The organism is Streptosporangium sp. NPDC023825 (genome assembly GCF_040639575.1).
Lineage (GTDB): Bacteria > Actinomycetota > Actinomycetes > Streptosporangiales > Streptosporangiaceae > Streptosporangium.
In genome coordinates, this window is sequence record NZ_JBFAAE010000051.1 from 3,683 (window position 1) to 58,258 (window position 54,576).

61 protein-coding genes are annotated in these 54,576 nt (G+C 71.2%); 30 read left to right on the plus strand and 31 right to left on the minus strand.

The window, feature by feature from the left end:
- Positions 1–545 precede the first annotated feature (545 nt).
- A complete protein-coding gene (locus AB0G15_RS32165; protein WP_362846978.1) occupies positions 546–1,085 on the plus strand; it encodes a DUF1062 domain-containing protein in 540 nt (179 codons plus the stop codon).
- Positions 1,086–1,480: 395 nt separating this feature from the next.
- Here AB0G15_RS32165 and AB0G15_RS32170 read toward each other — a convergent pair whose 3' ends face one another.
- On the minus strand, positions 1,481–2,173 hold the full coding sequence (locus AB0G15_RS32170) for a TetR/AcrR family transcriptional regulator (RefSeq protein ID WP_362846980.1): 693 nt from the start codon (positions 2,171–2,173) through the stop codon (positions 1,481–1,483).
- Positions 2,174–2,226: 53 nt separating this feature from the next.
- Here AB0G15_RS32170 and AB0G15_RS32175 point away from each other — a divergent pair, with 53 nt between their 5' ends.
- Positions 2,227–3,459 carry an NAD(P)/FAD-dependent oxidoreductase gene (locus AB0G15_RS32175; protein WP_362846982.1) on the plus strand — a complete coding sequence of 411 codons (1,233 nt, stop codon included), beginning with the start codon at positions 2,227–2,229 and terminating at the stop codon, positions 3,457–3,459.
- Here the strand turns inward: AB0G15_RS32175 and AB0G15_RS32180 are convergent.
- Positions 3,377–4,033: a helix-turn-helix domain-containing protein gene (locus AB0G15_RS32180; RefSeq protein ID WP_362846984.1), complete on the minus strand. Its 657-nt coding sequence runs from the start codon at positions 4,031–4,033 to the stop codon at positions 3,377–3,379. The two genes, AB0G15_RS32175 and AB0G15_RS32180, sit on opposite strands and share 83 nt — an antisense overlap.
- Positions 4,034–4,198: 165 nt before the next feature.
- On the opposite strand from AB0G15_RS32180, the gene AB0G15_RS32185 reads away from it, so the two are divergent.
- Positions 4,199–5,041: an alpha/beta hydrolase gene (locus AB0G15_RS32185; RefSeq protein WP_362846986.1), complete on the plus strand. Its 843-nt coding sequence runs from the start codon at positions 4,199–4,201 to the stop codon at positions 5,039–5,041.
- A gap of 108 nt (positions 5,042–5,149) precedes the next feature.
- On the opposite strand, the gene AB0G15_RS32190 is transcribed toward AB0G15_RS32185, so the two are convergent.
- The 7 genes from AB0G15_RS32190 to AB0G15_RS32220 all read right to left on the minus strand — a co-directional run bounded on the left by AB0G15_RS32190 (position 5,150) and on the right by AB0G15_RS32220 (position 10,906).
- Positions 5,150–5,614, minus strand: a complete 465-nt coding sequence (locus AB0G15_RS32190) for a hypothetical protein (RefSeq protein WP_362846988.1) — start codon at positions 5,612–5,614, stop codon at positions 5,150–5,152.
- Positions 5,615–5,663: 49 nt separating this feature from the next.
- The gene (locus AB0G15_RS32195) at positions 5,664–6,755 is read right to left on the minus strand and encodes a Gfo/Idh/MocA family oxidoreductase (RefSeq protein ID WP_362846990.1); all 1,092 of its coding nucleotides are present in this window, start codon (positions 6,753–6,755) and stop codon (positions 5,664–5,666) included.
- Complete coding sequence (locus AB0G15_RS32200) at positions 6,740–7,444, minus strand: ThuA domain-containing protein (protein ID WP_362846992.1); 705 nt, start codon at positions 7,442–7,444, stop codon at positions 6,740–6,742. Before AB0G15_RS32200 ends, AB0G15_RS32195 begins: the two co-directional genes overlap by 16 nt.
- 214 nt (positions 7,445–7,658) lie before the next feature.
- Positions 7,659–8,090, minus strand: a complete 432-nt coding sequence (locus tag AB0G15_RS32205) for an MEKHLA domain-containing protein (protein WP_362846994.1) — start codon at positions 8,088–8,090, stop codon at positions 7,659–7,661.
- Positions 8,091–8,204: 114 nt separating this feature from the next.
- Positions 8,205–9,353, minus strand: coding sequence for a site-specific integrase (locus AB0G15_RS32210; protein WP_362846996.1), 1,149 nt, complete (start codon positions 9,351–9,353; stop codon positions 8,205–8,207).
- Positions 9,354–9,492: 139 nt separating this feature from the next.
- On the minus strand, positions 9,493–9,843 hold the full coding sequence (locus AB0G15_RS32215) for a MerR family transcriptional regulator (protein WP_362846998.1): 351 nt from the start codon (positions 9,841–9,843) through the stop codon (positions 9,493–9,495).
- A 106-nt stretch (positions 9,844–9,949) separates the two neighbouring features.
- Complete coding sequence (locus tag AB0G15_RS32220) at positions 9,950–10,906, minus strand: cyclase family protein (RefSeq protein WP_362847000.1); 957 nt, start codon at positions 10,904–10,906, stop codon at positions 9,950–9,952.
- Between the two features lie 353 nt (positions 10,907–11,259).
- Here AB0G15_RS32220 and AB0G15_RS32225 point away from each other — a divergent pair, with 353 nt between their 5' ends.
- Together AB0G15_RS32225 and AB0G15_RS32230 are read left to right on the plus strand one after the other, a co-directional pair.
- A complete protein-coding gene (locus AB0G15_RS32225; protein ID WP_362847002.1) occupies positions 11,260–12,450 on the plus strand; it encodes an aromatic acid exporter family protein in 1,191 nt (396 codons plus the stop codon).
- A gap of 478 nt (positions 12,451–12,928) precedes the next feature.
- Entirely contained in the window at positions 12,929–13,453 is a 525-nt protein-coding gene (locus AB0G15_RS32230; RefSeq protein ID WP_362689401.1) for a hypothetical protein, read from the plus strand.
- Between the two features lie 243 nt (positions 13,454–13,696).
- On the opposite strand, the gene AB0G15_RS32235 is transcribed toward AB0G15_RS32230, so the two are convergent.
- Positions 13,697–14,293: an alcohol dehydrogenase catalytic domain-containing protein gene (locus AB0G15_RS32235; protein WP_362847004.1), complete on the minus strand. Its 597-nt coding sequence runs from the start codon at positions 14,291–14,293 to the stop codon at positions 13,697–13,699.
- Between AB0G15_RS32235 and AB0G15_RS32240 the strand changes: the two genes are divergently transcribed.
- A complete protein-coding gene (locus tag AB0G15_RS32240; RefSeq protein WP_362847006.1) occupies positions 14,292–14,987 on the plus strand; it encodes an alpha/beta hydrolase in 696 nt (231 codons plus the stop codon). The genes AB0G15_RS32235 and AB0G15_RS32240 overlap by 2 nt on opposite strands.
- Before the next feature lie 170 nt (positions 14,988–15,157).
- On the opposite strand, the gene AB0G15_RS32245 is transcribed toward AB0G15_RS32240, so the two are convergent.
- The 4 genes from AB0G15_RS32245 to AB0G15_RS32260 form a co-directional block, all read right to left on the minus strand.
- On the minus strand, positions 15,158–15,373 hold the full coding sequence (locus AB0G15_RS32245) for a hypothetical protein (protein WP_362847008.1): 216 nt from the start codon (positions 15,371–15,373) through the stop codon (positions 15,158–15,160).
- 103 nt (positions 15,374–15,476) lie between these two features.
- A complete protein-coding gene (locus AB0G15_RS32250) occupies positions 15,477–16,274 on the minus strand; it encodes a TIGR03943 family protein (protein WP_362847010.1) in 798 nt (265 codons plus the stop codon).
- Between the two features lie 108 nt (positions 16,275–16,382).
- On the minus strand, positions 16,383–17,414 hold the full coding sequence (locus tag AB0G15_RS32255) for a permease (protein ID WP_362847012.1): 1,032 nt from the start codon (positions 17,412–17,414) through the stop codon (positions 16,383–16,385).
- Positions 17,415–17,648: 234 nt separating this feature from the next.
- Positions 17,649–18,923 carry an MFS transporter gene (locus AB0G15_RS32260; RefSeq protein ID WP_362847014.1) on the minus strand — a complete coding sequence of 425 codons (1,275 nt, stop codon included), beginning with the start codon at positions 18,921–18,923 and terminating at the stop codon, positions 17,649–17,651.
- A gap of 478 nt (positions 18,924–19,401) precedes the next feature.
- On the opposite strand from AB0G15_RS32260, the gene AB0G15_RS32265 reads away from it, so the two are divergent.
- From AB0G15_RS32265 to AB0G15_RS32295, 7 genes are all read left to right on the plus strand, one after another.
- On the plus strand, positions 19,402–20,226 hold the full coding sequence (locus AB0G15_RS32265) for a hypothetical protein (protein WP_362847016.1): 825 nt from the start codon (positions 19,402–19,404) through the stop codon (positions 20,224–20,226).
- The gene (locus AB0G15_RS32270) at positions 20,223–21,596 is read left to right on the plus strand and encodes a CocE/NonD family hydrolase (protein WP_362847018.1); all 1,374 of its coding nucleotides are present in this window, start codon (positions 20,223–20,225) and stop codon (positions 21,594–21,596) included. Before AB0G15_RS32265 ends, AB0G15_RS32270 begins: the two co-directional genes overlap by 4 nt.
- Positions 21,593–23,068: a YcaO-like family protein gene (locus tag AB0G15_RS32275; RefSeq protein WP_362847020.1), complete on the plus strand. Its 1,476-nt coding sequence runs from the start codon at positions 21,593–21,595 to the stop codon at positions 23,066–23,068. Before AB0G15_RS32270 ends, AB0G15_RS32275 begins: the two co-directional genes overlap by 4 nt.
- Positions 23,065–24,315 carry a YcaO-like family protein gene (locus tag AB0G15_RS32280; RefSeq protein WP_362847022.1) on the plus strand — a complete coding sequence of 417 codons (1,251 nt, stop codon included), beginning with the start codon at positions 23,065–23,067 and terminating at the stop codon, positions 24,313–24,315. The genes AB0G15_RS32275 and AB0G15_RS32280 overlap by 4 nt, the downstream gene beginning before the upstream one ends.
- A gap of 170 nt (positions 24,316–24,485) precedes the next feature.
- Positions 24,486–25,475: an ABC transporter substrate-binding protein gene (locus AB0G15_RS32285; RefSeq protein ID WP_362847024.1), complete on the plus strand. Its 990-nt coding sequence runs from the start codon at positions 24,486–24,488 to the stop codon at positions 25,473–25,475.
- A gap of 200 nt (positions 25,476–25,675) precedes the next feature.
- A complete protein-coding gene (locus AB0G15_RS32290; protein ID WP_362847026.1) occupies positions 25,676–26,671 on the plus strand; it encodes an iron ABC transporter permease in 996 nt (331 codons plus the stop codon).
- Positions 26,668–27,444 (plus strand): ABC transporter ATP-binding protein, encoded by a 777-nt coding sequence (locus AB0G15_RS32295; protein WP_362847028.1) that lies wholly within the window; start codon positions 26,668–26,670, stop codon positions 27,442–27,444. Before AB0G15_RS32290 ends, AB0G15_RS32295 begins: the two co-directional genes overlap by 4 nt.
- A gap of 151 nt (positions 27,445–27,595) precedes the next feature.
- On the opposite strand, the gene rpsR is transcribed toward AB0G15_RS32295, so the two are convergent.
- Both rpsR and AB0G15_RS32305 read right to left on the minus strand, forming a co-directional pair.
- Positions 27,596–27,820: a 30S ribosomal protein S18 gene (gene rpsR, locus AB0G15_RS32300; RefSeq protein ID WP_362847030.1), complete on the minus strand. Its 225-nt coding sequence runs from the start codon at positions 27,818–27,820 to the stop codon at positions 27,596–27,598.
- Positions 27,817–28,959 (minus strand): GTP-binding protein, encoded by a 1,143-nt coding sequence (locus AB0G15_RS32305; RefSeq protein ID WP_362847032.1) that lies wholly within the window; start codon positions 28,957–28,959, stop codon positions 27,817–27,819. Before AB0G15_RS32305 ends, rpsR begins: the two co-directional genes overlap by 4 nt.
- Before the next feature lie 121 nt (positions 28,960–29,080).
- Between AB0G15_RS32305 and rpmG the strand changes: the two genes are divergently transcribed.
- The 5 genes from rpmG to rpmF are packed head-to-tail and all read left to right on the plus strand — an operon-like array spanning position 29,081 to position 30,198.
- Positions 29,081–29,245 carry a 50S ribosomal protein L33 gene (rpmG, locus tag AB0G15_RS32310; protein ID WP_362847034.1) on the plus strand — a complete coding sequence of 55 codons (165 nt, stop codon included), beginning with the start codon at positions 29,081–29,083 and terminating at the stop codon, positions 29,243–29,245.
- Between the two features lie 4 nt (positions 29,246–29,249).
- Positions 29,250–29,495: a type B 50S ribosomal protein L31 gene (locus AB0G15_RS32315; RefSeq protein WP_362847036.1), complete on the plus strand. Its 246-nt coding sequence runs from the start codon at positions 29,250–29,252 to the stop codon at positions 29,493–29,495.
- Positions 29,495–29,731, plus strand: a complete 237-nt coding sequence (gene rpmB / locus AB0G15_RS32320) for a 50S ribosomal protein L28 (protein ID WP_362847038.1) — start codon at positions 29,495–29,497, stop codon at positions 29,729–29,731. The genes AB0G15_RS32315 and rpmB overlap by 1 nt, the downstream gene beginning before the upstream one ends.
- Positions 29,731–30,030: a 30S ribosomal protein S14 gene (rpsN, locus tag AB0G15_RS32325; RefSeq protein WP_362847040.1), complete on the plus strand. Its 300-nt coding sequence runs from the start codon at positions 29,731–29,733 to the stop codon at positions 30,028–30,030. The genes rpmB and rpsN overlap by 1 nt, the downstream gene beginning before the upstream one ends.
- Positions 30,031–30,033: 3 nt before the next feature.
- Complete coding sequence (rpmF, locus tag AB0G15_RS32330) at positions 30,034–30,198, plus strand: 50S ribosomal protein L32 (protein WP_362847042.1); 165 nt, start codon at positions 30,034–30,036, stop codon at positions 30,196–30,198.
- A gap of 282 nt (positions 30,199–30,480) precedes the next feature.
- Here the strand turns inward: rpmF and AB0G15_RS32335 are convergent, their stop codons facing one another.
- The gene (locus tag AB0G15_RS32335; RefSeq protein WP_362847044.1) at positions 30,481–30,912 is read right to left on the minus strand and encodes a LacI family DNA-binding transcriptional regulator; all 432 of its coding nucleotides are present in this window, start codon (positions 30,910–30,912) and stop codon (positions 30,481–30,483) included.
- A gap of 60 nt (positions 30,913–30,972) precedes the next feature.
- Between AB0G15_RS32335 and AB0G15_RS32340 the strand changes: the two genes are divergently transcribed.
- Positions 30,973–31,125, plus strand: coding sequence for a hypothetical protein (locus AB0G15_RS32340; RefSeq protein ID WP_362847046.1), 153 nt, complete (start codon positions 30,973–30,975; stop codon positions 31,123–31,125).
- A 218-nt stretch (positions 31,126–31,343) separates the two neighbouring features.
- Here the strand turns inward: AB0G15_RS32340 and AB0G15_RS32345 are convergent, their stop codons facing one another.
- Positions 31,344–31,772: a hypothetical protein gene (locus tag AB0G15_RS32345; RefSeq protein ID WP_362847048.1), complete on the minus strand. Its 429-nt coding sequence runs from the start codon at positions 31,770–31,772 to the stop codon at positions 31,344–31,346.
- 359 nt (positions 31,773–32,131) lie between these two features.
- Between AB0G15_RS32345 and AB0G15_RS32350 the strand changes: the two genes are divergently transcribed.
- Together AB0G15_RS32350 and AB0G15_RS32355 are read left to right on the plus strand one after the other, a co-directional pair.
- Entirely contained in the window at positions 32,132–32,608 is a 477-nt protein-coding gene (locus AB0G15_RS32350) for a helix-turn-helix domain-containing protein (protein WP_362847050.1), read from the plus strand.
- Between the two features lie 398 nt (positions 32,609–33,006).
- Entirely contained in the window at positions 33,007–33,618 is a 612-nt protein-coding gene (locus AB0G15_RS32355) for a recombinase family protein (RefSeq protein ID WP_362847100.1), read from the plus strand.
- Positions 33,619–33,726: 108 nt separating this feature from the next.
- Here the strand turns inward: AB0G15_RS32355 and AB0G15_RS32360 are convergent, their stop codons facing one another.
- Positions 33,727–34,659: a cysteine synthase family protein gene (locus AB0G15_RS32360; RefSeq protein ID WP_362847052.1), complete on the minus strand. Its 933-nt coding sequence runs from the start codon at positions 34,657–34,659 to the stop codon at positions 33,727–33,729.
- A 693-nt stretch (positions 34,660–35,352) separates the two neighbouring features.
- On the opposite strand from AB0G15_RS32360, the gene AB0G15_RS32365 reads away from it, so the two are divergent.
- From AB0G15_RS32365 to AB0G15_RS32390, 6 genes are all read left to right on the plus strand, one after another.
- On the plus strand, positions 35,353–35,865 hold the full coding sequence (locus tag AB0G15_RS32365) for a hypothetical protein (RefSeq protein WP_362847054.1): 513 nt from the start codon (positions 35,353–35,355) through the stop codon (positions 35,863–35,865).
- A 501-nt stretch (positions 35,866–36,366) separates the two neighbouring features.
- On the plus strand, positions 36,367–36,723 hold the full coding sequence (locus tag AB0G15_RS32370; protein ID WP_362847056.1) for a metalloregulator ArsR/SmtB family transcription factor: 357 nt from the start codon (positions 36,367–36,369) through the stop codon (positions 36,721–36,723).
- The gene (locus AB0G15_RS32375) at positions 36,713–37,789 is read left to right on the plus strand and encodes a GNAT family N-acetyltransferase (RefSeq protein WP_362847058.1); all 1,077 of its coding nucleotides are present in this window, start codon (positions 36,713–36,715) and stop codon (positions 37,787–37,789) included. Before AB0G15_RS32370 ends, AB0G15_RS32375 begins: the two co-directional genes overlap by 11 nt.
- 352 nt (positions 37,790–38,141) lie before the next feature.
- Positions 38,142–38,483 carry a metalloregulator ArsR/SmtB family transcription factor gene (locus tag AB0G15_RS32380; protein ID WP_362847060.1) on the plus strand — a complete coding sequence of 114 codons (342 nt, stop codon included), beginning with the start codon at positions 38,142–38,144 and terminating at the stop codon, positions 38,481–38,483.
- 94 nt (positions 38,484–38,577) lie between these two features.
- The gene (arsB, locus tag AB0G15_RS32385) at positions 38,578–39,624 is read left to right on the plus strand and encodes an ACR3 family arsenite efflux transporter (protein ID WP_362847103.1); all 1,047 of its coding nucleotides are present in this window, start codon (positions 38,578–38,580) and stop codon (positions 39,622–39,624) included.
- Positions 39,617–40,030 carry an arsenate reductase ArsC gene (locus AB0G15_RS32390; protein ID WP_362847062.1) on the plus strand — a complete coding sequence of 138 codons (414 nt, stop codon included), beginning with the start codon at positions 39,617–39,619 and terminating at the stop codon, positions 40,028–40,030. Before arsB ends, AB0G15_RS32390 begins: the two co-directional genes overlap by 8 nt.
- Before the next feature lie 88 nt (positions 40,031–40,118).
- Here the strand turns inward: AB0G15_RS32390 and AB0G15_RS32395 are convergent, their stop codons facing one another.
- The 7 genes from AB0G15_RS32395 to AB0G15_RS32425 form a co-directional block, all read right to left on the minus strand.
- Positions 40,119–41,399 carry a M28 family peptidase gene (locus AB0G15_RS32395; protein ID WP_362847064.1) on the minus strand — a complete coding sequence of 427 codons (1,281 nt, stop codon included), beginning with the start codon at positions 41,397–41,399 and terminating at the stop codon, positions 40,119–40,121.
- Positions 41,396–41,650 carry a hypothetical protein gene (locus tag AB0G15_RS32400; RefSeq protein ID WP_362847066.1) on the minus strand — a complete coding sequence of 85 codons (255 nt, stop codon included), beginning with the start codon at positions 41,648–41,650 and terminating at the stop codon, positions 41,396–41,398. Before AB0G15_RS32400 ends, AB0G15_RS32395 begins: the two co-directional genes overlap by 4 nt.
- 235 nt (positions 41,651–41,885) lie before the next feature.
- On the minus strand, positions 41,886–42,962 hold the full coding sequence (locus AB0G15_RS32405) for an ArsO family NAD(P)H-dependent flavin-containing monooxygenase (protein ID WP_362847068.1): 1,077 nt from the start codon (positions 42,960–42,962) through the stop codon (positions 41,886–41,888).
- On the minus strand, positions 42,959–43,306 hold the full coding sequence (locus AB0G15_RS32410) for a metalloregulator ArsR/SmtB family transcription factor (RefSeq protein WP_362847070.1): 348 nt from the start codon (positions 43,304–43,306) through the stop codon (positions 42,959–42,961). The genes AB0G15_RS32405 and AB0G15_RS32410 overlap by 4 nt, the downstream gene beginning before the upstream one ends.
- A 33-nt stretch (positions 43,307–43,339) precedes the next feature.
- The gene (locus tag AB0G15_RS32415) at positions 43,340–44,491 is read right to left on the minus strand and encodes an MFS transporter (RefSeq protein ID WP_362847072.1); all 1,152 of its coding nucleotides are present in this window, start codon (positions 44,489–44,491) and stop codon (positions 43,340–43,342) included.
- A gap of 193 nt (positions 44,492–44,684) precedes the next feature.
- On the minus strand, positions 44,685–46,085 hold the full coding sequence (locus AB0G15_RS32420; protein ID WP_362847074.1) for an FAD-dependent oxidoreductase: 1,401 nt from the start codon (positions 46,083–46,085) through the stop codon (positions 44,685–44,687).
- Positions 46,086–46,426: 341 nt separating this feature from the next.
- A complete protein-coding gene (locus tag AB0G15_RS32425) occupies positions 46,427–47,830 on the minus strand; it encodes an MFS transporter (RefSeq protein ID WP_362847076.1) in 1,404 nt (467 codons plus the stop codon).
- A 144-nt stretch (positions 47,831–47,974) separates the two neighbouring features.
- Here AB0G15_RS32425 and AB0G15_RS32430 point away from each other — a divergent pair, with 144 nt between their 5' ends.
- On the plus strand, positions 47,975–48,910 hold the full coding sequence (locus AB0G15_RS32430; protein WP_362847078.1) for a LysR family transcriptional regulator: 936 nt from the start codon (positions 47,975–47,977) through the stop codon (positions 48,908–48,910).
- A 314-nt stretch (positions 48,911–49,224) separates the two neighbouring features.
- Here AB0G15_RS32430 and AB0G15_RS32435 read toward each other — a convergent pair whose 3' ends face one another.
- Entirely contained in the window at positions 49,225–49,842 is a 618-nt protein-coding gene (locus tag AB0G15_RS32435) for a helix-turn-helix domain-containing protein (RefSeq protein WP_362847080.1), read from the minus strand.
- A gap of 68 nt (positions 49,843–49,910) precedes the next feature.
- Between AB0G15_RS32435 and AB0G15_RS32440 the strand changes: the two genes are divergently transcribed.
- Complete coding sequence (locus tag AB0G15_RS32440; RefSeq protein ID WP_362847082.1) at positions 49,911–50,675, plus strand: SDR family oxidoreductase; 765 nt, start codon at positions 49,911–49,913, stop codon at positions 50,673–50,675.
- Positions 50,676–50,751: 76 nt separating this feature from the next.
- Here the strand turns inward: AB0G15_RS32440 and AB0G15_RS32445 are convergent, their stop codons facing one another.
- Positions 50,752–51,909, minus strand: coding sequence for an NAD(P)/FAD-dependent oxidoreductase (locus AB0G15_RS32445; protein ID WP_362847084.1), 1,158 nt, complete (start codon positions 51,907–51,909; stop codon positions 50,752–50,754).
- An 81-nt stretch (positions 51,910–51,990) separates the two neighbouring features.
- On the opposite strand from AB0G15_RS32445, the gene AB0G15_RS32450 reads away from it, so the two are divergent.
- Positions 51,991–52,740 (plus strand): TetR/AcrR family transcriptional regulator C-terminal domain-containing protein, encoded by a 750-nt coding sequence (locus AB0G15_RS32450; RefSeq protein ID WP_362847086.1) that lies wholly within the window; start codon positions 51,991–51,993, stop codon positions 52,738–52,740.
- Positions 52,741–52,807: 67 nt separating this feature from the next.
- Here AB0G15_RS32450 and AB0G15_RS32455 read toward each other — a convergent pair whose 3' ends face one another.
- Genes AB0G15_RS32455 through AB0G15_RS32465 form a run of 3 tightly spaced genes read right to left on the minus strand, consistent with a single transcriptional unit; the run spans position 52,808 to position 54,322 of the window.
- Entirely contained in the window at positions 52,808–53,656 is an 849-nt protein-coding gene (locus AB0G15_RS32455; protein ID WP_362847088.1) for a BBE domain-containing protein, read from the minus strand.
- A 29-nt stretch (positions 53,657–53,685) separates the two neighbouring features.
- A complete protein-coding gene (locus AB0G15_RS32460; protein WP_362847090.1) occupies positions 53,686–54,114 on the minus strand; it encodes a DUF4267 domain-containing protein in 429 nt (142 codons plus the stop codon).
- A 19-nt stretch (positions 54,115–54,133) separates the two neighbouring features.
- The gene (locus AB0G15_RS32465) at positions 54,134–54,322 is read right to left on the minus strand and encodes a hypothetical protein (RefSeq protein ID WP_362847092.1); all 189 of its coding nucleotides are present in this window, start codon (positions 54,320–54,322) and stop codon (positions 54,134–54,136) included.
- Positions 54,323–54,576: the final 254 nt, after the last annotated feature.

Here is a 54,576-nt window from a genome sequence, read left to right on the forward strand (position 1 = left end):
ATCGGCAGTGGTGGAGGCGGGCGGTTCCCCGATGCGCGCGGGCGTGGGACCGGCGGCATGGCATCGCGACCTGTTCGGATCGCGGACCCCACCCCGTGAGGCGTTTCCCCGGGTGACACACCGGCGGGCCGCACCCGTACGTGATCGGCAGTGGTGGAGGCGGGCGGTTCCCCGATGCGCGCGGGCGTGGGACCGGCGGCATGGCATCGCGACCTGTTCGGATCGCGGACCCCACCCCGGGCGCCGGCCCCGGGCACCGGCGACGCCTGAGCCGGCGGCGGGACCGGCGTCGCCGGAAAACCGTTTGAGCCTTCCTCACGTGTTCCCGTATGTTGCCTGCGACCCCGTCGCAGTGAGGACAGAGGACGAACCGCGTGACCCCGCCTGCTCTTCAGACCTGACACCTTCTTCCGCTCACCTTCAAGCCGGCCTTCCCGCCGGCTCTGCCGGGCTGCCCGCGGGCGCCCGGTCATACAGCGTTTGAGGCCGCGCGCAATCGGCCTCGTGTCAGGTCTAGAGAGATCATGTCTTCACAACCTCATATCGTGCTGCCCTGGGTCGTTCGTCGGACCAGGCAGCCCCTGCTGTCGTTGCGGTGCGTGGACTGCCGGTCGGAGTCGGCCACCACCGGCGAGGGCAGGTTCCGCGTCAACGCCAACGGCAACCTGCTGGACGTGTGGCTGCTGGTCCGCTGCGTGTCCTGCGATCGGACGAGCAAGCTCACCGTGCACGAGCGGGCGCCGGTCAGGTCCTTCGATCCGGCCGAGCTCGACGGCTACCACGCCAACGATCCGGAGCTGGTGGCGTCCAGGCTGCTGGATCCGCTGCTCGCCCGGCGTAACCGCTTCACCCTGGACTGGAGGGGGGCCTGGCGGCTGGACACCCCGCCGGCATGGCTCGACGAGGCGTGGCCGGTCCAGGTGGAGGTCGTCTTCGACGATCCGGTGCCGGTGCGCCCGGAGCGGCTCATCGCACACGGGCTCGGCTTCAGCAGGAACGAGGTACGGCACCGGATCAAGTGCGACATTCCGCTGCGCCGTACGACGAGCGCCGGGTTCACCTTCACCGTGATGGCCAGGGAGTAGAGGAGGAAGCCCGAAGTCCGGTCAGTGGTCGTAGGCGATCGCTGACCGGGCGACGGGCCGGCCGGTGGTGCGGTCGTGCCGGATCGCGACCGCACCACACCCCCGCTCGTGCCGGATCGCGACCCCCGCACCCCCCGCTCGTGCGCCGATGCCTCCTCGTCCATCACCCTCGCCCGGCCATGGACATGAGCGCGGGAGCCCGCGTACCGCCGCGGATGGCGCGGCCCTTCCAGCGCCGCCCGGTCGTCCGGCGTCAGAGCCTGCCTCTGAACCGGTCGAGCGGGCAGGTGCGCAGTCCGGCGGCGTCATGCGGTGCCGCGGACGTCACCTGGAAACGGACGTCACCTGGAAACGGACGTCACCCGGAAACGGACGTCACCTGGAAATCCTGAGCATCACGCCGGCGGCCGGGCGAGTTTGGCGGCCACGGCGTCGAGCACCCAGTCCAGGCCGATCGCGAAGGACGCCTCGGCGTCCACCTCCGTGCCGTCGTACACAACCTTGGCCAGAGTCGGGAAGCGGCCCGTGGCCAGCATCTTTTCCACATGCGGGCCGTGGGCTCGCTGCCAGTCGTGCTTGGACAGGCCCGTGGCGCGCTCGGCGCGCAGGTTCGCGATCTCGCGCCTGATCGCGCCGGTGAAGTAGGCGCTGACGGTCTCCACGGCGCGCAGGACGGTGTCGAGGTCGGCGAGGCCGTCGAGGGCGGCCAGCGTGGTCTCGGTCACGGCGAGGGCGTTCGGTCCCAGGTTCGGACGGCCGCCGAGCAGGTCGGCCAGCCATTCGTGACGGAGGGCGGCCCACCTGGTGCGGTGAGCGTGGACGCGCAGCGCCTCCCGCCAGTCGCCGGGCCGCTCCTCGGGGAGGATCTCGGCGTGGACCTCGTCCACCATGAGGTCGAACAACTCCTCCTTGGTGGAGATGTATCCGTACAGCCGCATCGGACCGGCGTCCAGCCGGGCGGCGACCTTGCGCAACGACACCGCCTCCAGCCCACCCTCGTCGGCCAGCGCGATGGCGGCGGCGACGATTCGCTCCCGGTCGAGCGGCACGGGACGGGTCGGCGGCTCCGGGCGGTCCCACACGGTCATGGGGACATCGTACTGTTGCGATACACCGTAATGGTAAAATACAGTGTATCGGCATGAGACATTGTATCGCCGTGGTCGGGGCCGGCCCCGCCGGCCTCACCTTCGCCCGCGTCCTGCAGCGCCACGGTCACCCCGTCACCGTCCTCGAACGCGATCCCGCCCCCGACGCCCGCCCTCCGGGCGGCACGCTGGACCTGCACGAGGGGATGGGCCAGCTCGCGCTGGACAAGGCGGGGCTGCTGGCGGGGTTCCAGGCGCTGTCCCGTCCCGAGGGGCAGGCCATGCGCATCCTGGACACGGACGGGACCGTCCTTCGCGACTGGCGACCCCGTCCGGGTGACCGGGCCAATCCCGAGATCGACCGGGGACAACTCCGCGACCTGCTGCTCGGCCCCCTCGACGTCCGGTGGGGGCGGGGTGTGACGGAGGTGGTGCCGGGGACCCGGGACGGCGTGCTGGTCCGTTTCGCGGACGGGCGGCAGGAGACGTTCGACCTCGTGGTCGGCGCGGACGGCGCCTGGTCCCGGGTCCGCCCGGCGCTCTCGCCGGTGACGCCGCACTACACCGGCGTCACCTTGGTCGAGACCTCCCTGGACGACGTCGACACCCGCCACCCCGACCTCGCCCGGCTGGTCGGCGACGGTTCCGTGGCCGTGTACGGCGTGAACCGCGCCCTCGTCGCCCAGCGCAACAGCGGCGGCCACGTCAAGGTGTACGCCCAGTTCCGCGCGCCGCTGGACTGGCACACGAACCTGGAGCGGCATGTGGGCCTGAACCGGCGCGCGGGCCTGGGCGCAGGTATGAAAGCGGGCCTGGACGCAGGACTGGAAGCGGGCCTGGACGCAGGACTGGAGGCGGGCCTGGACCTGGCCGACGTCGAGGCCGCGCGATCGATCCTGCCCGCTCTGTTCGACGGCTGGGCCGCTCCCGTCCTCGACCTCCTCCGCCACGGCACCGCTTTCGTCCACCGCCCCCTCCACGTCCTGCCCGTGTCCCACACCTGGGCCCACGTCCCCGGGGTGACGCTACTGGGCGACGCCGCCCACCTGATGCCACCGTTGGGGGTGGGCGCGAACCTCGCGATGCTGGAAGGCGCCGAACTCGCCGAGTCCGTCGCCGCCGCCCCCGGCCCCGGCGATCTGGACGAGGCCGTCCGCGCCTTCGAGGAACGGATGTGGGCACGGGCCGGCAGGTGGGCGGAGATCACGACGGCCGGCCTGGAACGCCTCGTGAGCCCGGACCCCGCCGAAGCCCTCGCCCTCTTCGACGAAGTTCAGCCATCCTGACTGCCGGGCGCGGCTGCTGGAACACCAGGGCGTCCAGCCCCACCGCCACAATCCGTACCGATCCTCTCCAGGCGGCGGCAGCCGATGCCATCAGGGCGCCGTGGCGACGGGCGCGGGTGAACGTCCCCGACATCAGCCCGGCCGCGAGGACACCGGCCGGGCAGGCGGCGTAGAGCAGCCCCGACTCCGACCGTGCCGCGTAGCGAATCCCGATCATGGTTTCCGCGTCTTCCACAGCGCTGCCCCTTCCTGACAGGTAGTCGACGAGGAAGGTGGCGAGTTGGCCGCGTGCGGCGGTGTCGGCCATGACCTGCGCCCAGTAGCCGGCGACCTGCTCGGCCGCCGCCCTCGGCTCCAGGTCGCACACCCTGCGGATACGGGCCGGCGGCATGCCCAGACGCCGTAACCACGCGATCAATCTGGCCCGCTCCAGCTGCGTCGGATCGTAGAAGCGGTACCCCGACTCCCCGTCCACCGCGGCCGGCCGCAGCAGCCCGAGCTCGTCGTACAGCCGCAACGCTTTCGGCGACAACCGCGCAGCCCGGGCGAACGCCCCGATCGTCAGCAGCCCCACGCCCGACCCTCCTCGCACCGGCCAGGACGACCGGCATCACGATGCTGCGCCTTCACCCAGGGGCAAGGTCCATACCTCACCACCGGCAAGGCCACGTTGGCTCCGGGCTGGAGATCGAGATCATGGCGTGACGGCTCCTGGGGGCTGCGATGCGAGGATGGAGGGATGATCAGTTTCACGTCATATGACGGGACCGTGCTCGTCTGTCATGAACGGGGAGAAGGACCGGCGCTGGTCTGCTTGCCGGGCGGGCCGGGGCGGTCCTCGCGATACCTGGGAGATCTCGGCGGTCTGGCGGCCAAGCGTCGGCTCTTCTTGCTGGACAACCGAGGAACCGGCGAATCCGCGGCGCCGCTCGATCCGGACACGTATGCGATGGACCGCATGGTCGCGGATGTCGAGGCGCTGCGTGTGCGTCTGGGGTTCGAGCGGATGGACCTGCTCGGGCATTCGGCGGCTGGAGGGCTGGCGTTGCTGTACGCGGCCCGGTATCCCGAACGGATAGGACACCTGGTGCTGGTCACACCGAGCGTGCACCCGGTGGGGATCGAGATAACCGACGAGCAGTGGTACGCCCAGATCGAGCGCCGAGCTGACGAGAGCTGGTACGAGAGCAGGCTGCCGGACCTCAAGGCGTGGGACGCGGGCGACGAGAGCCGGCGCCTGAGGGCGCAGCCGTTCTTCTACAGTCCCTGGAACGAGGTCGCCGAAGCGCACGCCACACGGTTCGCCGAACGCTCGGTCGAGGCGGCGAAGCGCTTTCACACCGACCTGCCCGCTGCCGAGAAGACCCGGGCGAGCCTGGCGAAGGTCACCGCGCCGGTCCTGGTGGTCGCGGGAGAACGGGATCCAGGACCGTCGCCCTCGCACGCGGCCGAGCTGGCCGGGATCTTCCCGCGCGGGACCGGCATCGTGCTTCCCGGGGCTCACTATCCCTGGGTCACCGCTCCGGAGACCTTCGCCGAGGCGATCGAGGGATTCCTCGGCAGCCAGACGAGTAAGTCCTAAAGCGAAGAGCAGGTACCGCCAGGTACAAGGGCGATCGCCTGCGATCACTGACCGGACTTCGGACTTACTCGTCTGGGAGCCGACGGGTCGTCATCGCCTGGTCATTCATCAGTCACGGGCCCAGTCCGGTGGCGATACGACGGTGAGCTGGGGTTCACCCCTGATCGGTTCGAGTGCGTGCACGATCCGCAGGTCACCGTCGGCTGCGGCGTCCTCATCCACGAGGACCCGGCCACTACTGCCATCGGTGCTGACCAGCAGCCACGTGTCGGGGAAAAGGCTACCGTCGTCGACCAGCGCCCGGACTCCGAAAGCGCGGGTCAAGGCGGCGGCCAGTTCCCGTTCCCCTTGGCCGGTGGCGTCGGCGAGTTCGGTGTCACCGATCAGCATCCAGCCGAACTCCTCGCCGTCGTCAGGGGGGGTGAACATGGCGACCGGCCGAGGGTCGTCAGCCGAACGGTCCCCGATCCGCCCGACGTAGATCGCCTCCGGCGCGATGCCGTAGCTCTCCTTGAGGAACCGCCGTAGATCGACAGCAGGCAACTCATCTTCGAACTGAATGTAGTAAACCAACGCCCATCCCCCACCCGTCTCCGACACCAAGAGCAGCTGAAGGCGCGGCTCATCGCAGGGCCGGGCGGAAGGTCACGGGCCGGGGCCGCTCGCAGGTGCTGGCGACGGTCACCGCCGTTCCGGAGTGCGCCGAGGACAGCAGGGACTCCATGACGTCGAGCACGTGGTAAGCCAGCGTTCCGCCCGCGCGGGACTCCTGGCCCGCCGGGGTCGTGGCGAGGTCGGCGAGACCCACGCCGCGCCCGGCCTCGACGTGGCCGGCCGTGGCGGGGAGGGTCTCCCAGTCCTCTTCGCCCATCCTCGCCAGCAGCACGGGGCCGTCGAAGTGGTTCGGGTCGGGGACGGAGAGCGAGCCTCGTTCCCCGTGCACCTCGATGGAGGGCGCACCGGTGGCCGCTCCCTCGAAGCCCATCACCAGCGTTGACAGCGCCCCCGACGCGTGGACCAGCACACCGGTGACGTGGGTGTCGACGGCGACCGGGATCTCCTCGCCTCGGCGGGGACCGGTGGCGATGGTCCGCCCGGCCCGGGTGCGGCTGGCGGCGCCGATGACCGTCGCCACCGGCCCGAGCAGCGTGACCAGGCTGGTGATGTAGTACGGGCCCATGTCCATGAGCGGGCCGCCGCCGGGGGCGTAGTAGAAGTCCGGATTGGGGTGCCAGCGTTCGTGGCCGGGCGTCATCATGGTCGCGGTCGCCGCGACCGGCCTGCCGATCAGGCCGTCGTCGATCGCCTGGCGTGCGGTCTGCGTGCCGGTGCCGAGCACGGTGTCCGGCGCGCAGCCCACCCGTACCCCGGCGTCGGCGGCCGCGCGCAGCACCCGCGCGGCGTCGGCGGTGGTCGCGGCCAGGGGCTTTTCCGAGTAGACGTCCTTGCCGGCCGCGATGGCCTGCAGCGTGATCTCGGCGTGCGCGGCGGGGACGGTCAGGTTCAGCACGACGTCGACGCGCGGATCGGCCATGAGCTCCGCCACGCCCAGCACCTCGACGTCCGGATGTTCCCGCACCGCCTCCCTCGCCCGTCCGGGGTCCAGATCGGCCACGGCGACGAGCCGCAGCTCGGGCAGCCGCTCGATGCTCCGGAGGTACTGGCCGAAGATGAACCCGCACCCGACGACGCCGACGTTCACCGGCTGGCCCACAGCATTCCCCTTTCGATGACGGTGCGCACGCTGTCGTCGCGCAGGACGCCGAGGTCGTGTCCGGGTGTCGCGACGAAGATCTTTCCTTCGCCCCAGCCGCGGGTCCAGATCGCCGGTGAGGTGACCTCCCTGTGCCAGGGGTCCCACGGGCGGACCTTCTGGGTCGTGGTGGCCAGCACGTCGACGTAGTCGTCGGCCAGCACCCAGTACTGCTCGGTGACGAGATCGAAGTCGGCGATGCCCTCGGTGATCGGGTGGGTCGCGGCCTCGGGCAGCATGGTGACGGTGTACGGGATGAAGTTGTCGGCCTGGGAGCCGTCCCGCTCGGCCGGGTCCTTGCCGGGATGGCAGGCGAACTGCCCGCCGATGAGGTGCAGGTAGTCGGAGGAGCCGCGGAAGGCGTCGGCGATGCCGCCGTGCCAGCCGGCCATTCCAGTACCGGCGCGGATCGCGGCCTCCAGCCCGCGCAGCTCGGCCGGCTCGATCGTGCCCATGGTGTAGCACTGCACGATGAGGTCGACATCGGACATGAACGCCGCGTCGGCGTACGGCGCGGGGGAGTCCGCCCGATGCACCTCGAATCCGTGCTTCTGGAGAAAGGGAACGAAGAGTTCGGTGGCGGCCACCGGGTCGTGCCCTTCCCAGCCGCCCCGGACCACCAGAGCTTTGCGCGCGTGATCGCCTGTCATGCCTTCACCTATCGATCGGGGGCAAACGACTGCAATTTTCACATTTCGCGGCCAGGATCACTAATACTCCAGCGTCATTGGTCACCCGCGAGTCGGGCGGCCCGGACCGGCTGAGGCGATCCGGGTTCGGTGCGGGCTCTACGGGCATCTGGCGGTCCGGTGCCCGTTCGGTGGCGAACCACCACCTCCCGGCCGATTTTCGCCGTACCGGACCTCAGGCGTCTCGCCAGCGCCGGAAGGTCGCCGCCTGGCCCATGAGCACGCCGTTCCCGTCCACCAGGTTCCACATCGTCACGTCCTCGATCCAGAAGCGGCGGCCGGACTTGGCGATGCGCCGTCCCCGGTAGCCCGTCGCGAAGCCGTCCCGATGCACGGCGTCCAGGAGCCGCCGGCGGTCCTCGCGGCGGTCAGACTCCGCCGAGAGCCGGGAGGGCAGGCCGACGAACTCCCCGTAGCCGTACTCGAAGCATCGCTGGGCGGTGACGTTCGCATAGGTGAAGCGGGGGTCGTCCGCCGCGTCATGCGCGAGCACGCCGAAGGGCGCGTCCTCGTACAGCCAGCGAGCCGTGATCTCGGGGCCTGCCAATGGGGTGCCGACGAGGCGCAGATGACTGCCTGCCAGCAGGTCGAAGATGTCGGGATTCACGTAGCAACCGTTCGAAGTTCCTGTTTGCCACGTTAAAGGATAAAACACCCGAAAACGCCCATTATGGGCGGTAGGTGGTGGTCTTGTCGATCGCGGTGGACGAAGCCGGTCCTGTCACAGGCCGGCTTTGCCCATGGGGTTGTCCCTCCAGCGGTCGACGGCGCGGACGTAGCCGTGCACGGTGGGGGAGGTGGGCTTCCAGCGGCCCTGTTCGGCGATCTTGCCGGTGGGCACGTTCGCGTCGGCCAGGGTGGTGGCGCCGCCGGCGCGCAGCCCGTGCGCGCTGTAGCGTTCGGCGTCGGCCAGGCCGGCGCGCAGGGCGGCGTCCTTGACGATGGTGTTCAGCGTGACGCCCGACAGCCGCAGGCCGCCGCGGCCGGCCCAGCCCGGGGTGCCTCCGATGCGGCCGAAGCGGTCGACGGGCCGCAGCAGCGCCCCGGTGGTGATGCCGCACTCGCGCAGCACGGCAAGCCAGGCCTGCACCGAGCGCACCGGGCAGGTGTCCAGATGCGAACCGTAGGGGACCGCGACGGTCTGCCCGGCGGCGTCCTGGTCGGTCTTGCTGACGGGGATGAACACCTCCAGGCCCTGACGGGGGAAGGTGAGATGCTCGCAGTCGAGGGCGGCGAGCTCGCTGCGCCGGCCCATCAGCGCGAAGCCGAGCACCAGCACGGCCCGGTCCCGGATCCCGGTGGGGGTGTCGTCGGGGGTGTGCTCGACGAGGCGGCGCAGGATGTCGACGGTGATCGGCGGGGCCTTGCGCACCCTGTTGCCGCCCTTGGTGCTCCAGTCGCGGCGGTAGGCGCGCAACGCGTCGCGGGCGGCGCTGGTGTGCGGCCTGGTCAGGCCGGCCTTGCCGTGCGCGGACGACACGCAGGCCAGCGCCTGGTCGATGCTGGCCGGGGCCAGGCCGCGCCCGGCCAGCTCGGCGACGAAACTGGCCAGGGTGGCTCCGGTGGCCGGCAGCGGGGTGCGGCCGGTGGCGGTGCACCAGGACAGGTAGCCGGCCCAGATGCGGGCGTAGGCGCGGGTGGTGTTGGCCGCCGGGGCCGCCGCGATCAACCGCGCCGCCTCCTCGGTCACGTACTCGTCGGCCGTGTGCCGGGCGCCGGCGACCGTCACCCCGTCCAGGACGACCGCGTCGTCCGAAGGTGTCACGCCGTCGGCCGGAGCACGCCGGGCGAGCACGGTCCCGGACGAGCCGGGCTCTTCGGGGAACGCCTCCACCCCGGCGCCGTCGCCGTCCGGGCGTTCCGGGTTCATACGACCCTCCCCGCCGGCCGCGGATCCGCAGGCGGCAGCAGCGCGGGGTGAAGCCGGCCAGGCCAAGGACACGAACCCCTCCCGGTGAGCGGTGACGTGGACGTGGCGGTGGAGTCGGGTCTGCCGGGCTCCGCAGGTGTCATGATCGGCCGGCCTGGCCGGTCGCCCGCAACGGACATCCGGTGCCGACGCGCGCGGTGAGCTCGGCCATGCGCGCGTCGGCGACCTGGACCTTCTCCTCGAGCAGCGCGGACAACGCCTCCGCGGCGTCCGGCGCGTCGTTCGGTTTCTCGCCGTGCCGTGCGATCTCCGCCGGTGGGAATCCGAGCGTCCGCGCCGTGCGGACGTGGTGCAGCCAGGCCACCGTCTCGGGGGGAAAGCCGCGATAGCCGTTGGCCGGCCGCCGGCCCGCGACGAGACCCACCTTCTCGTAGAAGCGGATGGTGTCCCTGGTCATGCCCGCCTGCGCGGCCGGCTCTCCGATGCGCATGACCCTCCGTCGAGTTCCGGAACTTGACCTTGGAGCGTACTCCACCCTTTATCGTGAGGCGTTCCCACCGTGGGACCGGCCGGAAGCTCCTCGTGATCCCCGTTCGTCAGAACGTGGCGATCGGGTTGACCGGGCTGCCGGACGTACCGGCGAAGCGGACCGGCGCGACCGCGAGGTGGAAGTCCCACTGGCCGAGCTCGGCGGCCGTCCTCGCGCACGCCTCCAGGTCGCAGTTGTCGAGCATCCACAGACCCATCGCGACGAGGCTCACGGCGTGGACCGGCATCAACACGTCTTCGTACCCCGACGGCTGAACGTCCTGGGGGGTGTCGGCGCCGATCAGCGCGACCTCCCGTTCATGCAGCCACGGCAGGCAGGACGCGTGCCACCCGGCCTGCGTGAAACCACCGGCCGCACCGCTCTCGTGCCGGACGCGGCCATTGCCGGTCCGCAGGAGCACCGCGTCGCCCGATCGCACCCGCACCCCCTGGCGACGCTCGGCCTCCTCGAGATCGTCGGGATACACACCCTGCCCCGGTTCCAGCCACGGCACGTCCCGCACGCTCGCGACGTCCAGCAGGACACCACGCGTGACGATCCCGTTCGCCGCCGCCGTGACGGACGCCCACGCCGATCCCGTTTCGGCGTCGACCAGCGAGTGCGGCCGCCCGTTGTACATCGTGCCGTCCCAGAAGATGTGGCACGGCGAGTCGACGTGGGTGAGGGTGTTGCCGTGGAAGGTGAGGCCGAGGCGCTCGGACGAAAAGCCCCAGCGCCGGTCGTTGCGGAATCCGGGCGCCGGCATGTTCTCGGCACCCGGCATGTCGGCGGCGCACGGGCACGTCGTCGTCGACCGCTCCATGTCCTCCGGCACGGCGACCTCCCACGCGCACGACACGCTCCTGCCGTGGCGCACGGCCCGCGCCGCCGCCAGCCGGACGTCGTCGGTGATGTGGTTCAGAGTGCCGAGCTCGTCGTCGTCGCCCCACCGTCCCCAGTTCGACAGCGTGTCGAAGTAGCCGAGCACGTCGTCCTGTGCGGGCATCGGCCGCTCTGCCGTCATCCCAGCATCGACTCCTCCGGTCACGTGGTTCGAGGCACCGCAGGCAGGGTATCCCGCCCTCTTCTTCGACGGAGTACGGAGGGACCGCGCAGGGCGATCACGTACCGCCACGAGCAGTGCGGGGAAAGGCTCACCTGGGGAACGACCGTTTCCGCCGGAACGCACAGGGGCCGGGTCCGGCGCCGGTAGGAGACGGCGGCGATCGCCGGTGCCGGTGAGCGCCTCTCCCTCCGTCACCAGCCGTCTGATCTGTTCGATCGAGACGACGAGGTACAGCGCTTCCGTCGTCGCGAGCCCGACGTAGGTTTCCGGTCACAACATCAGGTAAAGGCCAGATGGTGATTAACCGGGACATGAGCTGGGTGCGGAAAACGATCCGTCGTGAGGTGCGGTATCTACGTGGTCAGGTGGCCGGGCTGGGCCGGCGAGGTTCCGAGCAGCGCTTCGAGGTGCGTCAGATCGCCAAGGCGGCCCTGGCCGCGGCGCTGGCCTGGCTCCTGGCCGATCGGCTGCTGCCGCGCGAGACGGTGTGGATCGCGCCGGCCACTGCTGTGATCATGGTGCACGCGACGGTGTACCAGACGCTGACCAACGGGGTACGGCGGGTGTGCGCGGTGGCCGCCGGTGTCATCCTGGCCGGCAGCGTCGGCCACCTGATCGGCCTCAACGCCTTCAGCCTGGTGTTGGTCGTGCCGCCGGCGCTGGTGGCCGCGCGCTGGCGGCGGATGGGCCGGCACGGCACGGACGTGGCGACCACCGCGGTGTTGATGCTGTCGTTCGGCGCCGGCTCCCAGGAGCGCTACCTGCTGGCCTACGTGGTGGCCACCGGCATCGGCGCGCTGTCGGGCGCCCTGGTCAACGCGATGGTGTTTCCGCCGCTGTACCAGCGCCGCCCCTATGAGGCGGTGCGCCGGTTGAGCCAGGAGGCCGCCGAACTGCTGGAGGCCGTGGCAGGCGGGTTGCGCGAGCGCTGTGATCTGTCGGATCTGCCCGGCTGGCAGCGCCACGCCGCCCGGCTGGACGCCCACCTGGCCCGGGCGAGCGCGGCCATCGCCGACGGCGCGGAAAGCCGCCGCTACAACCTGCGCCGCACCCGCGTCCCCGAGACGAACGATGATCACGAAGGGCTGCTGGAGGCGATGAGCGAGATCGGCGTGCACCTCCACGCCCTGGTGCGGGCGCTGGCCTATGCCGCCCAGCGCCAGCGCCGCCACGCCGGCGGTCCGCCGTGGATCAGCGACGAGTTCGCCCGTGACTACGCCGCGCTGCTGGACCTGCTCGCCCAGGCGCTCCAGGCGCAGATGCGCACCGCCGACGAGCCCGCGAGGCTGAACGCGGTGATCTCCGCCGCGCTGGAGCGGGCCGGCGCGATCCAGGAACAGATGACCGAGGAGGTCCGCACCGGCCGGCTGGACCAGCCGCACGGCTGGGCCGTGACCGGAAGCCTGCTCACCGACGCCGAGCGGATCCTGACCATCCTGACCGCCCTGCACGCCACCGCCGAAATCGCCGCGGCCCCCGAGGGCGCCGACGCCGTGGTGTGAGGCCGGCCGCGACGCCGCGGAACTTCGGGAATCCTGAGCCGCCACTTCTGAGCATGCCGGTGACGAACACCAGCATCAGCATCGCGGCGGGGGAGAGCAGCCCGGCGGCGAGCGCCGCGGCGACCGCGGCGCGGACCAGGTCGTAGCCGACCATCGCGGCCCGCGGCGGCCACCGGTCGGCGTAGGCCGGCAGCAGCGTGCCGCCGAGAGCGTAGGGCAGGAAACCGGCGACGTAGGCCGGCGCGGCTGGCAGGGGCGAGCCGGTGCCGGCCCGCCGCCGGATCACCTGTCAGGCGGCGTGTGCGCCTGTAAGGGGAGCCCGCCGAACAGGCTGACAACAAGATTTCCTTGTGGACGGTGTGAGCGATCCGAAACCGTGGACCCCGTCACAGGAACAACTCCCGGTATCCGAAACAGGGAAACGATGAAACCGCCCTCACGACAGAGAGGGCGCCGGACGTTCCACGAAGGGATCCGCATGAGGAAGCTCGCCGTTCGGCTCACCTGCCTGCTCGCCGTGGGTGCCGGCATCATGCCCGCATCCGGCACGGCGCTGGCGGCCACGCCGGCTTCGGTACCCTCCGGTACCGCGGCGGCCAGCCACTGCGTGGCCGACAGGCACGGGAAAGGGCTGGGCTGCTACAGCAGCCTGTCCCGGGCGATCCGGGTCGCCAACGCGGCCGGCTACGCCGTGGCCGTGCTCTACGACTGGATCAACTACAACTCCCGCGGCGACACCGTGACCATCTCCGTCCCCCGCGACTGCAGCAGGAGCACGTCCGGCAAGGCCGACTACGAGTTCAAGAGGCTGGACCACATGGGCTGGGGCGACCGGGTCAGCTCGGTGAACACCAGGCTGGGCAACGGCACGCACTGCGACGTGTTCTTCCACACCGACATAGACCTCGTACGGGACTGCGCCGGCAAGCGGTGGATCGACAGGTACGGGCACCTGGGCCACTACGGCTGTTACAAACGTGCGAGCTCGTTCAGGCTGAGCTGACCGCTCCCGAACCCACCGGCCGGGGAGGACGGGGGCATCGCCGGCCCCCTGGACGCAGACCTCTCCCCGTTTCCCCGGGGGGAGGAATGCGGCCGCGACGCCCGCGTCGAGAACCGGGAGGTCCCCGATCGTCAGCTCCGGGCCGTGGGCTCCGGGACTGCGAGTGTTTCTCAACCCCCTGCTCGCAGGCGCGCTCGGGCGAGCGGGCGAGGTGCGGGAGCGGGATCGGGGTGACGACGGCGCTCAGCCTGATGTGGCCGGGCCTGATGTGGCCGGGCCTGATGTGGCCGGGCCTGATGTGGCCGGCCGAACGACCGTCAGGCTGAAGCGCCCCCCGGCGGTGGCCGCGTGCGCGAGGGCCGCATCGGCATCGTCGAGGTCGAAGGTCGTGACGTCGAACTGACGGAGATCCAGCAGCCCCGTCCGGGCCAGCCGGATGAGCTGGACGTTGGCCTCGTGGGGGTACATCCACTGTCCGCGGATCGTGATGTTGTTCCTCATGATCCACGGATACGACAGCCCGAGGTCGGCGCCGCCCAGCATGCCGACGCCACCCATCAGCACGACTGTGCCGCTCTCCCGGCCGGGGTCAGCGCGGTCGTCCCGCGAGCGGATGGTGGGGTCGCACAGGACCCAGTCTCCGACGCGCAGACGGGTGGAGTCGGGGCCGACGACGCGCACGCGGCCCACCGCCCCGCTTCCGGGCGTCACCGGCAGCGTGAGCAGGTACCGGCGCTCCCCGCGGAAGACCTCGGCGGCGTACTTCTTCGAAGCCAAGCTTTCCGCTGTCGGCCAAGACGGTCGCGCCTCCGAAGGCGTGGGCGACAGGATCGTTACCATGCAGCCGATCTTCGTTCTCGTGCACAGTCCGTCCGTAGGTCCCTCTACCTGGCACCCGGTTGCCAACCACCTGACGGCAGCGGGATACCAGGTGCGGGTGCCGTCCCTGCTCTGCATAGGCGCCGGTGCTCCGCCCTTCTGGCCCCCCATCGTCGACGCCGTCCGCAACGACCTCCGGCAGGTCTCGGCCGACAGCCCTATCACGTTGGTGGCCCACAGCAACGCAGGGTTGTTTCTCCCGGCGATTCGCTCGGGCCTCGACCAGCCGGTGACCAGCTCGATCTTCGTCGATGCCGCGCTACCGGCCCGGATCGGACCGACCCCCGTCACCTCACCCGAGCTGCTGGAGTTCCTCCGCCCGATGGCTGTGAACGGCAGGTTGCCACGCTGGACCGACTGGTGGAACGAGGCAGACGTCGCACCCATGTTCTCTGATCCGATGGTGCGGCAGACAGTCATTGAGGAGCAGCCCACCCTGCCGCTGTCCTACTACGAGCAGCACATCCCGGTGCCCGACGGCTGGGATGATCACCCCTGCTCCTACTTACTGTTCGGCCCTCCGTATGACGACATTGCCGCCGAGGCACGTGAACGCGGCTGGCGTGTGGCACACCTGCCCGGCGCACACCTCCATCAGATCATCGATCCTGCTGGCACAGCCCGGCACCTCATCGAACTCGCCACTACGACTTGATCCACTTCCGATACACGCCCTAATACCCCGAACTGCATCGTGCCCCCTTGACTGGACGCACTGTAAACCTGGACGGCCTGTTTCGATGATCCACTGGGTGACGAAACGATTGCGAACTCTTCTCGCCCGGGCCGGATTCCAGGACATGACCAGCCGGCCGCCGAACCGTGTTACGGCCCTGTTCCACCGGGTCTGCCACGTAGGCGGCAGTGCAGGTGCACCAAGCGGCGCAGCAGCCCGTCCAGGCAGAAGTACAGGCTGCGCAGGTCCAGGATGGTGAAGACGTCGGCGGCCCAGACGATGAACGTGAAGCCCGCCGGGCAGGTTCGGGGTCCCGAGGCGCCGTGGCGGCCGCTGTCGTCCGTCCAGCCGACCGGCCCGATCACCTATCTCACGCCGGGTGGTGTCCGGCCGGCCCGCCGGCCGGACACCACCGTCCGGTGAGACAACGCCCGGAGGTGGATCCGCGTCCGTACACGCTCCTCGGCGTTACTCGTACTGCTCGTCGGGGGGATCGATCCTGGTGAGGCTCTTGCCGGTCATCTGGGGGTAGATGACGCCGTTGGGCATTGTGCCGAAGGTCTGCGGGATCCAGGTGCCGGTGACCTCGACCCAGGTGTCGGCGGGCGGTGCCTGCAGTCCCCTGACCGCGACCTTCAGGGGGAAGGCGTCGGCGGCGCAGCAGGCGATCTGCATGCGGGTGACGTACCACTGGCCCTTCTTCTTCGCCGGTGTGACGAAGCCGGTCAGCTTGACCTCGCGGCCGGTGAGGGATTTCTTGTCGTCATCCCAGGCACGGCCGATGAAGTCGCCGATGGTCATCTCCACGGCGCCGGTGCCGGTGAGCGGGCTGAAGGAGCTCAGGGTCTGGTCGCGGGGCGGCGGGGTGTCGTCGCGGGAGGCGGCGAACGAGCCCAGCGCGGGCGGCGCGATCAGGAAGATCGCGAACACCGGCAGGCACAGCAGCCACGCGACCCGGGGGCCGCCGTGCGCGTGGTCGTGGCCGCCCTCGCCGGACCGGTCGTGATCACGCGAGTGTTCGCCGGCCGGTGAGTGGTCGTGGCCGCCCGATTGGTCACCTGGTTCGTCGTGGACCGGGCTCTCCTTCGTCCGGGACGACTGGAGCAGCCCGATGACCCCGAGAACCACCAGTACCGCTCCGGCGCCGATCAGGAACGGCCGGAAGCCGGGTTTGACGTAGTTGAGGTAGGTCGTGGAGAACGCCGAGATCCGGAGCACGGCGCCGCCCAGCAGGGTCAGGACGAGGTTCTGGGTCACACGGTTCATCGGGGGGCGCGAATTCCTTCCATCATGCCGGGGCCCAAGGTCGAGCCGTAGGCGTGCCCGGGGGCGCGGAGCTAAGGGGGCGATGGGGGCGATGGGGCGAGGGCGGCGTCATAGCAGCAGCCAGCCGAACGCGACGCTCACCAGGACGGCGAGGGTGAAGGTCACCGGGACGAACCGCAGGGCGAAGGACCTGCCGAACGTGCCGGCCTGCAGCGCGATCAGCTTCAGGTCGACCATCGGCCCGACCACCAGGAAGGCGAGCTTGGCGGTGGGGGAGAACGCGGTCATCGAGGCGGCCACGAACGCGTCGGCCTCCGAGCAGATCGACAGCAGCACCGCCAGCAACGCCATGACCAGGACGGCGAGCCAGGGCACCTCGGCGATCGCGGTCAGCCACTCGCGGGGGACCGCGACGTTCAGCGTGGCCGCGGCCAGGCCGCCGACGATGAGGAACCCGCCCGCGTGCAGCAGGTCGTGCCGCATCGCCTCACCGAACCGCCCCCATTTCGAGCCGCCGCCGTGCGGCCGGGAGGGGATGCGCAGCCAGTCGGCGCGGCCGAACCGCAGCCAGCACCAGCCGACCAGCACCGCCACGGTCAGGGACGCGCCGAAGCGGGCCAGCACCATCAGCGGCTGCCCGGGGAAGGCGACGGCGGTCGCGACCAGCACGATCGGGTTGATCGCGGGAGAGGCGAGCAGGAACGCCAGCGCGGCGGCCGGGGCCACCCCCCTGGCCATCAGGCCCGACGCGACCGGGACGGACGCGCACTCACACCCCGGCAGCACCGCCCCGGCCATCCCGGCGACCGGCACCGCGGCGGCCGGGTGTTTTGGCAGCGCTTTGGTCCAGAAGGACGCCGGGACGAACGCCGTGATCGCCGCGGACAGCGCCACCCCGAAGACCAGGAACGGCAACGCCTGCACGCAGATCGCCACGAAGATCGTGGCCCACGTCTGCAACGCGGGCGCCGTCAGGTGCGGCGCGAGAGCGAGGCGGCCCACCACCAGCAGGACGACGACGAGCGCGAACCCCCACGGCAGAGAATGACTCGCGGAACCCTCACGTCCCCAGGAGTCAGGGGGAACCGGGCTCTCGTCATCGATCCGCGTGTCCCGCGGGCCGGTTCGAAGCTCAGACATGCGCTTCATCGTGGCAGATCATGGTGGTGTTCCTTTCGCTACCTTGATCGGTAGTTGGGTCCTGTTCTGTGGATTTTCTGACGATGGCGTGACCAGTGAGACGATCACCGGGACGTGAGGTCCGGCATGCCGTTTCCGGGCCCTGTGGCAGGCGGGCCGACACCGCGGACACGGCTGAGCCGGGAGGCTCGCACGGCTTCGGCACGCCTCGCGCTCCGCGGGCGCGGGCGACGGTCAGTGACCGGTTCGCGCCGACCGCGCCACATCTTCGCCTCCTCCCTCGCCGAGGGCGAACGGCCGGACGCGGACGCCCGCGACCAGCCAGGTCCCACCGGCGGCCGCCATGACCAGGCCGAGAACGACGAAGACCACGTTCACGCCCAGCCGGTCGATGAGCATGCCGGTGAGGGCGGACGAGACGCCGAGGCTGAAGGTCGCGGTGGCGCTCCACAAGGAGGTGACCCGCCCGCGGGTCTCGTTCGGCGTCGCGGTCAGCAAGGTGGTCATGGCCGCCGGGCCGTACACCACTTCGGCGGCCGAGACCAGACCCCACAGCGCCAGCGCGGGCAGCACACCCGACGGCAGGCCGAGCAGCATGGTCAGCACGCCCTCGACCAGGCACGACCATCCGATGACCCGGTGGCGCCCACGCGGCCCCATGGCGCGGATCCGGGATGCGGCCGCCACCAGGACCACACCACCCACGGCTCCCTGCACCGCATAGAACCATCCGGTGCCGCCCTCGCCGAGGTCGTGCACGCGCAGCGCCAGGTAGGTCATCGCGGTGATCGCACCGCCCAGCCCGAGGCAGAACAGCGCCTCCAGCCCCAGCAGCGCGGCGATGACGCGGTCGTGCGCGGCCACCGCGACTCCCTCACGCAGGGAGCGCCACCAGCCGTGCGCGGGTGCACCCGCCGACCGGTCGCCGGAGCGGACCGTCGCGGTGAGCGCGGCCGACAGCAGGAAGGACACCGCGTTGACGGCGAAAGCCCACCGCCAGCCCACCGCCGTGACGACGAGACCTCCGGTGACGCCGCCCAGCGCTTGAAAGACCAGGCCGTTGACCTGCACGGCCGCCGCGTACAGGGGATACTCCTGCGGCCGGGCCAGGCTGGGCATCCAGGCGCTGCGGGCGGCCTGGAAGACGAAGCCGGCGGCGGCGGAGGCGAAGGTCAGCGGGTAGACCAGCCAGAGCCGTCCCGTGTCGTCGGCGAGCAGGAACGCGGCGGCGAGCACCGCCATGAGCACGTCGGTCACCAGCATCACGGTGCGCCGGTCGGCCCGGTCGGCCAGTACGCCGCCCCAGACCCCCGCCAGCACGCCCGGCAGGTAGCGCACGGCCAGGGTGAGCCCGGCGGCCAGGCCGGCCCCGCTGTACTCGTAGACCATCGCGAACACCGCGACGGCGGAGAACCACCCGCCGCACACGCTGACGAGGTTGCCGAGCCAGAGCATGCGCAGGTCGCGGTTGCGGACGAGCAGCTCACGCAAAGTGCGCGCGGGTTCCACCTGTGCCCCCCCGACGATCGATTGGTGATGATTTTCATTGCTGGGCCGCCAAAGATCAACCCTTGACTTTGGTTTTCGTTTTCATTACTCCTTGTAGGGACATCACGGACAGCAGGGGCGAACAGGGTGCTGCTGGAACGCGGCGGATCATCGACGCCGGCACCCACGAAGAACTCCTCGCGCGCTGCGAGGCCTGCGAACGTCTCGTGCGCTCCCAGGCGGACACCGCGGTGCTGCCGAGCGGAGCGTCCGAGGCCCCTGTCCCCTATCCACGGAAAGGAGGTGACTCGGCATGACCGTCAAGAAGCTGAAGGTGAAGGCGCGCAACGCGTCCGTCCACTCGTCCAACCACGCCACGGTGGCGCTCGCCAAGGTGGCCTGGCGCTAGTCGCGAGGTGAGACCCCGGGTGCGGGCATGAGCCAACCACGCCCGCACCCGGGTGCGAGGGATGCTACTTCGAAGAAAGGTGCGCTCGCTATGACTTCCGGGCTGGACCGGCCCGCGCGCTGGGCGGCCGGGACCACGTTCGTGCCCACCGGGGACGGGTGGCTGGTCCACGGCCCCGATGAGGACTTCATGGTCGTGCAGGTGCCGCCGCAGGACCGGGCCGCGATGGCGGGACTGATCAGCGGGCAGCTCGGGGTGCGGGCCGCGCTCGAGCGCCTCCCGGCCGCCGCCGACCTGGTCGCCGAACTCACCGCGGCGCCGCAGGACGCAGCCGGCACCGACGCGCCTCCATCGGCGGCCGAGGTCCTCCTGGTGGGCGACGGCCCGCTGCTGGGCCCGCTTTCCCGTCACCTGCGCAAGGCGGGCCTGACCGTACGGCGGGGCGATCCCGGCCAGGACCTCCAGCCGCAGGCCGCGGCCCTGGTCGCCTGCGCCGAGTACCTGCCCGACACGGCCTGGCGGGAACTGGACGTTCGCTGCCGCGATCTGCGGATCGCCTGGCACCGCGGCCACGGCGAGGGCCGCCGCTGGTACGTCGGCCCGTTCACCCCGCCGACCGGCGGCGCCGGGTACGAGGATGTGCGGCTGCGCCGCCTGGCGGCCTGCCCGTGGCCGGAGGAACTGGCCGCCTACTGGGCCTTCCTGGAGGCCGGCGGCCGGCCCGCGGCTCCGGCCGACCCGGCCGGAGCCGAGGTCGCCGCCGCCCTGGTCGCCGCCGACCTGCGCGCCTGGTCGGACGGCACGCCCCCGCCCGGCGACGGACACCAGGTGGGGATCGACCTGGCGGCCGGGGAGATCCGCCGTCACCCCGTGCTGCCGGTACCGCGCGGCCTGATGCGCGAGACGCCCGCGTGAGCGAGGTGCGCACCGGCCTGACGGTGACGGCGTCCGACGGCGCGCGGTTGGTGGCCGACCTGGTCCTGCCGGACCGGCTGCCCGCTCCCGCGGTGGTGATCCGCACGCCCTACGGCGCCTCGGGCTGCCTGCCCGAGGCCCTCTCCCTGGCCGAGGCCGGATTCGCCTGCCTGGTGCAGGACCTGCGGGGCCGCCACCTGTCGGAGGGTGCCTTCACCCCCGGCGCCGACGAGAGCGCCGACGGCCACGCGAGTTTGGACTGGACGGCGGCTCAGCCCTGGTGCGACGGCGAGGTGTTCCTGTACGGCCTGGCCTACGAGGCCTACGCCGCCTGGTGCGCCGCCGGCCACCCCGCGGTCCGCGGGATCGTCAGCCGCCAGCCCTGGCCGCCGATCGGCTCGCCCGCCCTGGACGAGGAGCTGTGGTGGCGCACCGACCTGGGCGCCGGCCGGACGGTGCGCACCGGCCTGTACGACGCGGTCCTGGCCCGCGCACCGCACCTGACCGCGCTGATCCCGGTGGCCGCCGTCGCCGAGGCCTGGCCGGTGGACGTCGGCCCGTGGCCGCCGACACCCAGCACCTACAAGAGCGCGGCCCGGCGCATGGCGCGGGCCGCACGCACCGCCACCGCGCCCAGCCTGCACCTGGGCAGCTGGTACTGCCGGTCGGCGCCGACCACGCTGCGTCAGGCCATGCTGGCACCACGCGCCGAAGCCGTCGTCGGCGGCTGGGCGAGCGCGCTCACCCACCGGCTCCAGCCCGGGTGCGCCCTGCCGGAACCGGCCGGACCACACCCCTTCGCGCTGGCGCTGGAGTGGCTGGGCGGCTTGCGCCGCAGCGGGTGCCTGCTGCTGGGTACCGGCCGCTGGACGGACACCGATCCGATCCCGCCCGGCCGCCCCGGCTGGACCGCCCTGCCGCTCGGTGCGGACGGCATGCGGCTGCGGCACGACCCGGCCGACCCCTGTCCGTCGGCACCGCACTCCGCCGACCTGGCGCCGCTGGGCGACCGCGATGACGTCGTCCGGCTGACCCTGGACGGCCCGTTGTGCTGGCACGGCGCACCCCGCCTCACCGCCGAGGTCACCACCGGCACCGGCACCGAACTGGTCGCCACCCTCGTCCACGAGCGGCCTGATGGCACCGCCACCCGGATGGCCGACGGCACGGCGCCCCTCACGACGGGCACCTCCCGCTGCGAGGTCCGCCTGGCCCCGGCCGCGGCCGAGCTGCCGCCCGGGCACCGGCTCCACCTGGAACTGACCGCCGGGCGCACCCCCCGCTACCCGGCGCCGCGGCGGCGAGCCGAGCTCTCCTTCCGCGACGTGACGCTGCACCTCCCTCGCCCGAGAAAGGAAGTCTTCGCATGACGGACGCAGGCGGCACGCCAGATGTCACGACCGGCGGCGCGGCCGAAAACACGAGGGGTGACACGAGGGACGCCGCCGACCGGCCGGACACGGCACGGCACGGGAACGACCCGCTGACGCTCCTGGCCGACGAGCGCACCGGCCTGATCCGCAGAATCGACCTCCTGGAGCCGGAACCGTGGTGGCCCGACGGGCTCACGATCTGCTCGGCCGAGGTGAGCTCGCCCTACCGGTTGCTGCCCTGGCCGGCCGACCGCGTCTCCACCGGCACCGCGTTCGGCGACCCCGGCCGGGCCGAGATGAGCGCCGTCGGCGAGGCGGTGGAACGCTACTGCGGCAACTTCGTCCCCGCCGGCCTGCTGCGCTCCTCCTACCGGCGCCTGCGCGAACCCGCCCTGGACCCGGCCCGGCTCGCCCTGTACGGCGACGCTCAGCACGCCGAGCCCGGCTTCCCGTTCACCCCGTTCACCGCCGACCTGGAGGTGCTGTGGACCCGGGGGAGGGACCTGAGGGACGGCACGCCCGCCTGGCTGCCCGCCTCCCTCGTCTACGTCAACTACTTCACCCCGCCCCGCGCCGACGAGCCGCCGACCAACTACGCCATGCTCGCAGGCATCGCCGCCGGCCCCTCCGCGCGGGCCGCCCGTACGGCCGCGCTGGAGGAGGTCATCGAACGCGACGCCACGGTCGTGTGGTGGGCCGGCGAGCTGCCCGCCCGGCCCGTCACCGGCGCCGGCCACCCCGCGGCGCCGCTGCTGCCGGAGGCCGAACCCGGCTGGTACCGCGCCGCCGGTGCGAGTGGAAGCTGCCGCTACCGGGTCGTGGCCATCCCCACCGTCTTCGAGGTCGCGGTCGTGGGCGTGCTGCTCGACGACCCGCGGACCGGCATCGCCGTCTTCGGCGTCGCCGCGCGCCCCGATCCCGCCGAGGCCGTGCGCAAGGCGCTGGCCGAGGCCGTCACCCTGCGCCGCTACGCGCTGGGCCTGATCGACCCGGAGGGGGAGATCTGGGCCGCCGCCGCGGCCGGCGTCATCGACGCCCGCATCTTCAAACCCCACCGCGCCGACCGCCGCTACGCCGACGACTACCGGGGCGACTTTCGCGACGTCGTCGATCTGGGCTGCCACAGCCAGCTCTGGCTCGACCCCCGGATGCGCGCGCACCTGGCGCCGATCACCGCCTGCACCGACGCGATCGCCCTGGCCGACCTGCCGCACGTGGACGGCGACGTGCTCGACGGCTACCTCGAGCGGGTCGCCGCCCGGGGACTGGACGCCTATGCGGCCGACCTGACCACCCCCGACATCGCGGCCGCCGGGCTGTCGGTCGCCCGGGTGATCGTGCCCGGCGCCTACTCCAACGCGCCCGCCGCCTTCCCCTTCCTCGGCGGGCACCGCCTGCGCGATGACCCCGCCCGGCTCGGCCTGCGAGCCGCCGACCGGGTCAACCTCGTCCCCCTGCCGCACACATGATCCCCGTCGACTCCCGGACCGGTCTCGTCACCGGCGTGCGCACCGCCCTCCTGCGCGGGCGCCTGCACGTCGCCTTCGCCGACCTCGCCGCCACCGCCGGGTACGGCCTGCCGCTCGGCAACCCCACGGTCTGCGGCGCCTCCTGGCACGATCCCGCCGAGGCCCGCCGCCGCGCCCTGGGGGAGGCGGCCGAACGCCACTGCGGCCACCTCGTCCCCGAAGGGCGGCTGGTGGAGGCCGCCTGGCACGAGCTGGCCCCCGACGCCGTCGACCCGCAGACCCTGGCGCTGTACTCACCCGAACAGATCGCCCGCGACGGGTTCCCCTTCACCGGGCTGGCGCGCGCCGACCGCACCCACTGGGTGCGGGGTGGTCGCCGCGACGGCGCGCCGGTCTGGGTGCCCGCCGCGCTGGCCTGGCTCACCCCCTTCCGCGTACGGTCCCGGCCCGTCGTCCTGCCGGTTTCGGCCGGGATCGCCGCGGGCCCCGACCTCGCCTCCGCGCGCGCCTCGGCACTGGCGGAGGTCGTGGAGCGGCACGCGCTGGCCACCGCCTGGGCCTCGGAGCGCGCTTTCCCGGAACCGGCGGGCGTGCGCCTGCCCCAGGTGCCCGGGGTGCGGCTGAGCGCGCACACCGTGGCGAATTTCCTGGACGCCCCGGTGGTGTTGTGCGTCGCCGAGGACACCGGCGAGGAGTCCGGCGGGACGGTGGGGGTCGGCTGCGCGCTCGTTCCCGGCGCCGCCGACCCGCTGACCGCGGCCGCCTGGAAGGCCGCGGCCGAAGCCGTCCAGTCCCTGGACACCACCGCCCAGCTCGCCGCGGGCGACCTGCCCGAGTGGGAGCGCCCGCACGGCCCGCTCGCCCCCCACCGCCCCGACCGTGCCTTCGCCTCCTCCTACCGGCCCGACTTCGCCGACGTCACCGACGTCACCTGTCACCTGCAGCTCCTGGCCGACCCCTCCTTCCGCGCCCGCGTGCTGACCCGTCTGGCCCGCGGCAGGCCCACGGCACCGGCAGAGCCTGCGGCGGCGGGCCGCTTCGACATGGACGCGGCGCTGACCGCCCGCGGCCTGCAGGCCGTCACGGTGGACCTCACCACCCCCGACGTCGCCGCCTGCGGCCTGGCCGTCGCCCGCGTCATCGTGCCCGGCCTGCGGGCCACGGCCCCGGCCGCCTTCCCCTTCCTGGGCGACGGCGCCGACCCCCTCCCCGGCAGCCCCGACCTGTCGCCGGTGCCCCATGCCTGACCTCGCCCGTCCCGTCCCCCGGACGACCTGCGCCGTGAAGGGTTCGCCGCCTGCCATGCCGCGTCGGCCGACGCCGAACCGCCCGGCGCGATCCTCGACCGGCTCCGGCCGCGCGGCCGCCACGCCGGCCGCCTGAAGAACCCGTACCAGCCCGAAAGAGAGCACCTCCGATGAGACTCATCACCCCTCGCGCGGCCCGGGCCCTGCTCGCCGGAGCCACCGTGCTCGCCGCCGCCGCGTGCGGCCAGACCGCGAGCCCCACCGCGAACACCACCGCCGCCGCACAGGCCACCGCGCAGCCCCTGGCCACCCCGGTGGAGGTGAGCAACTGCGGCGCCACCTACCGCTTCGAGCGTCCGCCGCGGCGCGTCGTCACCTCCAGCACGATCGCCACCGAGATCGTGCTGGCCCTGGGCGCCCGCGACCGGCTGGCCGGCACGGTCGCCCCGGGCGAACTCCTGCCCGAGGTCGCCCCCGCCTTCGAAGGCGTGAACATCATCGCCAAGTCCGCCTTCCCGCCCCCTTCCAAGGAGACGGTCTTCGCCGCCGACCCCGACTTCGTGGTCAGCGGATACGGCGACGACTACGGCCCCAAGGCACTCGGCGACCGGGCACAGCTGCGCAAGGAGGGCGTCAACTCCTACCTGCTGTCGGGCAACTGCCCCGGCCACAAGGCCACCGTCGAGGACACCTACACCGACATCCGCGAGCTGGGCCGCGTCCTCGGCGCCCAGACCACGGCCGAGGACCTGGTGAGCAAACTCGCCGCCGAGGTGGAGGCCGTGAAACCGGTCTCCGGCACCCCCAAGGTGTTCGACTACGCGGGCGGCCTGGAGAAGCCGAGCACCGCCGGGTCCAACGGCCTGATCGACGACCTCATCCGCCGGGCCGGCGGCGAGAACATCTTCCCCGAGGTGACCTCCTACGCGCAGATCTCCTGGGAGGAGCTGGTCAAGCGTGACCCCGACGCCATCGTCGTGGAGGACCAGGCGTTCGAGCCGGCCGACAAGGCGATCGCGTTCCTCACCTCCTACGAGCCGATCAAGGATGTCACCGCGATCAAGGAGAAGCGGTTCATCGTGATCCCGGTCAACGACACCCAGCCCGGCCTGCGCAACGGCCGGGCACTGAAGACGCTCGTCGCCGGATTGGCCAAGTGATCCCTTCGGGGGCGAAGCCCCAGGCTCCGACGCCGGGGACGCCGGGGACGCCGGGGACGCCGGGGACGCCGGGGCCGCAGGGGCCACCGGGCTCCGCCGACCCCTCCGCCGCGGCTTCGAGACAGCGGGGCCCGACGTCCGGCGCGCCGCGACGACCAGCACCGGCCGGCCGCCTGACCTTCCTGGGCACGCTGGCCCTGTTGTCGGCCTTGCTGGGTGTCTCGCTGGTCGCCGCCGTCGGCCTCGGGCCGGTCGCCATCGGTTTCGGCGACGTCGCCCGCATGCTCGGCCACCGGCTGCTGCCCTGGTTCGTGACCGGGGCGCCGGCCGGCCCCCAGGCGGTCATCGTGCTGGACATCCGCTTTCCCCGGGTGCTGCTCGGCGCCGTGGTCGGCGCGGGGCTGGCTCTCGTGGGCGCGGTGCTGCAGGCCGTACTGCGCAACCCGCTGGCCGACCCCTACATCATCGGAGCGAGCTCCGGGGCGTCCCTGGGCGCGGTGCTGGTGATGCTGGCGGGACTGTCCCCGTTCGGGCCGCTGTCCCTACCGCTGTCGGCATTCGCCGGCGCCATGGCCGCCTTCGCGCTGGTCCTGGCGCTGTCACGGCGCGGCGGGCAGCTGGCGCCGACCCGGCTCATCCTCGCCGGCGTCGCGGTCGCCGCGCTCACCGAGGCCGTCACCAGCTACATCGTGCTCACCACCCCGGACAAGGAGGTGCGCTCGGCGCTGTTCTGGACCCTTGGCGGCCTGTCCGGCACCCAGTGGCGCGACGTGGGCGTGCCCGCGCTCATCGTCGCCGCGGCCACCGCCTGGGCCGCCACCCGGGCGAGCCTGCTCAACGCCCTCGTGCTCGGCGACGAGGGCGCCACCGGCCTGGGTGTGGAGGTCGACCGGCTGCGCCTGCGCCTGATCGTCATGTGCGCGCTGGTCATCGGCACGGTCGTCGCGGTGAGCGGAGGCATCGGCTTCGTCGCGCTCATGGTCCCGCACGCCGTACGGCTTGTGCTCGGCGGCGACAACCGCCGCCTGATCCCGCTCGCCGCGCTGACCGGAGCGCTGCTGCTCGTCTGGGTCGACGTGGCGGCCCGCATGCTCAACCAGCCCGACGAGATCCCCATCGGGGTGATCACCGCCGTGCTCGGCTCGCCCTTCTTCCTCATGCTGCTCATCCGCGCCGATCGAAGGGCCCTGCGGTGAACGTCGACATCCGGGACGTCTCCTGGCTTCACGTGCTGCACGACGTCAGCCTCACGGCCGGCTCCGGAGAGGTGACCGGACTGATCGGTCCCAACGGCAGCGGCAAGTCCAGCCTGCTGCGGTGCGTCTACCGCCGGATCCGACCGGACCGCGGCAGGGTTTTGATCGACGGCGCCGACGTGTGGCGGACCCCGCCCCGCCAGGTCGCCCGGCAGATCGCCGTCGTCACCCAGGACGCCCCCGCCGATCTCGACGACGGCGTCGAGCAGATCGTCGCCCTGGGCAGGATCCCCCACCTCGGAGCGCTGGGCCGGCTCTCGGCCGCCGAGCGGGCGCTCATCGCCGAGACGATGGAGCGGTGCGACGTCTCCGCTCTGGCGCACCGGCCGTTCGCGACCCTGTCGGGAGGCGAGCGCCAGCGGGTTCACCTCGCCCGCGCGCTGGTCCAGCAGCCCCGGCTGCTGATCCTCGACGAGCCCACCAACCATCTGGACCTGCGCCATCAGGTCGATCTGCTGCGGCTGGTCCGCACGCTCGGCGTCACCGTCCTGGTGACCCTGCACGACCTCCAGCTCGCGGCCGCCGCCTGCGACCGCCTCGTCGTCCTCGACGGGGGACGCATCGTCGCCGACGGCCCGGTGACCGAAGTGATCACCACAGACCTCCTGCGCGCGGTCTACCGGGTCGAGGCCGAGGTCGGTCACGGGCGCGAGGGCCTGCCTCGGGTCTTCCTGCCGCTGGACCGGCTCACCGAACCGATGCACCCGCTGTGACGGAAGCGGAGACCGGGAGCGCCACGGCGAGCCGGCGACTCACCCCTTCACGCAGCCCGGACAAGTTTCACCGATCTCCTCGATCCGGAAACCTTCGGCAAGGGCGGGCTCCGGAGCCGATGCCGCGACCTCGGTGACCGCCCGGGCGGCGTCAGCCACGGGGGCGGGAGGCGTACGGAAGCAAGGCCATCTCCCGGGCGTTCTTGACGGCCCGGGCGAGCTGCCGCTGCTGCTGGACGGTGACGCCGGTGACGCGGCGGCTACGGATCTTTCCGCGGTCGGAGATGAACCTGCGCAGCAGGTCGGTGTCCTTGTAGTCGACGTGGCCCATCCCGTGCAGCGGGTTGATCCTCTTGCGGGGCGTGCGGGCTTTCATGCGATCTCCTCCAGGTCAAGGATGTGGGCGAACGGGTCGTCGTAGCCGGTCCAGGCGTCAGAGCCGGCCAGCGTCTCCTCCTGGGTGAGCAGGCAGGAGTCGAGCAGGGCGTGCAGGCGTTCACGGTCGAGGTCGGGGCCGGTGAAGACCAGGTGCTGTACCCGGTCGCCGGTGATGTCGTTCCAGTCGAGGGCGGCGGCGCTGCGGCGGGCGGGGGAGACCATGTCCCAGGCGGCTTCGGGAAGGGCGGCGAGCCATGGGCCGGCGTCCTCGACCGAGACGACGCCGGCGACCGCGTCCCAGGCCAGCAGGCGCTCGTGGCGGGTGGCCAGCCAGAACCGGCCGCGGGAGCGGACCGAGGTGGTGGCCAGCTCGTCCACGGCGTCGAAAAGGCGGGCCGGATGCAGCGGGCGCAGCCGATGCCAGACCACGGTGGTGACCTCTTCGGTGCGGGCGTCGACGGGAAGCTGGGCGGTGGCCGGGTCGACGCGCTCGGCCAGCGTGCCGGTGCACAGGGCGGCGCCGCTCACCTCGGGCAGGGCGCCGACACCGAAGAGGGGGGTGACGGGCGCGAGGTGGCCGAGCACGGCGCGGGCCAGCTCGTCGTCCCCGTCGTCACCGCCGTGCAGGACCAGGCCGGTGGCGTACTCGATCTGGCGGGCCAGCACCTCGGCCAGGTGGCGCTCGTCGCCGCGGGCCGCCGGCTGGCCGGTCTCGGTGAGGCGGTCACCGCGGGTGATGTCGATCGGCATGTGCTCGGCGTCCAGCGCGGTGAGCACCGATGTCAGGCGCAGTGTGTCGCGGGCCTGCTCGGAGTCGATCGCCTCTGCCACCGGCCGGGGTTCGACCGAGTCCCACAGGTCCACCACCAGCAGGCGGGCGGTGGCGGCGTACCGGATGAGCTGGGGGAGCAGGTCCTCGCGGACGGTGCAGGTGACGCAGCCGTGCGCGAGGCGTATTTCGGCTAGGTCGAGGACGCCGCCGTGGTCGCGGACGAGGCGCTCGACGCGGCCGGTGGTCACCGAGCGCAGGTCGTGGTGGACGGCGACGGCGCCGGGGTGGTCGTGCAGCAGCCGGTCGACGGCGGCGGTGCGGGCCTGGGCGTGCAGGCCCGCGACGAGGACGACGGGGGTGGACACGGGATCTCCTTTGCGGGTGCGGGCGGGGTGGCGCTCCCGGCGCCGCGGGCGGACACCGGTTGACGGAATGAAAACCGTTCCCATTATCATTGCATGTCTCGGCCGCTTGAGAGGAACCCCTATGGCCAGAAACGAGCTCCGCCCCGTGATCAAACTCAGATCCGGCGCGGGCACCGGCTACACCTACGTCACCCGCAAGAACCGGCGCAACGATCCCGACCGCCTCACCCTGCGCAAGTACGACCCGATCATCCGCCGGCACGTGCCCTTCCGAGAGGAGCGATGACCCCGTGAAGAAGGGCATCCACCCCGACTACCGCCCCGTGGTGTTCCGCGATCCCAGCGCGGACTTCGCGTTCCTGACCCGATCCACCATGACCAGCACCAAGACCATCGAGTGGGAGGACGGCAACACCTACCCCGTCGTCGACGTCGACGTCTCCTCGGCCAGTCACCCCTTCTACACCGGCCGCAGCCGCGTACTGGACACCGCCGGTCGCGTCGAGCGCTTCAACCAGCGCTACGGGAGGAACTGATGTCGGCCCGCTGCCAGCTGACCGGCACCGCACCGGTGTTCGGCAACAACGTCTCCCACTCCCACCGGCGCACCCGCCGCCGCTGGAACCCCAACATCCAGCACCGCCGCTACTGGCTGCCGAGCGAGAACCGCTCCGTGCGGCTCACGCTCAGCGCCAGGGCGGTCAAGACCGTTGACAAGATCGGCGTCGAGGCGGCCGTGGCCCGCATCCGCGCACGAGGGGGAAAGGTCTGATGGCCAAGAAAAGCAAGATCGCGGCCAACGAGCGCCGCAAGACGATCGTCGCCCGCCACGCCACGCGCCGGGCAGAGCTCAAAGAGATCGTCCGCACCGGCACCCCCGAACAGCGGGAGGCGGCCGTACGGGCACTGGCCCGCCAGCCGCGCGACGCCTCCGCCACCCGGGTGCGCAACCGCGACTCCGTCGACGGCCGCCCCCGCGGGCACCTGGGCAAGTTCGGCCTGTCGCGCATTCGCTTCCGCGAGATGGCCCACCGCGGCGAACTGCCCGGCGTCACGAAGGCGAGCTGGTGAGCCGTGGCCGTCCCCAAGCGCAGAGCCTCCCGCAGCAACACCCGCCACCGCCGCTCCCAGTGGAAGGCGAACGCCCCCGGCCTGGTGCCGCTCACCGTGAACGGGCGAGAACTACTGGTGCCCCGCCGCCTGGTTCGCGCCTACCGGCGCGGACTCCTCACCCCCTGACCGCCCCTGACCTGTGACGGTGCAACCGCCCGGACGGCACGGACGCGGCTTGCCGTGATCGGGGACGTGTTCGTCCACGCACTCGCCGGATCCGCCCGGCCACCCTGCTGGTCCCGGGCCGCGGCCCGGGACCGCTGTCAGCACGGGTGGCCGGGCGGCTGCCGTCGGCGCAGCGCACCACGGCGTTCCTGCGAAGCGACCGTCTTGTCCTGTAATAAATCTACATTGTAAAGGCGTCGTTACGAGGTTCAAGATCATTTACATTTACAATGGACTGAAGACTCATCGACTACGAACACGGACGAACGGGATGCCGTGTACCCGCTCGCCGGCGAGGTGGTCGTGTCTGGCCATGGTCGAGGCGATCACCAGTCCTCGGACACGGCGTTCCAGCAGTGTGTCGGTGAGCTGGCGCTCCCATTCGGGGTTTTCCTCGGTGCTGGCGGTGATGAGCTGCAGGCCGTTCATCCGTAGTTCTCGCTCCAGCCCGCTGGCCAGCCGCGAGTAGAAGGGGTTGGCCAGGTCGCCGCTGATCAGGCCGACGAGTGTGGAGGCCTTGGCGCCGCGACGGAGGTCGCGAGCGACTCCGTTGGGGCGGTAGCCGAGCTGGTCTGCGGCCTCGTGTACCCGCTGGCGGGTTTTGGCCGCCACGTATCCTTCACCGCTCAGTGCTCTTGACGCCGTTTTCGCCGATACTCCCGACAGTGCGGCCACCTGGGTCAGACTAGGGCGACCACCCCTGGGGGCGGCACATCAGCTGTCATACGACGGATTATGACATCGGCGCCGGTCGGCCTGGAGAGCAAGGCGGTGGCCGTGACCGGTGACCGGCCTGTGGACGAGGCGGTCATCGGTGCCGCGGTGGACGAGGCCGGCTACGAACTCAAGGGCCTGAGCATCTACGCGGCCCCTTCCGGCCCACGGTGAAACGCCGTTGATCCTGCCAAGGGCACAGTGACTCACGATGAGCGCGTCCACGAAGAGGACACCATACGCACCGGGGTGACGGCCGAACGGCGCTGGAGGAGGTCCGTGCGGTTGTCGTGCACCCGCTCAGCGGGCACACGACAACCGCACGGCAACCGATCGATAGATAGGTGGCCCATGACCATCGGGCTCGCGTCCGATGATTCCTTCGGGCTTGCCTAGAAGGACTTCGGCTCAAGGAGCGAGCCCCATGTGTATTCGCCAGAGCTGTTGATTTGCCACGTGACCTGACCGACCACCGTCTCCCAACTGGGGTTGTCGGGGTTCAGCGAAGTGATGTGGTCGTAGTAGTTGGTCCTGGGATCCAAACAGTCGGTCCAGGTGTACCAGCCGGCGCCCAGGTAGAAATTCGTCCGCAGCGGCGTCGTAGCGTGACTCCAGGACTGCTCCCAGTCGTAGTTGCCGGCGGCCAGGTAGATCCGACGGTCCACGCACGAGGTGTCCCAGTTGTCTAGCGGCCATTGGGAAAGGTACTGGGTCTTGGAGTTGTACGCGGTCGTTCCCGCATCAGCGGCGGCAGGGGCCGAAACGGACGCGGTCAGGGCGAGGAATCCGCCTACGAGAATGAGAAGTTTCTTTCGGTTCATCGTTGTCCTTTGACGCTCGGGTGTAGCCGATTTGAGCCAAGCACGCAGGCGGCCGAGGCTTCGCTGCGGAGAAGGGCGCCGCGCCGGGCGAACGCCTCGCTTCTATGTGCACCCCGTCCAATGACCTCAGGAACAATGCGCTTTCGGCGATTCCGGACTCCTTGTCGCTCGACGCTGGTGAAAGGTGGAACGGGGGACTTTCTGGGCGGATTGCTACGTCAGCGGCGCGTTGTCCCGATCGGTATTGGATTCGCATGCGTCGGCGTATACCCGCTGGATAGGCCGGGAGCAACTTGCGTCATGCAAGTTATGCTAACCAGGCCGCTTTCATGACGCAAGCATGCGAGTAGACTTGGCACATGCTGAGGAAGACCTACGACTCAGAGGTGTGTTCGATCGCACGCGCCCTCGAGTTGATCGGCGAACGCTGGAGCCTGCTGATCATCCGCGACGCCCTGTTCGCGGGAGCGACCCGCTACAACGACTTCCACCGCCGCCTGGGCATCGCGACCAACATCCTCAAGACCCGCCTCGACGGCTTCGTCGAGACCGGGATCATGCGGCGCCACCGGTATTCCGAGCAGCCCGAACTTTACGAGTACCTGCTGACCGAAAAAGGGCGTGCGCTCGCACCCGCACTGGTCGCCCTCACCGAATGGGGCGACCAGTGGTCAACCGACGGCGAGCCGCCGATCCTCTACACCCACGCGGAGTGCGGCGCCGGAATCACCCAGCAAACGGTATGCGCCCACTGCGGCTGCGTGGAGGACCCAACCGAGATCCACGCCACGATCGGCCCCGGAATGCCCCCCGACCGAATACCCCGAAAAGCCTGATCTTCGCCGGGCCCGCACAAAACACCAGCGGCTCGCCACCGCTGAGTGGCCGGCGCCGTCGAGACAGCTGCTCACGCGTACTGCGCCGACACTCAGGCTCGCGTTCCTCGGCGATGAACTCGCCGGCCTCCGTCTTCGAAGCCGTCGGGCCTGTCCAGTCAACGGCTCTGGCTCACTTTCGGTGGTAAAGGAACGTGCGCGTCATGCTGACGTCGCAGAGCTGGGCGGGTTCCTCACCACAGGACTGCGGAACCGCGCGATCGCCTGCGCGCCTGTTCGCCGGGTCGCGCCACGCCCCCCTTTTTTTGACCGGCTGATTCGTCCCCAACCCGCCCTCATCGCCTATGACCACGCTTGGTCACCACCGAAAGTGAGCCAGAGCCGAAAACCGTACAGTCCTGTCCGGCAAGAACGCTGAGCGGCCCGAGCCGGCCGCCTGCCACGCCTTCCTGGCCGCCGGGGACACGCTCGGGGTGCCGTCGCCGGATCGCTACGGTCGCTCGCTGGCCGACCTGATCGCGATGGTGGGCGAGCTGCGCCGGCCGGGACAGCGAACACACAAGACCGGGCCGCTGCCCGCAGCCGAGCACCGGGCGCTCCTGGGCCGGCTGGAGGACTTCGAGCGCGCCGCCCGCGAGCGGTGCGAGGCGCTGCGCACCCAGGCGCAGTGGGCCGAGGAGTTCGCCGACGACCTGCGGCGGCGCGGCAGGCAGGCTGCACCCGCTCCCTCTCGGGTCCGTCCGGTGCCGCCGGTCCCGGCTGACGGTTCCGGGTTTCCCGGCGGCCGATGCCGCGGTGGCCGGTCAGGCCGGGGACATCACCTCGTACAGGTTGCGGGCGGCGTCGAGGAAGAACAGCCCGCGACACCACCACAGGACCCGGAGCAGACCGCCGACTCCACCGAACTCGGGTTACACCAGGAGTCTCCATCAATGCCGGACGGGTTCAGCTCGCGGGGTTCGCACTGTCGGGTACGGCCATCGCTCTGTATTCCTTCGATCTTGGTTTAGCAATCTGAAGGATCACGCGATGGCCGTCCTCGTTTCACGAAACCATGCCTTCTACCTGGGAAAACTCGTACACCATCTCAGTGGGCACAGCCGCGGGAAGAGCCTCGATCAGCGTTGGTACACCTTGGTGCTGAGGTACTTCAGCCCCGAGTCGACCAGCAGGGTCGCGACCCTGGCCTGCGGCCCCAACTGCTGCCCGAGCTGGATGGCGGCGAGGACATTTGCCCCGGACGACGTCCCGGCGAACAATCCCTCTTCCCGAGCCAGACGCCTGGCCATCTCCTCGGCGTCGGCGGTGGAGATGGGAACGATGTCATCCGGAAGGGTGGGATCCCACATCGGCGGAAGGTAGCCGATGCCGATGCCTTCGATGCGGTGTGCGCCGGGCTGACCGCCGGAGAGCACCGCGGACTCCGCTGGTTCTACCGCGACGACTCGAAGCGCTGGATTGTGACGCTTGAGGGGGGTCATCGCCCCGCGAAGTGAGGCCGTCGTCCCGATCGAGTGGACGAACGCATCGACTCGTCCCCCTGTCTGCTGCCAAATCTCCTCGCCCATGGGGTGGTAGCCGACGATGCTGTCAGCATTGTTCAGCTGATCGGTCCAGTACGTGCGCGGTTGTCGGCTGAACTCCCGGGCGGTTTCGATCATGCCCTGGATGAGGGCCTTGGTGATCAGCCCGTTCTCGCTGGGCACGAGGGTGAGCTCCGCGCCGAGCGCCGCCATTTGGATCAGCTTGTCCTCACTGAAGGCATCCGAGCTGACAATCCGCAGACGGTAGCCCTTGGCCGCGCACACCAGAGCGAGAGAGGCACCGGTACTGCCCCCGGTGTACTCGACAACGGTGTCACCGGGCCTTAACCGCCCATCGCCCTCGGCTCTCGTGATCATTGACTGGGCCATTCGATCCTTCATGCTCCCAGTCGGGTTCTGGCCCTCCACCTTGACGAAGATCTCCGCGCATCCGGCCGGCACCACCCTGCGCAGTCTCACCAGCGGTGTGTTTCCAATCGCCGTCAGTACGCTGCTGTCACTGTCCATGATCCATTGGTTCCTTTCGATGTCCGTGCTGCGCTTCGATCGTCCGGCCGATCGCACGCCGTATCCAGTTCTATTTGTGAACCGCTGCGAATGTCGCATCGGGGGTTGAGGAACATCGGTACGAAAAGTAATGTCAAGTCCTGTCACCCCAGGTCATCCCACTGTGACGGGCTGCCTGCTCTTGGCCGTCACGGGCAGAGGTCCCGGAGTCGAATGTCTCGGGATCAGGAGTGTCGTTAAGAGTCGTGTCACCAGGTACGGGTGCGGCCGGAATACGGGAGAAAGGGGCCGCGCCTTCCTGCAACCGCAGGTCGGACGGCGCATTCGGCGGCAGGGGTTTCGGCGGCCGTCCGCAGCGCGACGGATGAGACCGGAATGCCCAGTGAACCATGATCAGTGCGTTGGCCTGCGGTAATGCGGTTCAGGAGACCAGGCAAAGCCCTGCTTCTACCTCGTCGGCACCCGGGTGCGGTGTCTTTCTGCCGCATTCCAGCTCCACCCGGGGTACACGGGAGTGTATTGGGCCTGTTCATCGGCTTCTGTCGCTGACCGGATCGATCTGACAGGATGCGCGCATCAACTAGTATCATCCTGGCCTTCACCTGCACTGACGCAATCGCGTGTACCTGGTGACACCAGTCTTACCAACCCCCCGACTTGTCCTCCCGGTTCGCCGTGCCCGACTGTTGAGGCATGAAGATCTTGATTGCCCTTGTCGCCGTGCTGCTGTTGGCCTTCCTGAACGGCTGTGGCGTGGTACGGACACAGGGAGCCGGGCCGTCGATGTCACCATCGCCCCTACTTCCTTGCCCGGAATCTGCTGAGGCGCCGATGCCCAGCCCTTGCGTGACGATGCCCTCCTGGGAGCAGAAGCACGCGGACAATGAGGCATACCGCCAGCGCGGCGAGCTTCGTCCGGAGGCGGCTGCGGAAGTCAAGCCGGTGGCCGAGGCCCTGCGGGGCAAATTCGCCGACCTGCGCGAGCGGGCACTGCACGGCGAGGCCCACGTCGCAAAAGCGGTCCGGGCGGTCGCCCCGCCGGGGACGAACGTCATCATCAGAGCGGGAGGCGTTCGCTCCGCTGTGGTGTTCGCCATCGAACTGTCGGGAGGATGCCTGACCGGCTTCTACGACGAGCGCGAGTCGAAGGTAGAGGTGGGGGGCTACATCAACGACGGTGGTTGCCTGACAGCTCCCGGTCACTGACCCTCTATGTCCACCAACGTCGTGGCTGTCCCGGCCGCAGACTCTGCGACCTGCGCCGCGCCCTCACCGGCGTCCATGACCACCAGGCGGCAAGCCCACATGAGAGGCCCATCCACCTCCGCTTCGTTGCCACCATGGCCGTCGGCTCCATCACCGGAGTGGTTACGGCTGTGGACAACCAGGGCCGGGCAGTGGCCGAATCATGGCGTCCGGGCGTCCTGGGGCGCTGATCTGGGCGGATGCGATTCGTAAGACCGGATAGAGCTGATGTTCTGTCCGGTCAGACTTCACGCTGAGCTACTTTGCCCCTGGTGATACCGACCCGAGCGCCGGGCCAAGAGGGCCGTGCGGGCGGCGCCGTTGTGACACGCCGTCCGGATCGGCGAAGAGGGAGGGCGGGGGCCGTCGAGGGGTGACCTGCCCGACACGCACCCTCATCATCAAGATCTCGACGCCGTCCTCGTTGCCGGGCGATCTGTCATCGATTATCGTCGATTTACGATGAATGAGAGGTCGGAGCCGCTGGAGCGTGGGGCGGCGGAGGAGTACGCGAGCTGGTTCAGGGCGCTGGCCGACGGCACCCGCATCCAGATCGTGTCGTTGATGGCCCGGCGGCGCGAGCCGATGAGCGTCGGGGAGATCGTCGCCGCCGTCGGGGTCGGGCAGTCGACGGTCTCGCACCACCTGAGGATCCTGTCCGAGGTGCGGTTCGTCCTGGTGGAGCGGCATGGCACCTCCAGCATGTACCGGATCAACGAAGCCTGCGTGAGCTGCTTTCCCACCGCGGCCGACGTGGTGATGGGCAATCCCGTCCCGGCCGCCCCCATCCGCGACCGAGGAGCACGCCATGGCACATGAGGAGGTCGCCGAGCTGCGCGCGGGCGAGACCGTGCTCGATCTGGGCTCCGGGGGCGGCATCGACGTGTTGCTGTCGGCCCGCCGGGTCGGCCCGTCCGGAAAGGCCTACGGCCTGGACGCCAGCGCCGACATGGTCGCGCTCGCCCGGCGCAACGCCGCCGAGGCGGGCGCTGCCAACACCGAGTTCGTGTGCGGCACCATCGAGGCCATCCCGCTGCCCGACCGCGCGGTCGACGTCGTCATCTCCAACTGCGTGGTCAACCTCTCCCGCGACAAGGCGGCCGTGCTCGCCGAGACCTTCCGGGTGCTGCGGCCCGGCGGCCGCCTCGGCATCGGCGACGTCATCTCCTCCGGGGCCGATGCCGAAGCCGGTGGGGGAGTGGACCCCGGCCCGCGGGCGGCGGCCGGGCATCAGGTGGACCGCGTCGTCGGATCCCTCACCCTCGCCGGGTATCACGACCTGCTGCTGGAAAGCGGATTCATCGACGCCTCGGTCACCTTGACCGCCGATCACGGCGACGGGGTTCACTCGGTGATCGTCCAGGCGATCAAACCCGCGATCTCGCCTGGCCTGGAGATCCGGCCGATGCGGGACACCGATGCCGGGCCGGTGCTCGCCATCTACCAGGCGGGCCTGGACGGCGGCCAGGCCAGCTTCGAGACGGCCGCCCCGGCCTGGGAACACTTCACCGCGGGCAAGCTGGCGCGTCCACGCTACGTCGCCGCCGACGTCGACACCGGCGAGGTCGTCGGCTGGGTGGCCGCCTCCCCGACATCGGCTCGCCCGGTCTATGCGGGGGTCGTCGAACACAGTCTCTACGTCCACCCGGGCTGCCAGGGCCGCGGCGTCGGCCGCGCACTGCTGAGCGCGTTCATCTCCGCCTCCGAACAGGCCGGCATCTGGACGATCCAGGCGGGCATCTTCCCCGACAACGCCCCCAGCCTCGCCCTGCACCGGGCACTCGGCTTTCGCGTGGTCGGCGTCCGCGAGCGCGTCGGCCGCCGGCACGGCCTCTGGCGCGACGTGGTCATGCTGGAACGGCGCAGCACGGTCACCGGCACCTGACGACGCCGTCACGACGAGTCCGCAGGCCACCGGTGTCGTACGGGGAAACCGCCGGTGACTCTCGCGTGCGATCGTCTGCGCCACCGGCGTGGTGGTCGCCATGGGCCGCGAAGACGCCTGCTCGGCCTTGCCCGGCAACCGCTCCCCGGACCGGGAGTCGCCCGGCCCGGATGGCGGGAGCGCCGCGGAGGCAGGACCGGTCCGGGGGAGATCGAGCGGCGGGTGCGCGCCCTGCCGGCCGGCCTCATGTGCCCGGCGCCGGAGAAGGCGGCCCTTCCGTATCGTGCCTTGATAGATCTGTGTCAATATAGATGTCAGTCGACTTCGATGGATCTCTATATGGGAGGGTCTGATGGAGCCGCTTGAGCTTTTGGAGTGCAGCCCGCCGCTGACGCGTGAGCCGCTCAGCGCCGAGCAGGGCGTCGCCGTGGCGCGGGTGTTCAAGGCACTGGGGGATCCGGTACGGCTGCGCATCGTGTCGATCGTGGCCAGCCATGCCGGCGGCGAGGTGTGCGTGTGCGACCTGACCGGCGCCTTCGAGCTGTCACAGCCGACCATCAGCCACCACCTGAAGGTGCTGAAAGAGGTCGGGCTGCTGGTCTCCGAGCGCCGGGCCTCGTGGGTGTACTACCGCTTGGTCCCCGAGACCCTGGCCGAGCTTTCGGCTTTGATCAACGTTCCCGTCACGGCCTGAGCGCGACCACGAAAGGAACTCCATGTCCTCACCGTCCATTCGAGCTCCGCTTTCCGCCCCGGGGGAGCAGCCGGGCGTGATCGGCGCCCTGTCGATGCTGGATCGCCTCCTGCCGGTGTGGATCGGGCTGGCGATGGCCGCCGGGCTGCTGCTGGGGCGCCTGGTGCCCGGGCTGAACTCCGCGCTGGAGGCGGTGAAGGTCGGTGAGATCTCGCTGCCGATCGCGCTGGGCCTGCTGTTGATGATGTATCCGGTGCTGGCCAAGGTCCGTTACGACCGCCTGGGCACCGTCACCGGCGACCGCCGTCTGCTTTTCGCCTCCTTGGTGCTCAACTGGGTGGTCGGCCCGGCGCTGATGTTCGCGCTGGCCTGGTTGTTGCTGCCCGACCTGCCTGAATATCGCACCGGTCTGATCATCGTCGGCCTGGCCCGGTGCATCGCCATGGTGCTGATCTGGAACGATCTGGCCTGTGGCGACCGCGAGGCCGCCGCCGTCCTGGTCGCGATCAACTCGGTCTTCCAGGTGCTGGCCTTCGGCGTGCTCGGCTGGTTCTACCTGCAGGTCCTGCCCGGCTGGCTGGGGCTGGGTGAAGGCGCCGCGTTGCGGGTCTCGGCCTGGGACATCGCCTGGTACGTGCTGATCTTCCTCGGCATCCCGCTGGTGGCGGGCTATCTGTCGCGCACGCTGGGTGAGCGCGCCCGGGGCCGTGACTGGTACGAGGAGCGCTTCCTGCCGAGGATCGGGCCGATCGCGTTGTACGGGCTGCTGTTCACCATCGTCATCCTGTTCGCCCTGCAGGGCGAGACGATCACTTCCCGGCCTGGGGACGTGGCCCGCATCGCGGTGCCGCTGCTGGCCTACTTCGCCCTCATGTGGGGTGGCTCCTTCCTGGCCGGCCGGGCGATCGGCCTGACCTACGAGCGCACCACCACGCTCGCCTTCACCGCGGCGGGCAACAACTTCGAGCTGGCCATCGCGGTCGCGGTCGGCGTGTTCGGCGTCACCTCCGGCCAGGCCCTGGCCGGGGTGGTCGGCCCGCTCATCGAGGTGCCCGTCCTGGTCGCCCTGGTCTATGTCAGCCTGGCCGGCCGCCGCCTGTTCTCCACCACCGCCACGCCGAAGGGATCAGCCAATGCCTGACACAGCCGATACGCCCCAGGTTTTGTTCGTCTGCGTGCACAACGCGGGCCGATCCCAGATGGCCGCCGGCTGGCTCACCCATTTGGCGGGAGACCGGATCGAGGTCCGTTCGGCCGGATCGGAGCCCGCGGAGGCGATCAACCCGGTCGCGGTGCGGGCGATGGCCGAGGTCGGCATCGACATCGCCGCTGAGCGGCCCAAGGTGCTGACCGTCGAAGCGGTGCGGGTGTGCGATGTGGTCATCACCATGGGCTGCGGGGACACCTGCCCGTTCTTCCCCGGCAAGCGGTACGAGGACTGGAAGCTCGACGACCCCTTCGGCCAGGACATCGACGCCGTCCGGAGCATCCGCGACGAGATTCGCGCCCGTGTCGAGAACCTGATCGCCGACCTCGACGCCCGATGACCCGGCGCGGGCATCGGAGCCGGGTCCGCGTTCCTGAACGTCTGGACCGCGGGCCCGCACGCCGGCGGTCCAGGTCCGGCGGCCCCGCTCAGGGGCGCGTGCCGGCCAGCAGCCAGACGGTGGAGACGAGCAGGCGGGCGGCGGCGGCCAGGGTGGCCGGCTCGACGCGGTCGGGGGTCTCGGCGGGGGTCTGGTAGCCGGGCATGCCCATGCCGATGCCGATCGCGGCCAGTCCCGCCGCGGCGTAGCGGCGGTTGTCCGAGGCCATCGCCCCGGCCCGCAACGCCACCCCGGTGCGGCGGGCGGCCTGGTCCACGACGGCCAGCAGGGCATGGGCCGGGCCGCCCGCCTCGACGAAGGCGGCCTGGTGCAGCTGCGCGGCCCCGTCCAGGTTGATGACCTGGGTGCCCGGCGCCACGGCGGGGGCGTGGTGGGCCGAGCCCCGGGCGCCGGCCTCTTCGGCGTCCAGGAAGGACACTCCCAGATCCACCGGCACGGTCAAGGTGGTGAGGACGCGGGCGGCTTCCAGGATCGCGGCCACCCCGGAGGCGTTGTCGGCCGCGGCGGGCAGGCGACGGTCCGGGTCGTCGCCCACTCCGTCGAAGTGCGCCGTCAGCAGCACCCGCGGTCCGCCCTCCGTTCCTTTTCCCGCTCCCTTGTGCGGCACGCCCGGCCCGGCCGGCAGGCGGCCGTGAACGTTGACGCCGCCGGCGCCGACCGCGCGCAGCGGCGCCGACGCGGTCACGGTCACCTCTCCGGCGGTGAGGGCGTCGGCCAGTTGCCGGTGCAGGTCGGCGCGTACTCCGATGACCGCCACCGCATGCCGGGCGGGCCCGGCGATCATTTTGGGCATCCACCCGCCGTCGTCGGTGTCTCGCGCCGTCAGCACGCCGAGGGCGCCGCCGGTTTCGGCGCGCCGGCAGATCTGCGCCCATTCGCCGGCCGGAGCCAGCACCCAGTGCCCGCCGAGATGGGCCGTGCCCGCGTCCGCCAGCGGCGCCGAGCGCGGATCGGGCAGTTCGGCCGAGGTCGGGTGTTCGACGAACTCGCGGCGATGCTCCAGCCGCCGGGTCGCCCGGCCGGTGCTCCACCGCAGCACCGGCGTGCGGTACAGCTCTCGCACCTCGGTGACGTCGAACGGGTCCAGCCGGACCTCGGCGCCCAGCGCGCGTAACCGGCCGGCGAGCCAGGCGGCGGCGGCGTGGCCGCCGGGAGTGCCCACCCGGCGGCCCGCGTAGCGGTCGGCGGCCAGTTCCGCGACGCAGTCGAGCATCCGCCGCGCGTTCACCTGTTCCAGGGCGGCCGCCAGGCCGGGGACCTCGGCCGCCTGTGGTGGTACGGGCGAGGAGAGGGGGGCCGGGGAACTCATCCGCAGCATCCGCCGGAGGTGTCGCCGGCAGCGGCGGCGGCCGGGGTGGCCGGGGTGGCCGATGCCTGGGCGCGGCTTTCGGTGTGGCTGCTCTGCCCGGCCTCGGCCGCGCCTCCGCAACACGACACGGCCGTGGAGGCGGCGTCGTCGGACGCGCTGGGAACGGGACCTCCGCAGCATCCTCCGGCCGCGGGCGGGGTGAAGGCTTCCTGCGGGTCTCCGATGAATCCACCGGTGCTCTCGCTCGCCATGGTGTGTCCCTTTCGAATCGGTTGCGCATGTTTCTTGCGCCGCATCGACCGTCGGATTTGACGGATATCTAAGTAGGGCCAGCGTTTCACCTTGATTAGAGAAGTGTCAAGTTAGAGGGACATCTAATCAAAGCGGCGAGGTGGGCTCGCGGTTCAGGCGGCGTTCCTTCCCCGCGCCCGCAGGCCGCTCGCCACGAACGATCGCCTCCCCGCGTCTCGCCGCGGCAGGCGACTGTCAGGACCCGAGCTGCCGCAGGGCTTCGGTGACACAGGTTTTGGCGGAGCGGGCGGCGCCGATCAAAGTAGCCGAGGCGGGGCCGGTCCAGTCGCCGTAGCCCAGCAGATGCAGACGAGGTTCTCCGAGCGAGCGGGTGCCCTCGGTGGGGATCAGGCCGTCGTGGCCGCGCAGTCGCAGCGGAGCCAGGTGGCCGAGCGCGGGGCGGAACCCGGTACACCAGATGATTGTCCCGCACGCCAGCTCGGTGCCGTCGGCCCAGGCCACCCCGGTCGCGGTGAGGCGGGTGAACATGGGCTCGGCCTTGAGGGCGCCGCGCTCGCGGGCCTCGCGAACGGGTGGTACGGCGACGATGTCACCCAGGTCGCCGATGCCGGCCGCGCCGGCCGCGCGGGCACGACGGGTGGCCAGATCGAACAACGCCCTGCCGTCGACCTCGTCGGGCAGCAGCCGGGGCGGGCGCAGGGTGGTCCAGGTGGTGCTCGCGACGGTGGAGACCTCGGCGAGGATCTGCGCGGCGGAGTTGGCGCCGCCCACGATCACCACACGCTCACCGCGCAGGGGTTCGGGCCCGGTGTAGCCGGCGGTGTGCAGTTGGCGGCCCTCGAAGTCACCGATGCCCGGGTAGTGCGGGATGAACGGCCGCCACCAGGTGCCGGTCGCGCTGATCACGACACGCGCCTGCCAGGTGCCGGCGTCGGTCTGGACCGTCAGATGGTCCTCGCCCCGTCGTACGGCCCGTACACGCACGGGGCGGACGATCGGCAATCCGTAGCGCTGCTCGTAGTCGGCCAGGTAGGCGACGGTGTCGGCCGCGCCTGGAGAGCCCCCGCCCGCGGGTGCGGGCATCATCCGGCCCGGCAGCGAACTGTACCGGGCGGGAGAGAACAGGCGCAGCGAGGGCCAGGCGTGCCGCCAGGCGCCGCCCGGCTGGTCCTGGGCGTCGAGAATGACGAAATCGGCCTTCGCCCGGCGCAGGTGGTAGCCCGCCGCCAGCCCGGCCTGCCCGCCGCCGACCACCAGCACCTCGACCCGCCGCGGCGAAGGCGGCGGCGCGTTCGCCTCGGCCGGGCTCACGCGTTCGCGGGCTCGGCCAGCGGGGTGAACAGCGCGCCCAGCCGGGCCACCGCCGAGGGGACGATCCGGTAGTAGACCCAGGTGCCGCGCCGCTCGCTGTCGATCAGCCCGGCCACCCGCAGGGTCTTGAGGTGGTGGGAGATGGTGGGGGCGCTCAGGTCGAAGGCGCCGGTCAGGTCGCACACGCAGGCCTCGCCGCCGGGATGGGAGCCGATCATCGACAGCAGGCGCAACCGGACGGGGTCGGCGACCGCCTTGAGTGCCGCCGCGAGTTCGGCCGCGTCGGCCGGCGAGATGGGCTCGCGGGCGATCGGGGCACAGCACTGGGCGGTGGTGGCGGTCATACGGCGACTCCCCTGCTTCGACATTCGTCTAAATCATACGTGGTGGTAGGCGACCAGCGCGAGCGCGGCGGTCGCGCAGGCCACCGCCACGGCCGCCATCACCCACCCGTAACCGACCGCCTGGGCCAGCGCGACCGCGCCCAGCGGCGCCAGGGCTTTGTCGGCGACGGAGAAGGCGGCGACGCGGCCCGACAGCGAGGCGTAGGCGCTCGTGCCGTAGCGCTGCAGGAGCAGGTGGGGCAGGGTGATGGAGGCGATGCCGAACCCGAGCCCGACCCCCAGCACGCAGCCGATGGCGCCCGGCACCGTGCGCCCGGCCAGCGGGAGCAGCGCGGCGGCGACACCCTGCAGGGCGAAGATCGCGGCGGCGATGAGGGCGGCGGGCAGGCGGCGTTGCAGGCCGGTGGTGAGCAGGCGGCCGGTCACCGACAGCACCCCCAGCAGCCCGGCCAGCGTGGCGGCCAGGACCGGTGGGTGGCCCAGATGAATGAGGTAGGTGATGAGCAGGACGGCCATCACCGCCACCGCGCCGCCGTTGGCGGTGAAGGCGACCACCAGCAGCCAGAACGGCCGCCGGCGGGTGGCGGCCCTGACGATTTCGGCCCGCTCGCGGGTCGTGGCCGGCCGGCGGCCGGCGCGGGCGGGGCGGCGCACGACGAGGGCGTGCAGCGGGATCGCCGCCACTCCGTAGATCACGGCCAGGACCACCAGGGCGGTGCGCCAGCCGTAGGAGTCGACCAGCAGGCCGGTCAGCGGCAGGAAGATGGTGGAGGCGAACCCGGCGACGACGGTGAGCGCGAGCAGGGCGTTGGCCCGGCCGCCGTCGTGACCCGGGCCGGGACCGTCGAACCAGCTGACGATGACGGCGAAGGCGCTCTCGTACAGCACCATCGCGCACGCGACGCCGATCGCGGCGAAGACCGCGTACAGCTGGGGCAGGTTCTCCACCCGCGACCAGGCCAGGACGGCGAGCGTGCCGATGACCGACCCCGTGGTCATCAGGCCCCGGCCGCCGCGGGCGTCCAGCAGGCGGCCGACCAGCGGGGCGCACAGCGCGGCGACCAGGATCGAGCCGGTCAGCGCGGCGGCTGTCTGGGTGGCGCCGGCCCGCAGGTCGGCCGCCATGGGGGTGAGGAAGACGGAGAAGGCGTAGTAGAGCACGCCGTAGCCGGTGGTCTGCGTCACGGCCAGGGCGGTAACGATGCGCCATCCCTGAGCCGGACGCGGCCCGCCGCCCCCGGGAGCGGGGGCGGCGGGCTCTGCGGCGGCCTCGGCGGAGCTCACCCGCGGCTACCGGTGCGACCGGCGGTGGGGTGTGCCTCGGGCATCTGACGCTCCCTGTGTCTGCGGTTTCGGTACGGGTCGACGGCCGGCGCGTTCAGCCGCAGCAGCCACCACCGTCGCTGCCGCCGGCGGTGACCAGCGGGAGCGGGGTGGCGAGCAGGCCGCCGCCGATGCCGGTGGCCAGGCCGACCCGCCGCTCTTGCGCCTCGGCCAGACCGGAGGAGCATACGCCGGTTTCGGGCAGCTCCAACCGCACGTCGTGGGCGGCGTCCCAGTCTCCGGCCAGGGCGGCGACGACGGACCGGACCTGCTCGTATCCGGTGGCCATCAGGAAGGTCGGGGCGCGGCCGTAGCTTTTGACGCCGACGGCGTAGTAGCCGCTCTCGGGGTGGGACAGCTCGCGGACGCCGTGGGCCGGGACGGTGCCGCAGGAGTGCTGGTTGGGGTCGATCAACGGGGCCAGCGCCCGGGGGGAGCCAAGGATGGGGTCGAGGTCCAGGCGCAGCTCGGAGGCGATGGAGTGATCGGGCCGGTATCCGGTGGCGGCCACGACGCGCTCGGCGGTGACGGACTGCTCGGCGCCGGAGGGGTCGCGGCTGAGGACCGTCACCTGGCCGCCGGCCTCGGTGACGGAGTGGGTGAGGAAACCGGTCAGCAGCCGGATGCGTCCATCCTCGACCAGAGTGTGCAGGCGGGCGCCGAGGGCGCCGCGGGCGGGCAGCGCGTCGGCCTCGCCGCCGCCGTAGGCGCGTGCCGCGCTGCCCGCCCGGATCGCCCACGTGAGGGGGGTGTCCTGCAGCCGGGCCAGAGCCAGCAGCGTGGTGGCCGCCGAATGGCCGGCGCCCACCACGAGGGTGTGGCGGCCCTCGTACCTCTCGCGGTCGGCGCCCAGCACATCGGGCAGCGCGTGGTCGATGAGCACGGCCGCCTCGGGCTCACCGTGGGCGGGAAGGCCGTTCGCCCCCAGCACGTTGGGCGTGGCCCAGGTACCGGAGGCGTCGACGATCGCCCGGGCGTGGATCTCGCGGCCGTCGGCCAGGCGGATCAGGAACGGCACCTGCTCGCGGCCGACGGAGCGGACCCGGTCGTGACCCAGGCGGCTGATCGCGGTCACCGTCGCGCCGAAGCGCACGCGGGGGGCGATCGCCGGGTGCTTGGCCAGCGGGGTGAGGTAGTCGTCGATCAGCTCGGCGCCGGTCGGCAGCCACTCGGGATCCGGCGCGCTCCAGCCTTCGCCCTGGAGCAGGCGCCGGGCCGCGGCGTCGACGTTGTAGCGCCACGGGCTGAAGGTGCGCACATGCCCCCACTGGGCGATCGAGGCTCCCACCTGCTGCCCGGACTCCAGAAGGAGGAAGTTCAGGCCGCGCTCGACCAGGTGAGCGGCGGCGGCCAGGCCCGCCGGGCCCGCACCGATCACCACCACGGGCGGTTCGCCGCCCTCGGACGTGAACGGCTCGATCTCCGCGGCCGCCGGGCCGCGCTGTCCATCACTCATGATCGTCTCTCCTGTGAATCGCGTGCTGATCGTCAAGGATGCCGGGATGGAGGTGGGCTCCGGTCCACCAAGCCCTGCCCACTCCCGGACTGATTAGAACCTTGTCGAAGTAATACCCAGCCTGCCTCATTGATTTGATGGTTGTCAATATAGATGGATACCTAAGTTGTGAGGTACGGATACCGGCGGCTCCCGCCGTCTCGCGTTGTCACCGCAGTGCGCAGGGGTGGACCCGCGTTCCCGGCCGGGGGCGTGGCTCTACCGGGAATCGGGCCGGGTGGCCCAGGGGCGAACTCCCCCCGGGCCACCCGGCCGGACCTCGCTACCGCTTCAAGGTCGACTCATGGTCGGTTCTGCCGGCGTCCCAGCCGGACGCTGACACCTTCGCCGGCATCCCAGCAGGGCTTCACCGTCGCTTTCGGGTAGCAGCGCGAGGCTCGCGGGCTGATAGTCCATGACGAGCAGGGCGGTGTGTGCGGGGTCGAGTGCGGGGGTGGTGCTCCTGCGAGTGTTCGCCTTTCCGGTGGCGCCTGGTCGGCGTTCTTGTGCTGGGGCGTGCGGTCGTGCCGAGGGAGGAGGAGCGAGGTCGCCAGGAGGAGGAGACCGGCGATCGCGATCGCGGTGCGGGGACTGGTGAGGCCGGCCAGCAGGCCCCACACGCCGGTCATGGCCGCGACGGTGGCTTTACCGGTGATCGACCAGGCGGACAGCGTGCGGGCGATCCGGTCCGACGGGAGCCGTTGGAGCCGGTAGGTGGCGAACACCGGGTTGAACACGCCCATGCAGGTGATCAGCCCGAGTTCGACGGCGATGACGAGGATGAGCCCGGTGGGGCCGGGGTGGATGAAGGCCAATCCGAGTGGCCAGCACGCGCGCAGCGTCCCGGCGGTGAGCATGACCTTGTGTTGTCCATACCGTGCGAGGAGCGGGCGGACCAGTCGCGAGCCGATGAGGCCGCCGATGCAGGGGACGCCGAAGGCGAGGCCGTACTGCCAGGGCGCGAACCCGAGGTCGCCGAGCATGAGGACGGCGAGCAACGGTGAGGCTGCCAGGATCAGGCCGTTGACCAGGACGGTGTTGAAGAACAACGGGCGCAGTGCCGGGCCGGCGAGGATGTACCGCCATCCCTCCAGCAGGTCGCCGGCTCTGGGCCGGGGCGGTGTGGCGGTTCGCGCGGGACGGGGTTCCCGCCCGCTGATGGCGCGGATTCCCGCGGCCGAGAGGAGGAAGCTGACCGCGTTGGCCGCCACGCCCGTCACCGGGCCCACCAGCCCGATCGCGGCGGTGCCGAGCGGCGGCCCGAGTGCGGTGGCGGTCCAGGCCGTGGCCTCGAACCGCCCGTTCGCAACGAGCAGGTCCTCCGGCCGCACGAGCGCCTTCAGAGATGCTCCGCTCGCAGCGGTGAAGGCGATGTCGGCCGCGCCGACGACGACCGCCACAACCAGGAGCTGAGCGAAGCTCAGCCGGCCGAGCGCGTAGGCGGCGGGAACGCTCATCAGCGCCGCGAACCGGATCAGGTCCATCGCGATCATCACCGGCCGTTTACGCCGGAACTCCACCCACGGCCCGAGCGGCACCGCGACCACCGCCCCGATCGCGAGTCCCGCGGCGGCCAGCGTCGACACCTCGGCAGGCCCTGCGTCCAGAACGAGAATCGCGATCAGGGCGAACGCGTCGAACGCGAGCCATGTGCCGAACGTGCTGACCGCATACGCGGCCCAGAACCACCTGAACCGCCGCCCCAAGGACCTTCCCAACGCGCACCCCGATATCTCCAGGAAACAACCATCCGTTGATTCGAGAGATCAAAGCGCGCAGCTGACACACGGGTCAAACAACCGGATGACCGAAAGTGCACAACTGTGAGTTGTTCACTAAGGTCGGTTGGTGTGGATCTCGATGCTGTGCGCACGTTCGTCGTCGCCGCCGGCGCGGGGCGGTTCCAGGAGGCCGCCGCCGAGCTGGCGGTCACCCAGCAGGCCGTCTCCAAGCGCATCGCCGCGCTGGAGCGCGACCTCGGGGTACGGCTGTTCACCCGCACCCCGCGCGGCGCCGAGCTCACCATCGACGGGCAGGCGTTCCTGCCCCACGCCCGCGAACTGCTCCGGGCCGCCGAGCGCGCGGTCGCGTCCGTGCGCGCCGGCAGCCGCCCGCTGCGCGTCGACGTGATCACCTCACGCAGCGCGCAGTCGGGCCTGATGCGCGGCTTTCACCGCGCGCACCCCGAGATCGAGCTCGACGTGGTGATGCTGTTCGACATCGAGACGGCCGTCACCGCCATCCGGTCCGGTGCGATCGACGCCTCCTTCCGCGCCGTCGCCGCGCCCGGCCGGCCCCTTCCCGAGGACGTCGAGTCCGTCCGGGTGCTCGACGAGGCGCTCCAGCTCCTCACCGGGCCCGCCCACGCGCTGGCCGGCGCCCGGTCGGTGACCGTCGCCCAGCTCGCCGGGCACCGGATCTGGATGCCCGGCATCGTCCCCGGCACCGAATGGGCTGCCTACTACGACGATCTCGTCGCCGAGTTCGGCCTCACCATCGAGGCGACCGGCCCCAACTTCGGCTCCGACGCGCTCCTGGACACCGTCGCCGACACCCCGGCCCTGGCCACCTTCATGGGCGAGCAGACCCGCCTGGTCTGGCCCGCCGGCCACGGCCTGCGCCGTATCCCGGTGACCGGCCCCACGCCGGTCTACCCGCACTCGCTCCTGTGGCACCGCGGCAACCCCCACCCCGCTCTGGCCACCCTGCGCGATCACCTCGCCGCCACGGCGGCCGGCCACGGCGCCCCCGGGACCTGGGTGCCGGACTGGGCGATCACGCGCTGAACGCCGCCGCGTCTGCGATCACCGTGGCCGGATCGACGGACGGTGGCTCGGGGCAGGCATGGCCATCGGCACTCCGGCTTTGGCCCTCCGCGTGCCTCACACGCCGTGACGGTGATCAAAGCTGCGAACCGCGGGCTCAGCTCAGAAACCTCGGATCGACAGCGGGTCCGGGGCCCCTGCCTGCCTGTACAGCTGCGGGCCGATCAGCGGCTCCCGATGATGCGGGACAGGCCCGCGTCGAAGGTGTCGTCGGCGGTCAGGCGCTACCGGGGCGCGGGTGGCCGGCCCTCGGTAGCGGGCCGGGAAAGTCCTGGTCATCGTGCGGGGCCGATGACGTCGTCGCCGAAGACGGCGGCGAGGGCTTGGCCGATCAGGTGGGGCAGGTCGGGTCGCCCGTCGTCCTCGGCCCAGCGCACCATCGCCGTGTGCAGGGCGGCCAGGCAGGCGCTGGCCGCCGCCTGGGCCTGGAACGCCGCGTCGGGATCGGCGGTGTCGTCGCCGAGGGCTTTGGTGATGGCCTGCTGGAGGGCGTACTGGTTGTCCAGGTGTCTGGCCCGCAGGGCGGGTGCCGAGATCATGAGCTGCAGGCGGGTGAGCAGGAACTGCCGGTCGGCCGCCGGGTCGTCGCCGGTCAGGGCGGCGGCGGCGTCGACGAGCGCGCCGCCGATGCGGCGGACCAGGGGCTGGTCGCCGGGTGAGGCGGCGATCAGCTCGGCGATGAGCTCACCGTGCTGGTCGACCAGGACGAGATCTTCCTTGGTGGGGAAGTGCCGGTAGACGGTCATGGGCGAGACGCCGGCCGCCTCGGCGACGTCGTTCATGGTCGTGGTGTCGTAGCCGCGTTCGCTGAACAGCCTGATCGCGTGCGCCTGGATGGTGCGCTGCGTCTGGGCTCGTCGTCGCGCTCGCAGGGTTGAGGGCTGCACATTCATGTGGTAGACACTACCATTGTGATAGTTACTACCAAATAGGTAGTTCCTAACATCGGGGAGTGGTGGACATGTGCGATCTGACCGGCAGGACAGCCCTGGTGACCGGAGCCTCGCGCGGCATCGGCGCCGCGATCGCGACCCGGCTGGCGGCCGCAGGAGCGATGGTGATCGTGCACTACGGCAGGGACGCAGACGGCGCGGCGGCGACAGTCGGCGAGATCGAACGCGGCGGCGGCGCCGCCCTCGCCGTCCGGGCGGAACTGGGCGTGGACGGCGACGTCGACCAGCTCTTCGCGGGCATCGAGGCGGGCCTGGCCGGACGGCCCCTCGACATCCTGGTCAACAACGCGGCCGCACAGCCCGCCGGGCCGCTCGGCGTCACGACGCGGGCCGAGTTCGACCACCTGTTCGCGGTGAACGTGCGGGCACCGTACTTCATCATCCAGCGGGCGCTGCCGCTGCTGCGCGATGGCGGGCGCATCGTCACGATCTCCTCCGTCGCCACCCGGATGGCCAACCCCGCCCAGACGTCCTTCGCCATGACCAAAGGCGCGATCGAGACGATGAGCCTGACCCTGGCCAACGAACTCGGAGTCCGGGGAATCACCGTGAACGCCGTCGCCCCCGGCGCCACCCGGACGCCCGCCAACGCTGCCGTCTTCGAAGCACCCGGCCTGACCGCCTTCATCGCCGGATCGACGGCGCTCGACCGCCTCGGCGGCGCCGACGACATCGCCGACGTGGTCGCGTTCCTCGCCTCCGACACCGCCCGCTGGATCACCGGTCAAGTCATCGACGCCAGCGGCGGCCTGTTCCTGGGGCCGCGCACATGACGCGAGACTGCTTGACAAAGGCTGCCGTGGGTCACGTTCCCCGGCGGCGATCGCACGGGATCGCCGGTGAGGCGTATCAGGATCGCGCGGGCTCCTCGTGTGGCGCGTCGAGGGCGGCGGTGAGGAGGCCGACGAGTTCGAACGGTGTCCGGTCACCGAGGAAGAGGGCGACGGTCTCGTTCGCATCGGCGTATGCGGCGTCGCTGCGCGGGAAGAGACGCTGTTCGTAGGTGGTGAGTGCCGCTTCGATGTCGCCGGGGTTGGCGGCGATCGCCTCGGCGAGCTCGGCGCCGTCGAGCATCGCCAGGTTCGCGCCCTCGCCGGACGGCGGCATCAGGTGTGCGGCGTCGCCGAGGAGTGTCACGCCGGGGGTGCGGTCCCATCGGTGCCCGTCGGGGAGGGTGTGGACCGGGCGCGGGATCGGTGCGGTGTCGCTGTCGGTGATCAGAGCGGTGAGCTCCGGCGCCCATCCCCGCAGCTCGGCCGCGACCTGGGCGGTCGCGGCGGCGGCGTCGGTGAGGTCGATGTCGGCCACCCACTCCTCAGGGCAGTGCAGCTCGAAGTACGCGTGCAGGATGTTGCCCGCCTCGCGGTGCGCGATGATCCCCTTTCCGGGAGACAGGGCGTACATCGCGCCGCCGCCGACCGCCTCGGCCGCGGCCGGGTGCCGCTCGTCGGCGTCGTACAGGAAGGTCTCGATGGAGGAGGTGCCGGTGTAGCGGGGCCTGGCATCGGACAGCAGCGGCCTGATCCTCGACCAGGCGCCGTCGGCGCCGACCAGGAGGCCGGTGGTCACGGCCGGTCCCTCGGCGAAGGTCACCTCATGCAGGCCGTCGCCCAGGGACCGGGCACCGGTGACCTTTCGTCCCCACCGGACGGTCTCGGCGGGCAGGGAGTCGAGCAGAATCCGGCGTAGGTCGCCGCGGAGCACCTCCGGACGCCCGTGCGTGCCGTCGTCGGGTGTTTCGGCCAGCACCGTTCCGCGGGAGTCGAGCACGCGTGAAGCCGCGCCGCCCTCATGGATGATCGCGCGGAACTCCTCCATCAGGCCGGCCGCCTCAAGCGCGAGCTGCCCGTTGTAGTCGTGGATGTCGAGCTGACCGCCCTGTGTGCGGGCCCGCGCGGAGGAATCGGCCTCATAGACCGTCGCGGGGATGCCGTGGACGTGCAGAACGCGGGCGAGGGTGAGGCCACCGAGGCCCGCACCGATGATCGTGACTGGTGTCGTCATCATGTTCCTCTCGAACTCGTTTGGAGCGCCGCTCCAACATATCCATGTTGGAGCGGTGCTCCAAACGGTGGCATGATGGAGTTCATGGCGACCAGGACGAGACGAGGGGAACGGCGCGCGGACGCACTGTCGAGGAAGCGGATCGTCGAGGCGGCCATCGAGATCCTCGACGTCGGCGGCGAGAGCGTCCTGACCATCCGCGCGCTCACGGCCCGCCTGGCGACAGGGACCGGGGCGATCTATCACCACGTCGCCAACATGAACGAACTGCTCGCTGCGGCCACCGACGACGTCATCGCCGGTGCCATGACCGACGTGGTCGGCGTCGCCGACCCGCGGGAGGCGATCCGGGCCACCGCCCTCGCAGTGTTCGACGCGACCGACTCCCACCCCTGGGCGGGCTCTCAGCTCTCGCGCGAGCCGTGGCAGCCCGCGTTCCTGCAGATCGCCGAAAGCCTCGGCAGGCACCTCCAGGCGCTTGGCGTCCCCCAGCGAGCACAGTTCGACTGCGGATCCGCGCTCGGGAACTACATCCTCGGCGTCGCCGGGCAGAACGCCGCTCGCGCCCGCCTCCACCCGCACGACCGGTCGGCCGCACTCGAGGACATCGCCGCACGGTGGGCGCGACTCGACCCCGACAAGTACCCGATCATGCGCCGGCTGGCGACACGACTGCCCGAGCACGACGACCGCACGCAGTTCCTGGTCGGCGTCGATCTCATCCTGGCCGGCATCACAACCGTCCTTCAAGGAGCGTCTGAGGACCACCCCGCACCCCCGCCCGGCGACCGCCGGGCCTCCGGAGGAAACCAGCGGAACCGGCCGCGACCGTGACCACTCCGGTATTGACCGTGCCGCCGGGCCTGGGGCGGGTGCGCCGGCTGTGCGAGAACTGGTTGGGCTACTCGCAGCGGTGGGTCTTTCCGAGCGGCGGGGAACCGGTCTGTCCGAGCACCGGGTAGTTCGCGCGGAACACGTTGTGCGGGTCACGGGCCCGCTTGATCTCCCGCAGCCGCGCGAGCGTGCCGCCGGAGAAGGACTTCGCAGCCGTGTCACCGGGGGACAGCACGGTGTACGGCTTGCGGCCGCTGATGCGGGCCTTCAGGTCGGCCACGACCTCGGCCTGCCTGGCGCGCGTCGCGTCGGCCGCGTGCGGCAGGCCGAGACCCAGCAGGCCGAGCAGGTACGGCTCAGCCACCGCGCCGCTCGCACCGGCCCCGCCGCCCGCCTCGGCGAGTGCTCCGCCCAGGTGCCTGATCTGCAGGTTGATGAGCGGTTCGACCGGCTTGGCCAGCAGGAGCTCCACCGCGTCCGCGTCCAGACCGGTGAGCAGCTCCGCACGGGTGATGGACGGGACCGGATCGGTGGGCTCGGCGGCGATGGCGCCCAGGTCGGCAACCGGGACGACGCCGCGGTTGTCGGAGATCGCACCCTCGATCCTGTCGATGCGCACCAGCAGGCCCTCTCCCTGAGCCGCCGCGCCCAGGTAGGCCAGATCCAGCGTGACCATCGGCGGCGCGCCGGGGGGCTGGAGCCGGTTGATCCAGACGCTGAGTTCACGCGGCGCCTCGGCGGTGATCTCCAGGAACGCGTCGTACACCTCCCTGCTCCGGTGCTCCGGCCAGATCACGCGCCCGCCGTACGGGGCTGACGCGGGATACGGCTCGAGTTCGAGGGCGGTCACCACCGCGAAGTCCCCGCCACCGCCGCGCAGCGCCCAGAACAGCTCGGGATCGGACTCGGCGGTCACCCGGAACACCGGGCCGCACTGCGGGGGCGTCAGGCGGGCTGCGCGGCGGGCGCTGGGGTGGCGGTCTCTTGGGCCCTGCGCGCCTTGCTGGTCTCGCGGAGGATCAGCAACCCCGTGACCGCGATCAGCGCCGAGGTCAGGCCGTGGATGCCGAACGCGGCGGCCGTGGAGCCGTGGTGGGCCAGGACGTTGACCATGTCGCCGAACGGGGCGACGGCCACCGTCAGCAGGACCCAGCCCAGGGCGCGGCGGTGGCCCGTCACCAGCAGGATGCCCATGGCCAGGCCCATCGCGATTTCGCGGCTGGCCTTCACGACAGGAAAGCCGCTGTCGCCAGAGGGCCAGTTCGGCAGGCCCGGGAAGGACGGCTCGAGGGGCAGCACGAAGGACAACCCCAGGTAGAGGGTGAACAGGACGACGGCGGTGGCCAGGACGGTGTTGAGCTTCTTCTGCGACATGGTTGTTCTCCTTCGAGGTTCAGGCTGGGCGGGGTTCAGCCGCGGACACGGCGGATGTGGCGGGCGTAGCGGCCACCAGGGTGTCGCGTTCGTCGGCGCCCGCGGTGGCCTCCCAGGCGGGGACCGCGGCGTCCAGCCTGCTCAGGGTGGCCGCGATGCGTTCGTGCTGGGCCCGCACGCGCAGGACGATGTCGGCCTCCAGGTCCACTCGGGAAAGCGGCGGCGGCCACAGCAGCTCGTCCTCGCCCTCGTGACGGTTGTGCAGGCCCAGCCCTTGGCGCGAGCGGTGTCACCCGGGGCGACGGCCACGACGAGCTCCGCCGGCAGCCGTGACTCACGGCGGAGCACGCGGTGGACGATCTCCATATCCTGGGTGTTGACGCTCATCTGTTTTCGCCCTTCGTCGGTTGCGACGTGTTCAGGCTGCTCCCGGGTATTTGGAGGGGGCTTGGAGCCGATTTG

Coding starts and splice junctions, on each gene's coding strand:
- AB0G15_RS32170 (WP_362846980.1), bottom strand. CDS start 2,173: ATGACCGTGTGGGACCGCCCGGAGCCGCCGACCCGTCCCGTGCCGCTC.
- AB0G15_RS32175 (WP_362846982.1), top strand. CDS start 2,227: ATGAGACATTGTATCGCCGTGGTCGGGGCCGGCCCCGCCGGCCTCACC.
- AB0G15_RS32185 (WP_362846986.1), top strand. CDS start 4,199: ATGATCAGTTTCACGTCATATGACGGGACCGTGCTCGTCTGTCATGAA.
- AB0G15_RS32200 (WP_362846992.1), bottom strand. CDS start 7,444: ATGACAGGCGATCACGCGCGCAAAGCTCTGGTGGTCCGGGGCGGCTGG.
- AB0G15_RS32210 (WP_362846996.1), bottom strand. CDS start 9,353: ATGAACCCGGAACGCCCGGACGGCGACGGCGCCGGGGTGGAGGCGTTC.
- AB0G15_RS32215 (WP_362846998.1), bottom strand. CDS start 9,843: ATGCGCATCGGAGAGCCGGCCGCGCAGGCGGGCATGACCAGGGACACC.
- AB0G15_RS32220 (WP_362847000.1), bottom strand. CDS start 10,906: ATGACGGCAGAGCGGCCGATGCCCGCACAGGACGACGTGCTCGGCTAC.
- AB0G15_RS32225 (WP_362847002.1), top strand. CDS start 11,260: ATGAGCTGGGTGCGGAAAACGATCCGTCGTGAGGTGCGGTATCTACGT.
- AB0G15_RS32230 (WP_362689401.1), top strand. CDS start 12,929: ATGAGGAAGCTCGCCGTTCGGCTCACCTGCCTGCTCGCCGTGGGTGCC.
- AB0G15_RS32240 (WP_362847006.1), top strand. CDS start 14,292: ATGCAGCCGATCTTCGTTCTCGTGCACAGTCCGTCCGTAGGTCCCTCT.
- AB0G15_RS32235 (WP_362847004.1), bottom strand. CDS start 14,293: ATGGTAACGATCCTGTCGCCCACGCCTTCGGAGGCGCGACCGTCTTGG.
- AB0G15_RS32250 (WP_362847010.1), bottom strand. CDS start 16,274: ATGAACCGTGTGACCCAGAACCTCGTCCTGACCCTGCTGGGCGGCGCC.
- AB0G15_RS32255 (WP_362847012.1), bottom strand. CDS start 17,414: ATGTCTGAGCTTCGAACCGGCCCGCGGGACACGCGGATCGATGACGAG.
- AB0G15_RS32265 (WP_362847016.1), top strand. CDS start 19,402: ATGACTTCCGGGCTGGACCGGCCCGCGCGCTGGGCGGCCGGGACCACG.
- AB0G15_RS32275 (WP_362847020.1), top strand. CDS start 21,593: ATGACGGACGCAGGCGGCACGCCAGATGTCACGACCGGCGGCGCGGCC.
- AB0G15_RS32280 (WP_362847022.1), top strand. CDS start 23,065: ATGATCCCCGTCGACTCCCGGACCGGTCTCGTCACCGGCGTGCGCACC.
- AB0G15_RS32285 (WP_362847024.1), top strand. CDS start 24,486: ATGAGACTCATCACCCCTCGCGCGGCCCGGGCCCTGCTCGCCGGAGCC.
- rpsR (WP_362847030.1), bottom strand. CDS start 27,820: ATGAAAGCCCGCACGCCCCGCAAGAGGATCAACCCGCTGCACGGGATG.
- rpmG (WP_362847034.1), top strand. CDS start 29,081: ATGGCCAGAAACGAGCTCCGCCCCGTGATCAAACTCAGATCCGGCGCG.
- rpmB (WP_362847038.1), top strand. CDS start 29,495: ATGTCGGCCCGCTGCCAGCTGACCGGCACCGCACCGGTGTTCGGCAAC.
- rpsN (WP_362847040.1), top strand. CDS start 29,731: ATGGCCAAGAAAAGCAAGATCGCGGCCAACGAGCGCCGCAAGACGATC.
- AB0G15_RS32340 (WP_362847046.1), top strand. CDS start 30,973: ATGACATCGGCGCCGGTCGGCCTGGAGAGCAAGGCGGTGGCCGTGACC.
- AB0G15_RS32345 (WP_362847048.1), bottom strand. CDS start 31,772: ATGAACCGAAAGAAACTTCTCATTCTCGTAGGCGGATTCCTCGCCCTG.
- AB0G15_RS32350 (WP_362847050.1), top strand. CDS start 32,132: ATGCTGAGGAAGACCTACGACTCAGAGGTGTGTTCGATCGCACGCGCC.
- AB0G15_RS32360 (WP_362847052.1), bottom strand. CDS start 34,659: ATGGACAGTGACAGCAGCGTACTGACGGCGATTGGAAACACACCGCTG.
- AB0G15_RS32365 (WP_362847054.1), top strand. CDS start 35,353: ATGAAGATCTTGATTGCCCTTGTCGCCGTGCTGCTGTTGGCCTTCCTG.
- AB0G15_RS32370 (WP_362847056.1), top strand. CDS start 36,367: ATGAATGAGAGGTCGGAGCCGCTGGAGCGTGGGGCGGCGGAGGAGTAC.
- AB0G15_RS32375 (WP_362847058.1), top strand. CDS start 36,713: ATGGCACATGAGGAGGTCGCCGAGCTGCGCGCGGGCGAGACCGTGCTC.
- AB0G15_RS32380 (WP_362847060.1), top strand. CDS start 38,142: ATGGAGCCGCTTGAGCTTTTGGAGTGCAGCCCGCCGCTGACGCGTGAG.
- arsB (WP_362847103.1), top strand. CDS start 38,578: ATGCTGGATCGCCTCCTGCCGGTGTGGATCGGGCTGGCGATGGCCGCC.
- AB0G15_RS32390 (WP_362847062.1), top strand. CDS start 39,617: ATGCCTGACACAGCCGATACGCCCCAGGTTTTGTTCGTCTGCGTGCAC.
- AB0G15_RS32395 (WP_362847064.1), bottom strand. CDS start 41,399: ATGAGTTCCCCGGCCCCCCTCTCCTCGCCCGTACCACCACAGGCGGCC.
- AB0G15_RS32400 (WP_362847066.1), bottom strand. CDS start 41,650: ATGGCGAGCGAGAGCACCGGTGGATTCATCGGAGACCCGCAGGAAGCC.
- AB0G15_RS32410 (WP_362847070.1), bottom strand. CDS start 43,306: ATGACCGCCACCACCGCCCAGTGCTGTGCCCCGATCGCCCGCGAGCCC.
- AB0G15_RS32420 (WP_362847074.1), bottom strand. CDS start 46,085: ATGAGTGATGGACAGCGCGGCCCGGCGGCCGCGGAGATCGAGCCGTTC.
- AB0G15_RS32435 (WP_362847080.1), bottom strand. CDS start 49,842: ATGAATGTGCAGCCCTCAACCCTGCGAGCGCGACGACGAGCCCAGACG.
- AB0G15_RS32440 (WP_362847082.1), top strand. CDS start 49,911: ATGTGCGATCTGACCGGCAGGACAGCCCTGGTGACCGGAGCCTCGCGC.
- AB0G15_RS32445 (WP_362847084.1), bottom strand. CDS start 51,909: ATGATGACGACACCAGTCACGATCATCGGTGCGGGCCTCGGTGGCCTC.
- AB0G15_RS32450 (WP_362847086.1), top strand. CDS start 51,991: ATGGCGACCAGGACGAGACGAGGGGAACGGCGCGCGGACGCACTGTCG.
- AB0G15_RS32460 (WP_362847090.1), bottom strand. CDS start 54,114: ATGTCGCAGAAGAAGCTCAACACCGTCCTGGCCACCGCCGTCGTCCTG.